34 protein-coding genes and 3 pseudogenes are annotated in these 40,731 nt (G+C 68.4%); 19 read left to right on the top strand and 18 right to left on the bottom strand.

The features are described from left to right. Window positions 1-580 precede the first annotated feature (580 nt). A complete protein-coding gene (locus ACTMTU_RS35275) occupies window positions 581-925 on the top strand; it encodes a hypothetical protein (protein WP_441267511.1) in 345 nt (114 codons plus the stop codon). Window positions 926-993: 68 nt separating this feature from the next. Here ACTMTU_RS35275 and ACTMTU_RS35270 read toward each other — a convergent pair whose 3' ends face one another. Next, window positions 994-1,509, bottom strand: a complete 516-nt coding sequence (locus ACTMTU_RS35270) for a hypothetical protein (protein WP_441267510.1) — start codon at window positions 1,507-1,509, stop codon at window positions 994-996. Then, entirely contained in the window at window positions 1,506-5,381 is a 3,876-nt protein-coding gene (locus tag ACTMTU_RS35265) for a polymorphic toxin-type HINT domain-containing protein (protein WP_441267509.1), read from the bottom strand. The genes ACTMTU_RS35270 and ACTMTU_RS35265 overlap by 4 nt, the downstream gene beginning before the upstream one ends. A 347-nt stretch (window positions 5,382-5,728) precedes the next feature. On the opposite strand from ACTMTU_RS35265, the gene ACTMTU_RS35260 reads away from it, so the two are divergent. The 3 genes and pseudogenes from ACTMTU_RS35260 to ACTMTU_RS35250 form a co-directional block, all read left to right on the top strand. Then, window positions 5,729-6,238: a hypothetical protein gene (locus tag ACTMTU_RS35260; RefSeq protein WP_441267508.1), complete on the top strand. Its 510-nt coding sequence runs from the start codon at window positions 5,729-5,731 to the stop codon at window positions 6,236-6,238. 27 nt (window positions 6,239-6,265) lie between these two features. Then, entirely contained in the window at window positions 6,266-8,476 is a 2,211-nt protein-coding gene (locus ACTMTU_RS35255) for a trypsin-like serine protease (protein ID WP_441267507.1), read from the top strand. Window positions 8,477-8,841: 365 nt separating this feature from the next. After that, a pseudogene (locus tag ACTMTU_RS35250) lies at window positions 8,842-9,139 on the top strand (IS5/IS1182 family transposase); the annotation flags it as partial. A gap of 116 nt (window positions 9,140-9,255) precedes the next feature. Here ACTMTU_RS35250 and ACTMTU_RS35245 read toward each other — a convergent pair. Then, a complete protein-coding gene (locus ACTMTU_RS35245; protein ID WP_441267506.1) occupies window positions 9,256-11,208 on the bottom strand; it encodes a protein kinase domain-containing protein in 1,953 nt (650 codons plus the stop codon). 843 nt (window positions 11,209-12,051) lie between these two features. Here ACTMTU_RS35245 and ACTMTU_RS35240 point away from each other — a divergent pair. The 3 genes from ACTMTU_RS35240 (at window position 12,052) to ACTMTU_RS35230 (ending at window position 14,193) form a co-directional block, all read left to right on the top strand. Further along, window positions 12,052-12,732: a hypothetical protein gene (locus tag ACTMTU_RS35240; protein ID WP_441267505.1), complete on the top strand. Its 681-nt coding sequence runs from the start codon at window positions 12,052-12,054 to the stop codon at window positions 12,730-12,732. A 135-nt stretch (window positions 12,733-12,867) separates the two neighbouring features. Beyond that, window positions 12,868-13,209: a hypothetical protein gene (locus ACTMTU_RS35235; RefSeq protein WP_441267504.1), complete on the top strand. Its 342-nt coding sequence runs from the start codon at window positions 12,868-12,870 to the stop codon at window positions 13,207-13,209. A gap of 504 nt (window positions 13,210-13,713) precedes the next feature. Continuing rightward, entirely contained in the window at window positions 13,714-14,193 is a 480-nt protein-coding gene (locus ACTMTU_RS35230) for an SAM-dependent methyltransferase (RefSeq protein WP_441267503.1), read from the top strand. A gap of 462 nt (window positions 14,194-14,655) precedes the next feature. Here ACTMTU_RS35230 and ACTMTU_RS35225 read toward each other — a convergent pair whose 3' ends face one another. The 5 genes from ACTMTU_RS35225 to ACTMTU_RS35205 all read right to left on the bottom strand — a co-directional run bounded on the left by ACTMTU_RS35225 (window position 14,656) and on the right by ACTMTU_RS35205 (window position 19,878). Then, a complete protein-coding gene (locus ACTMTU_RS35225) occupies window positions 14,656-15,069 on the bottom strand; it encodes a VOC family protein (RefSeq protein WP_441267502.1) in 414 nt (137 codons plus the stop codon). Beyond that, the gene (locus ACTMTU_RS35220) at window positions 15,066-15,650 is read right to left on the bottom strand and encodes a dihydrofolate reductase family protein (protein WP_441267501.1); all 585 of its coding nucleotides are present in this window, start codon (window positions 15,648-15,650) and stop codon (window positions 15,066-15,068) included. Before ACTMTU_RS35220 ends, ACTMTU_RS35225 begins: the two co-directional genes overlap by 4 nt. Before the next feature lie 837 nt (window positions 15,651-16,487). Then, window positions 16,488-16,967 carry an HIT family protein gene (locus ACTMTU_RS35215; protein ID WP_441267500.1) on the bottom strand — a complete coding sequence of 160 codons (480 nt, stop codon included), beginning with the start codon at window positions 16,965-16,967 and terminating at the stop codon, window positions 16,488-16,490. 848 nt (window positions 16,968-17,815) lie between these two features. Further along, entirely contained in the window at window positions 17,816-18,853 is a 1,038-nt protein-coding gene (locus tag ACTMTU_RS35210) for a PP2C family protein-serine/threonine phosphatase (RefSeq protein ID WP_441267499.1), read from the bottom strand. Window positions 18,854-19,260: 407 nt separating this feature from the next. Continuing rightward, window positions 19,261-19,878: a TetR/AcrR family transcriptional regulator gene (locus tag ACTMTU_RS35205; RefSeq protein WP_441267498.1), complete on the bottom strand. Its 618-nt coding sequence runs from the start codon at window positions 19,876-19,878 to the stop codon at window positions 19,261-19,263. 98 nt (window positions 19,879-19,976) lie between these two features. Here ACTMTU_RS35205 and ACTMTU_RS35200 point away from each other — a divergent pair, with 98 nt between their 5' ends. From ACTMTU_RS35200 to ACTMTU_RS35190, 3 genes are all read left to right on the top strand, one after another. Then, complete coding sequence (locus ACTMTU_RS35200) at window positions 19,977-20,678, top strand: SDR family oxidoreductase (protein ID WP_441267497.1); 702 nt, start codon at window positions 19,977-19,979, stop codon at window positions 20,676-20,678. Window positions 20,679-20,735: 57 nt separating this feature from the next. Next, window positions 20,736-20,927: a hypothetical protein gene (locus ACTMTU_RS35195; protein WP_441267496.1), complete on the top strand. Its 192-nt coding sequence runs from the start codon at window positions 20,736-20,738 to the stop codon at window positions 20,925-20,927. Window positions 20,928-21,322: 395 nt separating this feature from the next. Then, complete coding sequence (locus ACTMTU_RS35190) at window positions 21,323-21,895, top strand: dihydrofolate reductase family protein (RefSeq protein WP_441267495.1); 573 nt, start codon at window positions 21,323-21,325, stop codon at window positions 21,893-21,895. 225 nt (window positions 21,896-22,120) lie between these two features. On the opposite strand, the gene ACTMTU_RS35185 is transcribed toward ACTMTU_RS35190, so the two are convergent. The 4 genes from ACTMTU_RS35185 to ACTMTU_RS35170 all read right to left on the bottom strand — a co-directional run bounded on the left by ACTMTU_RS35185 (window position 22,121) and on the right by ACTMTU_RS35170 (window position 27,408). After that, window positions 22,121-22,771 (bottom strand): hypothetical protein, encoded by a 651-nt coding sequence (locus tag ACTMTU_RS35185; protein WP_441267512.1) that lies wholly within the window; start codon window positions 22,769-22,771, stop codon window positions 22,121-22,123. A gap of 184 nt (window positions 22,772-22,955) precedes the next feature. After that, window positions 22,956-25,937 (bottom strand): BTAD domain-containing putative transcriptional regulator, encoded by a 2,982-nt coding sequence (locus ACTMTU_RS35180; protein ID WP_441267494.1) that lies wholly within the window; start codon window positions 25,935-25,937, stop codon window positions 22,956-22,958. A gap of 584 nt (window positions 25,938-26,521) precedes the next feature. Then, a complete protein-coding gene (locus ACTMTU_RS35175) occupies window positions 26,522-26,725 on the bottom strand; it encodes a cold-shock protein (RefSeq protein ID WP_441267493.1) in 204 nt (67 codons plus the stop codon). A gap of 257 nt (window positions 26,726-26,982) precedes the next feature. Next, window positions 26,983-27,408 (bottom strand): hypothetical protein, encoded by a 426-nt coding sequence (locus ACTMTU_RS35170; RefSeq protein WP_441267492.1) that lies wholly within the window; start codon window positions 27,406-27,408, stop codon window positions 26,983-26,985. A 636-nt stretch (window positions 27,409-28,044) separates the two neighbouring features. Between ACTMTU_RS35170 and rpmF the strand changes: the two genes are divergently transcribed. From rpmF to ACTMTU_RS35150, 4 genes and pseudogenes are all read left to right on the top strand, one after another. Beyond that, window positions 28,045-28,215, top strand: a complete 171-nt coding sequence (rpmF, locus tag ACTMTU_RS35165; RefSeq protein ID WP_441267491.1) for a 50S ribosomal protein L32 — start codon at window positions 28,045-28,047, stop codon at window positions 28,213-28,215. A 6-nt stretch (window positions 28,216-28,221) separates the two neighbouring features. Next, on the top strand, window positions 28,222-29,406 hold the full coding sequence (locus ACTMTU_RS35160) for a GTP-binding protein (protein WP_441267490.1): 1,185 nt from the start codon (window positions 28,222-28,224) through the stop codon (window positions 29,404-29,406). A gap of 535 nt (window positions 29,407-29,941) precedes the next feature. Continuing rightward, a pseudogene (locus ACTMTU_RS35155) lies at window positions 29,942-30,460 on the top strand (permease); the annotation flags it as partial. Window positions 30,461-30,937: 477 nt separating this feature from the next. Then, complete coding sequence (locus tag ACTMTU_RS35150) at window positions 30,938-31,399, top strand: carboxypeptidase regulatory-like domain-containing protein (protein WP_441267489.1); 462 nt, start codon at window positions 30,938-30,940, stop codon at window positions 31,397-31,399. A 131-nt stretch (window positions 31,400-31,530) separates the two neighbouring features. Here the strand turns inward: ACTMTU_RS35150 and ACTMTU_RS35145 are convergent, their stop codons facing one another. The 4 genes from ACTMTU_RS35145 to ACTMTU_RS35130 form a co-directional block, all read right to left on the bottom strand. Next, window positions 31,531-32,886: a tetratricopeptide repeat protein gene (locus tag ACTMTU_RS35145; RefSeq protein WP_441267488.1), complete on the bottom strand. Its 1,356-nt coding sequence runs from the start codon at window positions 32,884-32,886 to the stop codon at window positions 31,531-31,533. Window positions 32,887-33,337: 451 nt separating this feature from the next. Continuing rightward, window positions 33,338-34,330, bottom strand: coding sequence for a thioredoxin-disulfide reductase (gene trxB / locus ACTMTU_RS35140; protein WP_441267487.1), 993 nt, complete (start codon window positions 34,328-34,330; stop codon window positions 33,338-33,340). After that, window positions 34,327-34,746, bottom strand: a complete 420-nt coding sequence (locus tag ACTMTU_RS35135) for an arsenate reductase ArsC (protein ID WP_441267486.1) — start codon at window positions 34,744-34,746, stop codon at window positions 34,327-34,329. Before ACTMTU_RS35135 ends, trxB begins: the two co-directional genes overlap by 4 nt. Window positions 34,747-34,769: 23 nt before the next feature. Next, the gene (locus ACTMTU_RS35130; protein ID WP_441267485.1) at window positions 34,770-35,408 is read right to left on the bottom strand and encodes an arsenate-mycothiol transferase ArsC; all 639 of its coding nucleotides are present in this window, start codon (window positions 35,406-35,408) and stop codon (window positions 34,770-34,772) included. A gap of 74 nt (window positions 35,409-35,482) precedes the next feature. Between ACTMTU_RS35130 and ACTMTU_RS35125 the strand changes: the two genes are divergently transcribed. The 4 genes from ACTMTU_RS35125 to ACTMTU_RS35110 all read left to right on the top strand — a co-directional run bounded on the left by ACTMTU_RS35125 (window position 35,483) and on the right by ACTMTU_RS35110 (window position 38,866). Then, entirely contained in the window at window positions 35,483-35,791 is a 309-nt protein-coding gene (locus ACTMTU_RS35125; RefSeq protein WP_441267484.1) for an ArsR/SmtB family transcription factor, read from the top strand. Next, window positions 35,788-36,879 carry an ACR3 family arsenite efflux transporter gene (gene arsB, locus ACTMTU_RS35120; RefSeq protein ID WP_441267483.1) on the top strand — a complete coding sequence of 364 codons (1,092 nt, stop codon included), beginning with the start codon at window positions 35,788-35,790 and terminating at the stop codon, window positions 36,877-36,879. The genes ACTMTU_RS35125 and arsB overlap by 4 nt, the downstream gene beginning before the upstream one ends. Continuing rightward, window positions 36,876-37,937 carry an ArsO family NAD(P)H-dependent flavin-containing monooxygenase gene (locus ACTMTU_RS35115; RefSeq protein ID WP_441267482.1) on the top strand — a complete coding sequence of 354 codons (1,062 nt, stop codon included), beginning with the start codon at window positions 36,876-36,878 and terminating at the stop codon, window positions 37,935-37,937. Before arsB ends, ACTMTU_RS35115 begins: the two co-directional genes overlap by 4 nt. 374 nt (window positions 37,938-38,311) lie before the next feature. After that, on the top strand, window positions 38,312-38,866 hold the full coding sequence (locus tag ACTMTU_RS35110) for a DinB family protein (RefSeq protein ID WP_441267481.1): 555 nt from the start codon (window positions 38,312-38,314) through the stop codon (window positions 38,864-38,866). Between the two features lie 78 nt (window positions 38,867-38,944). Here ACTMTU_RS35110 and ACTMTU_RS35105 read toward each other — a convergent pair. Together ACTMTU_RS35105 and ACTMTU_RS35100 are read right to left on the bottom strand one after the other, a co-directional pair. Beyond that, window positions 38,945-39,097: pseudogene (locus ACTMTU_RS35105) on the bottom strand (YnfA family protein); the annotation flags it as partial. A 123-nt stretch (window positions 39,098-39,220) separates the two neighbouring features. Further along, window positions 39,221-40,258, bottom strand: coding sequence for a flavin-containing monooxygenase (locus ACTMTU_RS35100; RefSeq protein ID WP_441267480.1), 1,038 nt, complete (start codon window positions 40,256-40,258; stop codon window positions 39,221-39,223). Between the two features lie 57 nt (window positions 40,259-40,315). On the opposite strand from ACTMTU_RS35100, the gene ACTMTU_RS35095 reads away from it, so the two are divergent. Continuing rightward, on the top strand, window positions 40,316-40,645 hold the full coding sequence (locus ACTMTU_RS35095) for an ArsR/SmtB family transcription factor (protein ID WP_441267479.1): 330 nt from the start codon (window positions 40,316-40,318) through the stop codon (window positions 40,643-40,645). The last annotated feature ends 86 nt before the right edge of the window (window positions 40,646-40,731 follow it).

Raw genomic sequence — 40,731 nt, 5'->3', positions numbered from 1 at the left:
CCACCTCAGCCTGCTCCAACTCGCCTGCAGCATCATCTGCTTGAGACGACTCCGAACCTCATTCTGAAACGATCAGTTAGCCCCGGTCGGATGAGTTGTCGTACCACTCGATGGTCGTGCCGATGAGACTGGCGGCGACGATGCGCTTCAGCGAGCTCGGCGCTGGTGGAGCGGTTTCTGGGGCGGCCATGTACACCACTTCCGGACAGTTGGCGGGGACGTTGCGTGTCGCCACACCGTAGAAACACGCAGGTCAGGCGCACATGTGGCGGGGCAACATAGTTCGAGGGTTGGCTATACGTGTGGCCACCATGCCGGCTGGCGGAAGGCGGTCCCGGGCCTCGACGTTGAACGAAACGAGTGCCGTCCGGAACGCGTAATTCAGGGCGGTTTGACGATGCGTTGCTGGTGAGCCGCCGTGGGCAGGGGCAAGGCCCTGCGCCTGGCGCGGTGCGCGTTCGTTCCAGCAGACTGATAGGACGGTCCCCCCTGCGCAGGTCATGCTGAGCTCTTTCCAACTCCGCCGGGGCTTGCCGACGCAGATCCCTCGGCTGGGGCGGACGGAGGTGCAGGAGGCAGGATGGCTCCCGTGCCCACCATGGTTGTTGAGATCCACGTCCCGCTGCTGCCGACGCCGAACCTGGCGGACGGCGCCTACCCGTTCCGGTGGATCGAGGAGGTCGACGACTTCCTGGCCGGTCTCGAAGACGAAGGCGATGCAGAAGTCTTCGACGACGGAGAGGAGGACGGGGACGCTTACGTCTTCTTCGTCACCGGAGCCGGCGAAGACCATCTCCTGACGGTAGCTTCCCGCGTGGCCACGCTGCCCGGAGTCCCTGCGGGTACCTTCGCGGTCGTCAGCGACGACCAGGCCGAGGAGATCGGCGTGGGTCGGCGGGTGACGATTCCGCTGCCTGCGGCCTGAGGCTCGGCGCGTACCAGGGGGTGAGTGCCCGGCATTCGGGCACTCACCCCCTGTGCGTCACCGACTACTCAGGTGCCGCTCGAAGTGGACGACTGCAGCACCGTGCAGTCGGAGTTCCACGACGGCAGCTCGTGCCGGACCCGATCGAGGTCGCTGCCGAGGTAGTTCGGCGGCCCTTCAGGGATCCCGTGGACATCCAGAAGGTAGAAGTCCGCACGGTCTCCACTGACTGAATTCTTGCCGTCAGGAAAGAATTCCAGATCCAGTTGCCATCCGCCGCCGGTGATCCCGCAAGGGCGACTGGACGTCACGGTGAATGCCATCAGCTTGTGCTCCTGCGGCGCCCCGTTCCAGTGGAACGAGCGCAGTCCGCGGACCACAAGCAGGGCAGCATTTCCCGTTGGATAGTGCAACGCCGAACGCATCTCGAAGAGCAGCGCTGCACGATTCGCCGTCGGACACACTCGGCAATCCAGGAGTTGGACGTCGTCCAGGGCGTCTTGTTCCTTCAGCGGGTCCCAGCCGATGGGCTCCGGAGCCTGCTGATAATCCTGGGACGTGAAGAGATTCTCGATGATGGTCATGGGATCCGAATATGCCAGTAGGGGTCGGACTTCGCCATGTTCGCCGCCCCCGTGAACGGATGGATGATCTGACCAGCCTCGTTGAGGTAACTGATATAGCCGTTGGGGTACGGATGCGGCCCGCTGGTCACCGGATCCATGACGCGCACGTACCTGACGGACTTGTGGAATCCGTTCGCCACGGCTTCGGCTTCCTTGATGTCGTAGAACCACCCCTTCAGGTTGTTGGCCGTCGCAACGGCCTTACGGCCCTTGGGGAGCCAGAGCTTTTCACCCTGGGGCCCGACGATGTCGGCGATGAGACACCGGCTGTTGTGGACCAGCACCGGGGTGTTGCCCGCCAGCACATAGTACGTGTGCAGGTCGGCGACGGTGAGGTTGTAGGTCCGTGCGATCTTTCCGAAGGACCGGTTGCCCTCGACGGTGACGGTGCTTCCGTCGACGGACCTGAGGGTCATTCCGACGCTCAGTTGTGAAGCTTCCACCCATGCCTTCTGGGAAGGTGACCAGAAGGGGTGCTCGTGTGTGGCGGTCAGCTTCGCAGTGCCCTGCGCGGTGGCGACGGTGAGTTCGTTGAAGATCCTGTCGTCGTCGGTGACGATGAGATCTGTGACGGTGCGTGCTTCCGTCTTCCCGCTCACGGGATCAGTGGCGATGACGGAGTCGCCGACCTCGACGGACTCGATGTTCTTCACCGAGTTGTCGGCCATCAGCACCTTGGTGCCCGCCAGGAAGCACTGCGTGCACTTCTGGGCCATCTTCACGGCCCGGCTGCTGTCTATCGCACCCTCTACCCCTTCAAGCCCCTTCTTGAGGAGCTTGAGCTTGCCGACGGGAAGGAACGACAGGGCCGCGACGGCGCACTTTCCGAGCGCGGGATTCTTGACGCATTCCTTGGCGTCATTGAGACCCATGACCTCCCAGACGACCTCCTTCATGACGGGGTCGATCCCGGGGAACACGAGTTCGGCCTTGCCGTTCATGGCGGCGTAGGCGCACGGCGGGAGGCTGTCCCGGTTCATGGGGATGTAGCACTTCGGCTTCTTGTTCTCCGCCTCCCGCTGCTTCTGCCGCTGCTCCGCCGCAAGGCGGCGTGCTTCGGCCAGCTCGGCCTCGCGCTTCTTGACGACCTCCTTCCAGGCCGACTTGGCGAGCCCTTCGGCCTCTGCCGCGCTCTTTCCGGCCGCCAGCGCGTCCGCCCGCGCGGCATCAGCCGATTCCTGCGCGTGATACGCCGAGGTGCGTGCGTACGCCGCGGAGAACTCCGCGTCCGCGGCTGCTTCTTCGGCGTTGTCGGCGTCCTGCTGGGCGCGGTTGGAGGCGCTGCGTGCGGTGACGGCGGACGCCTTGGCCTGTGCGGCGCTCGTCTCTGCGCTGTCGGCGGCCCTGTCGGCGTCGGCCGCGTAACCCTGGGCCTGCTCGGCGCTCTTCTGGGCTTCGGCGGAGGCCACGGCGGCGTCGTAGGCCGCGTCGCCGGCGTCGGCGGCGGCCTTGGCGGCGTTGGCGGCGTTGAACCGGGCGGTGGCCGCGATCTTCCGGCCCTCGGCGAGAAGACGTTCGACCTGGGCGATGTGGGTGTAGGCCAGCTGGTCCTTGCGGTCGGCCATGAACCGGCCCGCCTGGACGAAGCCACGCACCTCGTCGGCGGGGGCGTTCAGGGCGATCTTGGCGGCGGCCTTCACCTCGGGTCCGCCGTCGTTGAACAGCTGTGTCGCGATCACCCGGTCGTCGCTCTGCTGGGCCTCGTACTGACCGCTGTTGAGGAACGCGAGCAGGGCCGCGGCGCTGCCGTCCTGAAGGGCCTTCGAGGCCGCTTCCTTGACGCCCGGGCCGCCCTCGTTGGAGATCTTGGTGACCGCGACGCGGTAGTCGGCGTTGGCCGCCTGGTGCTGACCGGTGAGGTAGAAGTCACGGATCTGCTCGTCCGTACCCGCCAGGGCCTCGGTGGCGGCGGTGCGCACCGCCTCATAGGGGCTGGCCGTCGCGATGTCGGCCACCTGCTGGCGCATCTCGTCCTTCGCGGCCTGGTCCCAGCCGGTCTTCAGGTACTCGATGACGTCGGCGTCGGTGCCGGACAGGGCCGCGACGGCGGCGTCCTTGCGCCAGGAGCCGAAGTACTTCATCGCCCGCAGGACGACCGGGCGTGCCTTCGCCGCGATCGCGGCCTCGTCGGCACCGGCCTGGCCGGCCTCGGCGGCCAGGGCCAAGGTGTCGTCCACGATCGCCTGGCCGTCGATCACCGTTTCGGAGAGGTCGACGGTGAAACTGTCCGACGCCGTCTTCTGGGACTTGGCCGCCTCGACAGCCGCATTGGTGCGGGTCGCCAGCTCCTCGGCCTCGGTCTCGCGGGCCAGGTCGAAGGTCTTCTGGGCGGTGGCCGACGCCTTCGTGGCGGCGTCGGCGGCGCCCTTGGCTATGGCGGCCTGCTTGCTGGCGATGGCCGCCTGGCTGGCCGCTTCACCGGCCAGGTCGGCCGCTTCCTCCGCGGCCTTGGCGGCGTTCCTGGCATGCGTGGCAGCCGAATTGGCCGCGTCCCGTGCCTCGTTGGCGGCGGTCGCCGCCCTACGGGCCAGCGACTCGGCCGCGGTGGCGGCGCGGTCGGCCTCGTTCGCGTGGCGGCGGGTCTCCGCAGCGGCGGCTCGGGCCTCGGCCGCGGATCCGCCGGCGGCCTCCGCGTATGCGGCGGCCTGGTCGGCGGCATCGGCCGCCCTGTCGGCATTGCCCTTCGCACTGCGGGAGGCGAGGGCCGCGTCGGCGGCGGCCAGCGAGGCCTTCCCGGCCTGCTCGGCGGCCTTGGCGGACTTCTCGGCGAGCGCCGCCGCCGCGAGGGCGTCCGCCGCCCGGTCGCGGGCGCCCTGGGCCTTGTTCTTGTCCTTGCTCGCGGCGATCGCCGCGTCAGAGGCGCGGGTGGCGGCCTCGGCTGCCGCCGCGGCCGCGTTCGCGGTCTGCGCCGCGGCCAGCGATGCACGACGCGCCGAGCGGCTGGCAGCGTTGGCGGCACCGATCGCGGTCTGCGCCGCCTGGGCCGCCGCACGGGCCGCGGAAGCGGCCTGCTTCGACTTCACCGACGCGAGCTGGGCGTCGTCCTTGGCGGCCTCGGTCTCCCTGGCCGCCTTCTCCGCCGCCTCCTCGGCCAGAGCCGAGGCGGCGATCGCCTTGGCAGAGGCCTCCTCCGCGGCATCGGTGGCGACCTCGGCCTGCTTGCCGGCCCGCTCCGCCTGCGCGGTCAGCTGCGCGATGGTGGCGTGCTCCTGGTCACGGTTGCGCGCGACGAACTGGCCGACCTCGAGGAACTCGGTGACATCGGCCGGCGTGCCCTGGAGCGCGAGCTGGGCGGCCGCCTTCACGTTGGGGCCACCGCTGTTGTAGAGCTTGGTGGCCTCGACCCGCTCGTCGGTCTCCTGCTCCTTGTACTGGCCGACCTCGAGGAACTGCTTGACATCCGCCGGGGTGCCTTGAAGCGCGGCATTGCCCGCGTCCTGCACGCCGGGGCCGCCGAAGTTGACGACCCGGGTCGCGTCCACCCGCTGGTCCTGCTCGTGCGGGGCCTTCCAGCCACCGTCCAGGAAGGCCTCGACGTCTTCCGGGGTGCCCAGAAGAGCCTGCTTCGCTGCCTCCCGCACGCCCGGGCCGCCGAAGTTCAGTACACGGGAGACATCGACCCGGTCGTCGATCTGCTGGAGCGCGGGCCGTTCGGCGAGAAACCTCCGTACGTCCTCGTCGGTTCCCAAAAGCGCCTGCTCGGCTGCCTCCTGGACGCCTCTGCCACCACTCAGCCAGAAGCTGACGACCATCCCGCGGTCAGGTGGTACGACCTCTTCGGCAACGGCCGGCGAGACTCCCAGCAGCCCGGCCGTGAGTGCGGCGGACACCACAGTCGCACAAGCGGCGCGGAGGGCAAGCCTTCCCGCCGGGCCGCTTCGTCGAAGTCTGTGCGTTCGCCCCGATCGTACGGGGCGTGATGAATGTTTCACCTGACGGTCCTTGTTCGGTCATAGCTGAATTCCACAGACGGCAGCCCATAGGAATGGACATGCAGATGCATGTCCGTTTTATTGCGAATTGCAGGGGAGTGATCGCGAGCGCGTAGTCTCCGAACCCCCCGGCCCTGGGGGGTTGTTGCCCCATACGCGTGGATCTTACATGTGCTTTACTTTCGCCAATCGGAGTGACCAGCTCCTGAATTGTTCTTCACATGACTTCCCCTTGAGAGGAATCCGTGGTGATAACCCCTGCCCGGAAGACGTTGCTGGCGGGCCTGACGGCCGCGCTCGTGGTGGGCCTCGGAGCCACCGCGCTGGCCGTCCCGCAGGCCGCTCCCGCCGCTACGAGCGCCGCGGACGACATGCCGGTCGCGGTCGAGAACTTCAACTACCCGGGCGCCGCCGAGATCTTCGCCAGCCGCGGGGTCAAGCTCAAGCGCGGCGACGGGCACCTCGTCCTCACCGAGGGCACCACCCTCGCCGAGTGCGACGATCCGTCGAACATCGCGATCGACTCCCGCAAGGGCATCTTCTGCTTCAAGGCCAACGCCAAGTCCGGCTTCCTGACTCTTGAGCTGCCCGACACCTTCGGCATCTGGACGCAGGACCACCCGGTGCAGGCGACGCTGACCGCCAACGGCCAGGACACCGTCGTCACGGCGCCCGCCAACGACAACATCGCCGTCGGCGAGTCCGGCGACACCGGCGTGCGCTCGGTCCTCGTCGAGCTCCGCGTCACCGGCTGACGTACCTCAAGAACAAGGAACCCCAACGTGTTCAACCCACGCTCGCGCAGAGCGCTCACCACCACCGCCCTCGCGGCCGCCGTCGTCACCGGTGCGCTCACCGCTCCCTCCGCACAGGCCGTCGTCGGCACGCCCGGCAGCAGCGGGGACTTCGCTTACACGGCCCGCCTGGCCATCGGTGACTACGACCGAAGCTGCGCAGGCACGCTCGTCGACGCCGAGTGGCTGCTCACTGCCGCCAGTTGCTTCGCCGACGACCCGGCGGCGGGCACCGCCGTGCCGGCCGGTGCGCCGAAACTGAAGACCACCGCCGTGATCGGCCGTGCCGACCTGACCGGCACCACGGGCGCCGAGCGCCGCGTGGTGGAGCTGGTCCCGCGCGCCGACCGTGATCTGGTCCTGGCCCGCCTGAACCGCCCGGTCACGGGCGTCACCCCGATCGCCCTCGCGACCGGCGCTCCCGCCGCGGGCGAGGCGCTGACATTCGCCGGGTACGGGCGCACCAAGACCGAGTGGGCACCGATGAAGCTGCACTCCGGCGCCTACACGGTGGACTCCACGGACGCCACCACGGCCGCTGTCACCGGCACGGGCGGCACGGCCGCGTGCGCGGGTGACGCCGGTGGTCCGGTGGTCCGTGGCACGGGCACCACGGCTGCCCTCGCCGCCATCAACCTCCGGTCCTACGGCGCCGGTTGCTTCGGCACCGACGCTGCCGAGACCCGCACCGCCGGTGTCACCGTCCGCGTCGACGACCTGCGTGACTGGGTCGGCGCGAAGGTCGGCGCCACCCCCGTCACCGACTTCAACGGTGACGGAATCGAGGACGTCGCAGTCGCCGACCCGGGCGCGACCGTGGGCACTCACAGCGGTGCCGGTGTGGTCCGGGTCGTGTACGGCGGCGGCAAGGGCACCGCCGAGATCAACCAGGACCTCGACTGGGTACCCGGCGGCGCCGAGGCGGGCGACTGGTTCGGCGAGAGCCTCGCGACCGTCGACTACAACGAGGACGGCTACACCGACCTGGTCGTCGGCACCCCCGCAGAAGACCTGGGCTCCGCGACCGCCGCGGGCTTCGTCGACGTGTTCTACGGCGCGGCCGGCGGTCTCGGCACCGGCACCACGAAGAACACGCACCTCGAGCAGGGCCAGGGCACGGGTTCCATCGGCGCGTCGGCCCCCGAGGCAGGCGACCGCATGGGCCACTCCGTCGCCGCCGGCACCACCGCCCAGGGCAAGCCGTGGATCCTGATCGGCCTGCCCGGTGAGGCAGTCGGCTCCCTCGCCAAGGCGGGCATGGCCTTCTACGTGCACGGCAACACCAGCGCCACGCTCCACCAGGACAAGCCGAACGTCCTGGGCGACGCGGAGGCGAACGACGGCTTCGGCAGCAGCGTCACGGGCGACGCCAACTACGTGGCCATCGGCGCCCCCGGCGAAGCCATCGGCTCCCTCGCCAAGTCCGGCAACCTGGCCGTCTTCAGCCACAAGCTGGACGCCGAGGGCCGGCCCACCGTGATCACGGGCATCGACCAGGACAACGCCGCCATCTCCGGAGCCGCCGAGGCCGGCGACGAGTTCGGCGCCGCGTTGGCCATGGTCGCCTTCCGCACCGCGGGCGCCACGAGTGCCAACGAATCGTTCCTCGCGATCGGTTCCCCCGGCGAAGCCGTGAGCGTGAACGAGGTCAACAAGGCCAACTCGGGCCGCGTCGTCCTCATCCGCATCGACGCCGCGGGCGCCTGGACCTACGTCCGCGAGTACAAGTCCGGCACCGCCGATGACACCGTGAGCGGCACCTCCGAGGCTGACGACCGCTTCGGCGAGGCCGTGACCGTCGTGAACACCGCCCCGCGCGCGACGGGCTCCACGGCGACGCTGCGCCTCGCGGTCGGCGCACCCGGCGAGGCCGTCGGCACCGCCGCCCAGGCGGGCGCGATCTCGACGTTCTCGCTCTTCGGCGCGGCCGGAGACAACGACCGCTGGATCGAGACCGGCGACGGTGACGGCATCCCCGGCACCCCGGCGGCCAAGCAGTTCCTGGGCAAGAGCATCCACTTCACCGGCACCGCGCTGTACGTCGGCATGGCGTACGGCCCGTCCACCTACGGCGCCCTCCACGCGCTGCCGCTGTCCAACGTGACGGCGGGCGGCACCGTCGCGCCCACGACCACGTACCAGCCCGGCACGGGCGGCCTCCCGGCCGCCGGGGCCCGCTTCGGATACGCGGCGCGGTAGCCACACCGGAGGCGGCAGCAGCCGCCGCCGTACAGGAGTCCCCGACGGTCGGACGAGACCGTCGGGGACTCCCCTTTTCCGGGGCAGCGGCGAGGTTCCGGGCCGGCGGCGAGTGGTCGGGTTCCGGCTGGGAGACTGCCGAGATTATGGTGCTCTGGCCCCGGCTCGGTGGAGTCGGGGTCGGCGACGTTTCCTTCCAACTTTTCTGCGCACGGCGGTTCTCGTCCTGCCGGTCCTACGGGCGGCAGGCTTCGCCGCCCGTTCCTGCGGCTGGCCGTGGACGACGGTGACCGCTTCCTCGTTGAGCAGAGCGTCTGCTACCTCCTTCGCGGAGGTGGCGAGACCGTCGTGCAGACCCCAGTTGCCCCGCAGGAACAGGTGGGGCCCACGACCTGTCTGCCGTCCGCTACAGCCACATCATCGGATCTGCGCACGACAGGTCGCCCAACCGCGCCTGCCAGGCGCTGGTCTCGGTCGCCACCGGCCTCAAGCGCCCGCCCGCCGGCTAACCCGGGACGGTCAACCGTGTCCTCGCACCAGGCCCGTGCGCCCGTCGAGCGAGGCATGGCCGGGCTGCGAAGTCCAAGGATCTTCCGCAGGTCACGCATCAGCCCGAGCCGGACGACGTCCATCCTGAGAGCCGTCCCTCAAATGGAGCGGTAACGCTGGAAGCGCTCATTGGAACGGGAGCACGAAACCCTCAACCTGGACCGTCACCGAAAGAAATCCTCGTCAAGGCGGGCCTTTTCAGGCCATAGATTTAAAAGGGAACTGATACCTCAAGATAGCCTATTCAGGGTGTCCTGGATGTCGAGGCTGATAGGGGCATCAGCCCCCAGTACACGGACGCAGTCCGGCAAAACCTGCTGCAGCAAAGCCCGCGCTTGAGTGGTGTTTTCCGTTGCTTCAAGGAGCCCTGCAGCGGAATATCGGGCCACGAGGGCTGCAGGCGAATCGGTACCGAAGGTACTCGCAACGTCTATGAGAACGCTATTCAGCTGCTCGAAATTCTCGTCCGGTCCCTCAATGTGTCGGATTGTCGCGGCGAGAAGCAGGCGAACGGGATACGTCCAAGCGCCGTCCATTCCGAAGACTCGCTGGCAGTCCGTCAATAGCAACCCGAGTTGATCGCGATTGGAGGCCAAGCTGATGGTGTTGTCTGCCAGCGCATGTACAGCCTGCGCGATACGGCAGACGATTGTGTCGGGTGCATCCGGGCCGAGATAGGAAATGCAATCAGAGAGGACGGCGGCATAAAGGTCACGCGCTGAGTCGGTTTCTCCCATGTCGCTGGACGTCCAGGCGTGGAGAATTCGCGCACGCAGCGTAATGACATGCCGAGCCCCGAGCGCGAGGTCGCAGTCACCCGCAAGCTCGGCAGCGAGACGTTGCGCCTCAGCGTGATCGTCACAACTGTGCGTGGCGTCAGCGTGATGCAGGCGCGCTTCGAGCGTGTCGACCGATTGGGGACCTAGATGGCGCACGCAGTCATCGACTACAGCGCTGAGCAACGCCCGGGCCTTGTCGGGCCTGCCGAATTCCTTGACTGTTCTGCCATGGAGGCTTCGTGCGCGCAGCGTTAAGCTGTCTTCGGCCCCGAGCATGCGGTCGCAGTCGTTCGCGAGCTTGTCAGCCAGATCCCGCCCCTGGGACAGCCATCCAGCTTCTGTCGTGCAGTGTGCCAGGTGAAGACGAGCCGTGAGTGTGCTGCGAGACCCAGCGCCGAGAGCGTGGGCGCAGTCAGATACTGCACCGCGCAGGAGGTTTCGGGCGCGACTCGCCTGCCCTCGATTCCCAATCTCCACGGCGTGCTCTACGCGGCGGGCCAAGTCCCTTTCTTGAGCCGTTGTTTCCCTCTCGCGAGGGGGGTCCTCCGAGTGGTCGATTTCCCTAATAAGCTCACCGATTCGGGCCCGCACGACGGCTGCGCCCTCCGGTCGGTCTTCGGGGTCCTTCGCGAGGAGATCCAGAACGAGTCGGTCGATACCGTCGGGCAATCCTGGGCGCCGGCTACTGGGTGCTGACGGTGGAGTATGGATGTGGCAGTGAACCACGGCGACCGGTGGCGAGTCGGGAGCGTAGAAAGGAGGGTGTCCGGTCAGCAGCTCATACAGTACGCATCCCAGCGAGTAGAGATCCGAGCGTGCATCGACGGCGCGCATGGCAGCTCGCTCGGGAGCCATGTACATAACCGAGCCGATAACCTCACCCGTGACGGTCAGATTCAGGGGTAGCGCTGCGCTTTTTGCGATGCCGAAGTCGACGACCTTCAGGCGGTTTCCATCTTCGGCAACGATGATGTTCTGCGGCTTGATGTCCCGATGGATGACTCCAGCATCGTGCGCGGCCTGCAATGATGCGCAGATTTGTCCTGCCCAATCTAGAGCCTGACGAACTGGAGGCGGTCCGGCGGCGATCATCTGTGACAGCGGCCGCCCGGTGAGCAACTCCATGACCAAAAAGTCCCGGGAGCTGCCATTGTGGTCCGTCCGATCGAAATCGTGCACTGTGACGATGTGATCATTGGACAATCCGCCAGCCGTAATGGCCTCCTGCCAGAAGCGGGCTGCAGCCTTTTCTGAGTCGAGTCCGACTCCAGAATGCGTGAGAACTTTGATTGCAACGTGGCGCTGCATGCGTTCATCAAACGCTTTCCATACCGAGCCAAAGCCGCCGCTACCGATTACTTTGATCAATCGATATCGTCCAGCCAATGCCTCATGCGGCTTCATGCGCCCCCCTCTGTCGCCCCACATCACCTGCGGTGATCATGTGAAGGCGTCGTGCAATGTTGTGCCTGCCATACTGCACGCCGAAGCACGAGCGCATGGTTCCCTTCGCTTGATCCAGCTGAGGCCGCTGGGGTGCCGCACCGGACCCCGCGCGGACCGCGTCACGTTGGCCACGTTGGCGGGCAATGGATTCGACCTCACCCTGATGACGCCGAACCACTACGGACGACATCCTGCCCGCCCGACACCCACCGAGGCCCTCGCCGCCGCGATCTCGACCACCTCGACTTCTACGCCGCGAACCTGGACTCCCCGCGCGAGGACCACCGTCGCCGTCCAGTACAGGGCGACGTGCGCTGTTTCCTGGTCTTGACCTCGATCCGGACGCCGGCGCCGACGACTAACCCCTCGGCTGCAAGCTCTTCAAGTCTCAACGGTGATCCCCGCGCTGTTCATGAGTCACTTATGCGCCACTGTCCGGGACGCGTCCCCGGGCTTCGCGGTGACCAGGTCCTCGGTACTGCCTTGGCATGGCGACGTTCGAGGAGTTCCTCCCGGGGCCGCCCTCCTAAGGCGGCACCGTGACCTGCGGAAACCATGCGCTGTCTCATGCCGTGTCGTAGTCGGTCTGTCTCACGGTCGTGTCCGAATCCTCGAACTGTCTACGGGGCACAAGCAGTTGGTCTGCGGATGGCCACCGAAGGGCCTCCGGGTGCGGCCGCGTGACTGAACCTGTTACCCGAACTGGGAGCTGACCTCCCGCAGGGCGGGGCTATCAGTTGGGTGGCGGGTGAGACAGACTGGGCCGGCCTGGGCACGCGACTACCACTTGGAGCACGTCGGATGAGCAGCAACGTACTGACCATGTACGGCGGGCCGAGACGAGTCGACGGCCAGGGTCAGGCGAAGGTGGCGGACATGGTCAGCTTCTCCGACGGGTCCGGGCCGGCGCCGTCGGCCGTGTACGTGGAGCGCGAACTGCCGCCGGGAGGCACGTCCGCGTACCTGGCGGCCCGGGGCGGCGGCGTCCGTTCCTTCGCCCTGTGGGCCGACGATCAACGCCGGGAGCGGGTGGCCACCGTGGTGACCCTCTCGGCCGGCGGCGGCGTCGCGAGGTTTCAGGTGCTCGGCGCGCACGGCGAGGTCATCGGCACGCTCATGCGCGAGAAGGCGCTCCGCGGCAGGGGCCTGCGCACCCGCTGGACCGTGCACCAGCCCGGCGGCTCCGAAGCGGTGGGCTTCAAGGGGAGGATCGTATGGTGGTGGATGTGGTGGCTCTTGCTGCCCCTGATGACGGTGGTCCTCGTGATCAGTGTCTTCGACAGCGTCCCTGGCAACGAGGGCGGCTTCGCACGCGCACCCAGGCGCATCCGGTGGCGCGCGAACGGGCAGGTCCCGCTCGAGTTCAGGTCCAAGGGCGACAAACTCCACGTACACGCACCTGGTGTGGACTGGCGGCTCGGGGCCGCGCTGATCGCCCTCCTGCGCAGCTTCAACGCGGGCGCGTGGGATTCGGTGAAGTAGTGCCCCGGGGAACGACGCTCCGGTGCGGTGCGGTGCGTGCTGTGGCGGCGGAAGTGGGTGTTCCGGGGCCGCGCACCGTAGAACTGGGGCCTCATGTCTGATCAGTGGCCAGCCCAACACCCGGCGCCAAGGCCCTTGCCCGGTCCGCCCGGCGGGTACGGGCCGCCGCGATTCCAGGAGGTCAGCGTCGGCTACCGGCGTTGGGCCGGCGTCCTGCTCTGGCTCGCGATCGCCGTCGCGGTTCTCATGATGGTCGCTTTCGTGGCCGGCATCGTCTTCCTGGTGAAGGCGGACGCGGACGTGGACAACGCCGCCTACGGCTATATCGCGCTCCTCCTCTGGTTCGGGATCGCCGCCGCGATCCCCGTGCTGCTGGCGCTCGGGATCCCCGCATTCGTCATGAAGCGGCGTGTACGGCAGCAGGAGCGGCTGGGCCACGATGCTGTGTACCAAGGGCACAAGGTCGGCGAACAGTAGTTGAGCGGGCCACGGGGCACCGGCGGCCACGCCTTCTGGCGCCGCATCCGCCTCATCCCGTTCGAACGCGTCGTGCCCACCGAGCGGGTGGCAAGGGCGGGAACGGCTCCAACGGAGCCTGCAAAACGAATACGGACACTCAAAGCTCAGCCTCGCGTCGCGCGATTACGAGATGGCCGATCCTCAGCCACCGACCGGAAACGAGTTCCGGGATGGCATGACCCCGCCGAGGAGGGCACCGTCTATCTCCGCACATGTGGCAAGACCAACTTCGCGTGCGGCGGTCCCGGCCGGCCCGTAGCGGTCGCCCCGGCGTCTCGGGGCCCTTCTCGGTCCACATGTAGACCGGCATGCCGACAACGCCCTTACCGCCCGGCTTTGTGGAGGTCCCAATCTCCGGCCCACACAGCAGCATCTTGTGGAGAGCCTGCTGGGCCAGAACACACTCCCGTGGCCCACGTACGGTGGACCATGATCGTTCCCTTCCTGTGAAAGGCGCAGCACATGTCAGAGAGCAGCGTCCCGGTTGAGGTGATCTCAAATCCGGTCGGCCGGGTGGTCGGCGGGCGGGCCGAGGTCCGCGACGACGAATGGGGGGAGGTGTCCGCGGTGATCAGGCTGGACGAGCGATTCGGACCTGACGCACTCGCCGGCCTGGACTCCTTCTCCCATGTGGAGGTCGTCTACCACTTCGACCGAGTCCCGGTGGAGAAAGTGGAAACAGGAGCCCGGCACCCACGCGGCAACACCGACTGGCCCCTCGTGGGCATCTTCGCCCAGCGGGGCAAGAACCGCCCCAACCGTCTTGGGGTCTCGCGCTGTCGCCTGTTGCGCGTCGATGGACTCGACGTCCACGTGCAGGGCCTGGACGCGGTCGACGGTACGCCCGTACTCGACATCAAGCCCTACATGGTCGAATTCGACCCCGTCGGCACCACCACCCAGCCCGCCTGGGCCACCGAGATCATGCGCCAGTACTACTGACACAGCCCCGGCTGTCATCCTCCTGCCCTCTACCAGGCGCGCGCTCGACATCACTCGTACTCGCGGAGCAGCTCCTCGATGTGCCGATTCGCCCCTTCCCGAGGGACGTCGAGATCCTGGGCATACCGACGCAGCAGCCTCTTCACGCTGTTGCGAGCTCCCTCGGCGACTGCGGTAGGCGGCATTGCCTGCGTTCAGTCACGTTGACGGCGCCGAGTGGCGGAGCCCTCTTTTACGTGCTTGGTCCTGTGGTGGGAGGCGACGCGCACGTTCCATTGAGGACAGCGTGCTCCGGAAGATTCCCGCGTCGACGGCCGGGAGCGGGGGAGGGCCGAAAGCCGATGAGGGCTTCGAGAGGGGCGGCGATGCGCAGCCAGGCGTCGGTGGGGGCGATGCCGCCGAGGCCGAGAGTGCACGGTCCTGAAAAGAAGGCGAAGCGTCGTCGCTCCGCTCACGCGGCGTTCAGGAGAAGTCCGCGGCGGTGATGCCGTCGGGGTGTCCGGGCGGCCACTCCACCCATTCGATCCGGTAGCCATCCGGGTGGGTGAGCCACGAGGTCTTCGGTCCGCGAGGGCCGCCGGGGTACTGGACAGGTCCCGGCTCCAGGCCGGCGTCGGTCAGTCGCTCCAGGGTGGCGGCCAGTGTGTCCGTCTGGATCGCAAGGTGGTCGAAACCGCTGCCCACGTCGATCGGTCCGTCGCCGGGACGGTGGACCAGCTCGAGCGAGGCCGCCGGTTCGCCGGGGAACTTGAGGATCACGAGGTGACTTCCGTCGCCGCCGTCGACCCTGCCCAGTTCGGCGTAGCCCAAGGCGGTGTAGAAACTGAGCGAGCGGTCCAGGTCGGTGACGCGGTAGGCGACGAAGAGTGTCTTCATACGGTCTCCTCGGGTCGACGTACCCGGTAGCGGAGGTGCGTGACGTCTCGGTCCTCGAGCCGGCGGACGAGGTCGAGTTCGATGTGATCACCACCGAGGTGGTCGAACAGCCGTCTGCCGTCCCCGAGGAGGACCTGAACCAGGTGGATCTCCATCTCGTCCATCTGCCCGGCTCGGAGGAGCGCTTGGGCCGCGCCCGCCCCATGGACCATGACAGGCCGGTCCCCGGCGGCCGCACGAGCCTGACGGGCGCATTCCTCGACATCCGTGACGAAACGCGCGTGGCCGGGTGGCACGTCCCCGTCATCCACCTGGTGCGTGAGGACGAAGATCGGCACGCCGTCGTGGTGGTCGCCCTGCCAGCGCCCGGCGAGTTCGAAAGTCCGACGGCCGGAGATTACCGCGCCGGTCGCCAAGGCCTCGCGGAAGACCTGGCCGCTCGGACCGTCGGACTTCCGGTCGTCGAGCCAGTTGAAGAGCCGTCCACCGGCACGTCCGAGCTCCTGCCCTGGCCGATCGTCCGGGCCGGCGATATAGCCGTCGAGCGACATCGACATGTACAGCCGAATCGGATTGTTCATCCTGGCCTCCATCTCTCCTCCATGACACCGGGATCCGGCGTTTCGTGATCTGCCGCCGGGGGCGGGAACGTCATAAAGAAGACTTCAGGCAACCGGCAAACTCATCGGCCCGACCCGCCGGTCCTGCCGGCAACCGCCGAAGACTGGCGCAGCGATTTGAGGGTCGGGGACGGAGGGACCCTCGCCCTGGCCTCGAACCGGACCCATCGCCCCGTGGGGCGTCCGCACCCGCACCAGGATCGCCTTCAGTCCCGGCAACAGCCGTCTGGCGATGGCCTACGATCACCGTCTCGTGCCCTGGAAGCCGGCCTGACGCCTTGACACAGCCGCACAGGGAGAAGTTGAAGAGACCGAGCCGGTAGACACTGCGGAAGAGGAACAGGAGGTCCCGAGGCACGGTCGTGGGACCTCGCACGATCCGGCTCAACGGCCGGAAGACGGCCCTGTCACGCCCACTCCTGCCTGGCTTGCGCTGACCGTTCGATGAACTGCTCGGCGAAGCGCAGAGGAAGCCGGAGCCGGCCAGATGGAGCCCGGTCTGGTGCAGCGCCTCACGGGGGAGTTGCTCCGGCGTCCAGTGCCACGCCTGCCGTCTGCCGAAGAGTGACGGCCGTGGCGCCCTCGCCGAAGTCGTCCTGCGCGAAGGCCGCCGGGCGGAGTAGCCGTTCTCCGAGGCGAAGATTGCCACTTGGGAGGAGGAAGCACGCCGGCCGCGAGGCTGCCAGCTTCTTCAGCGCCCCCAGATGTTCCTGCATGCCGGACTGAACGATCGCGTCGTGCCACAGCCGGCCGGCCACGCCGGGAGGGGCTCAATGATCTCCGGGCCGGGCCGGGCCGTCAGTCCATCGAACGCAACCGGTCCACTTCGCTGCCGATCGCATTCCGCAGCACGTCATGCTGCGGACCGAGCCTGAACCGCTCGTCACTCCACCGCTCACGTGGATACAGCCACACCGGCTTGCCCACCAGCTCGGTCGGCTCCCATTCGAAGCGCGGCCAGACATGGGCATGTAAGAACGGATCAGTGTTCCCCAGGATCTCCAGGTTGACCCGGCGGAAATCAGGGTCCAGCTGTCGGCAGGCCCGCTCGACCGCTTCTCCGAGTCGTTCCATGTCGGACAGAAACGACAGCCGCTTGGCCCTCGGCAGGTCAGACAGCCGTTGCACACCCGGCTCGTCCACGAGGAGGACCGAGTAGCCCGGCAGGAATTGAACGTCGCCGATCACCGCGAAGCCAGCCTCAAGCCGCCGCAGCACGGTCGGGTTCTGCCCCCGCAGAGAAGCCCCGATCCGATCCGTCCGCCAGTCACCGGTCATGGCCAGAACCTACCCGCAGGGGATAAAAACGCTGCTCTTCTTCCCCACCCCCCACTCACTTCAAGGCCCAACGACGCGCCCCGAACGTCCCGCACGCTTGACCGAGATCACGGGCGAGAGCTCAGGCAGGCGGCGACCGTCCGCCGTGTGGGTACGCAACAGCCGTACGGGAGGGCCGAGTGGGGGGCACCCCACAACGGTATGGATCTTCGAGTCAGTGTGACCGTGATCGGCTGCTGTCCGCCTGCCGCTGCTGATCAGCCTCTTCGGTTTCGCCGCGCTCTCGGCCGTCATCTCGAACAAGGCGATGAGCCTGGTCGCTCTAGCCTGCCCGCCTGGCGGCGGTGGCCGAGGGGGCCGCGCGCTGCCTGTCGCGGTCAACCTGCTGGCCGGCAGCCTGCCGGCAGCCTGTGCCTGGCCGCAGGTTCCGTCGCCGGTGCGCTGCTGGGCGGGCCGCTCCGGAGCGTTCCCGGACCTGGTGCTCATCCCCGCGCTGGCCCTGGCCCTGCTCGTTTCCGCGATCAGGCTCGCTCGCCACGACTGACTGGGCCGAGGCAACCGTCGGCGGGTGTCTCCCACGACTCGTGAGTAAGGGCCATCACGCGTCTGGACTCTCCGGCGACGATGGCGCTGGTCGGGGGCAGATGAGGAGCAGGGCGATGTCGTCGCCTGGGGTGGGTGCGTGCCCGTACGTGCAACACGAAGAAGGGTTCGCCGCAAGCCCCGGGCCAGGGCGGTCGGGTACGAGAGCACCGGAAACACTGCCGCACCCTTCCGCGCACGACGGTCCACCAACGTCCTCTTCGGCACCGCACGGCGGCCGGCTGCTCTGATCTACGTGCCGGGATCTACGTGCCGGTTTCGCCGTCGAGTCGGTCGATGAGGATCATCGCCACATCGTCCGCGAGGTGGCCTTCGGTGTGGCGGAGCAGTTGTTGGTGCAGCTCTTCCATGAACTCGGGTGGGACGAGGGCGTGGGCTGCTTCCATGGCCTCACCCAGGGGGAAGAAGTCGTTGTCCCGGTTGCGGGCTTCGATCACGCCGTCGGTGTACAGCAGCAGACGGTCACCGGGTACGAACGGATAGGTCTCGGGCTTTTCGGGAGGGCCGGTGACGAGGTCCTCCAGGCCGAGAGGCGGCAGCGGCGAGGCGGGCATCAGGGCCTGGACCTTGCCCTGGTGCAGCAGCAGCGGAGGCGGATGCCCCCGGTTGACCAGGTGCACCACGGGTTCGTCGGAAACCTGGGCGATCAGCGCAGTGGTGAATCCCTCCATCCGTACTTCCTCATCGTAGGCACCCGGCACGGCGGCCTCCCGGCGCAGCGCCGCCGCGCAGAGGTCCATGACCTCCACCAGGTCGTCCTCGTAGTGCGCGAACTGCCGGAAGGCGCCCAGCGCCACTGCTACGGCGCGGAGGGCGTTCAGTCCCTTGCCGCGGACGTCGCCCACGATCATCCGGACGCCGTACGGGGTCTGCACGGCTTCATAGAGGTCTCCGCCGACCTGTGCGCCGGTACCGGCCGCGAGGCACATGCTGGCCGCCCGCAGCGGGCCCAGCCGGGCGGGGACAGGCCGCAGTATGACGTCCTGTGCTGCCACGGCGATGCGGCGAACCTGGTCCAGCTCGCTCTGCTTACGAGACTGTGCCGCGCTGCTCAGGATGAAACCGGCCGCGGTGACCAGGGCAAGAGCCAGGAAATTGGTATAGACCTGCAAGGTGCCCCAGGCCTGGTTATAAGTGGCCGTGGTCGTGCTGATCGCCAGTGCGAGAGCCGCCGCCGACAGCGTGCCCCTGGGGCCCACCGTCACCGCTGCCAGTGCCGGTATCGCAGTGAGCAGCGGACCGGTATAGATGAAATGCGCCGGCGTGAGCTCGATGACCAGCACCGCCAGCCCGAGCGCGAACGGTACGCACCGCGCCAGCGTGAACCGGACCGGGCCAGGGGCGCCCGCCCTTGGCCGAGTGGGCGAGTGGAAGAGCCACTGCATGGGTCCAGCCTGCCTCGCGGAGACTCTTGTGGCCTCTCGGGAGCTGGTGACCGCGATCGGGAACCCCGTGGCGCTGCTGTGCCCGCCGTGTCGAGGGCGCCCTCACCTGGGACGCCGACCGCGTGTCCGGTGGGCGGGCGACAGGGCTTGATCAGCGACTCATTCGCCTGTGATCCGCTTGCCCTTGTCCAGCGCTGCGTCCCTTTCATCCTGTGACGCTTCGCGACCAGGCCTTCCGGTCGGGGGCCGACTTCGACGCCCTGGTACGCGACTCCGCCCGCCCCGCCCGGACTCGGCGGCCGGTGTCAGCCGGACCCTGCCCCTGTCGTGCCTGTCATGCCTGCCGTGTCGAGGAGCGTGGTGGCCATCGAGATGGCGAGGCCGTCCGTACCGGTGCCCTGGACGACGCCCCATGAGTTGGCCCCGTCGAAGACGACCGTGAGGTGTTGTGCAAGTGTCGCGGGGTCGTGCGCCCCGCCGGCCTCGGCCTCGTTGCGGAAGTAGCCGACCAGCGCGTTCTTGTGGCGGCGCGCGGCTCTGCTCCCCGGATGGTCGGGGTGCTTGAGCTCAACGGCAGCGGCCACGAACGGGCAGCCGTGGAAGTCGGCGTCCGCGGACAGCTCCTCCAGGCGTCGGAAGACGTGGAGGATCCGTTCCCGGGGAGGCCGGCTGTCGTCGGCTGCGGGGAACAGGGCTGTGCGATAGGCGGCCGCCGTGCGTTCCAGGCTCGCGGCGATCACTTCGTCCTTGCTGTCGAACAGCTGGTACATCGAGCGCTTGGACACGCCCGCGGCGCGGCACAGCGCCTCGACGCCGATGTGCATGCCCTCCCGGTAGAAGAGGTCCGCCGCGGCGTCGAGGAGACGGTCGCGGGTCGAGGGCGCTGCGGGAGCTGTGACGGGGGCGGAGGTCGCTTCGGTCATGCGGCCAGCTTACGTCCCCGCTTGCCTTGTGGAAACCGATCGGTTTACCGTTGCGGAAACCGATCGGTTTCCATTGCTCTTTTCTGGAAGGCCTCTCAATGACTCACATCAAGAACTCCGTCGCGCTCGTCACCGGCGGCAGCCGCGGTATCGGCAAGGAGCTGGTGGAGCAGCTGTTCGAGCGCGGTGCGAGCAAGGTCTACGCAACGGCCCGCGACCCGCGCACCGTGACCCACCCCGACGCCGTGCCGCTGGCCCTGGAGGTCACGGATCCGGCGTCCGTAGCGGCCATGGCCGAGCGGGCACAGGACATAACGCTCCTGATCAACAACGCCGGCGCCTCCGTCGGCGGCTCCCTCCTTCACGCCCCCGTCGAAGGCATACGCCAGGACTTCGAGATCAACTTCTACGGTCCGCTGCTCGTCACCAGGGCCCTGGCCCCGGCCATCGAACGCAACGGCGGGGGGCACGTCCTCAACGTCCACTCCGTGCTCTCGTGGCTGGGCGTCGCAGGCTCCTACAGCGCCTCCAAGGCCGCCCTGTGGCAGCAGAGCAACGCCCTGCGGCTGGAACTGGCCCCGCTTGGCATCACGGTCACGGGCCTGCACGTCGCCTACGTCGACACGGACTTGACGGCCGACGTGGAAGCCCCCAAGTCCAGCCCCCGCGACGTCGCCGCGCAGGCGCTCGACGGCGTGGAGCAGGACGCCTACGAAGTCCTCGCCGACGACATCACACGGCAGGTCAAGGCCGCGCTGGCCGGCGACGTGGCCGCGCTGTACCGCCAGTTCGCGGCGTGAACAATCAACGCGCAATTCAAGCTCTACGCCGGGCAGCGGCAGGTCTTCGAGGAGTACATGGCCCAGACGGTCAAGGACGGCGACGATCCCACCATCGTCGCCAAGGCGATCATCGCCGCGGCGACCGACTCCAAGCCGAAGCTGCGCTACGCCGCCGGCGCGCTGACCGGACGCGTCCGCATGCGCCGCCTCGTCCCCGCCCGGATGTTCGACCAGCAGCTGCGAAAGCTCAACAAGCTGCCCGCCTGACGCCCCGCCTCCGCCCACCAAGGCCCAGCGGCAAGAGAGCGAAGGTCGTCATGAGCTCCCCTCCGGCGGACGCGTGCAAGGACCTGTCCGTGGAAGGTCCCTCCGTGACGTTCGCCTACCGGCGCACGGCCCGCCGGGCGACATCCCGCTGGTCCTGCTGAACCGTGTCCGCGCCACCGCCGACTGTTGGGATCCGGAGTTCCTGGACCACCTGGCCGGCGGGCAGTGGCTCGACCCTCACGGACGATCCGGATGGCCGAGGCTGCCGGATGGCGATGAGTTTCTTCGTGATCCGCGGTCAGAGATCACGGTGGGTGCGCCGCTGCCGCGCATGTGGTCGAAGCGCACCGACCGGACCTGCTGAGAACCAGATACGAGATGCAGAGGAACCTTAGATGCGTACCCTGATCAGCACCGCGTTCATGTCCCTCGACGGCGTCGTGGAGGCCCCTGGCGGCGAGCCCGGTTACCGCAACTCCGGGTGGACCTTCAAGGACATCGAGTTCCTCCCCGAGGCGTTCGACATCAAGGGCCGCGAGCAGCAGGAAGCCACCGCGATGCTGTTCGGCCGGACCAGCTACGAGGCGTTCAGCCCGGTCTGGCCGGACATGGAGGAGTTCGCCGACTACAAGCCGATGCCGAAGTACGTCGTCTCCACCACCCTCGCCAAGGACGACCTGGTCCCGAACTGGGGCGAGACCACGATCCTGCGATCGCTCGACGAGGTCGCCGCACTGAAGGAGACTGAGGGCGGTCCGATCATCATGCACGGCAGCGCAAGCCTGAACCGGAGCCTCTCCGACGCCGGCCTGATCGATCGCTACCACCTGCTCGTCTTCCCGCTGCTGCTCGGCGCGGGCAAGCGCCTGTTCAGTGCCACGGACAAGGACACCCAGCAACTGAAGCTCGTCGAGCACGAGGCGTACGCCAACGGCCTGCAGAAGAACGTCTTCGACGTCGTCCGCTGACCAGGCTCCCACGCCGGCCGGGCCGTTGTGCGGTGCGGTCCTCCGGGACCGGCCGGTGGAGCCCGGCGGGTGGCGACGGCCTCGGCCTGTTCCTCCAAGTGGGCGGCAGCCACGCCCCGTTCCCGTACAGCCGCTGCGGGAGTCGATTTACGGCCACCCGGTCAGCCGGACGAGGACGGCCTGGAACGGCTGCAGCGGTCGGCGAGGTGCGAACAGGCACGGACCTCAGTTGGCCCAGACGACCGGGCTGTCGCGGTACGCGTCTCCCTCGTCGAACGAGGCGGCGGTGACGGGCGAGCCCTTCGTGGCGCTGAGCGCGCAAGTCTCGTACGACGCACCCTTGGTATTGAACTCGGCGGGCGCGCTCTCGCTGTCGCACTTGCCCGGGAGGTCGCCGATCAGTACGACGCCCGTGCCGCTGCCGCCTTCCAGCACACCGTCCAGCTTCAGCGACGCGTACGCCAGGTCGGTGCCGCCGACGTTCTCCACCTTCATTTTGATGAAGTAGGGCGTCATTCCCTTTGCCTTGGCGCCGAAGGCGGCCATGTCGGACTCGGTGCCCTTCTCGATCGCCGTGACAGTCACGGCGATGGTGCCCTTCTTCTCGCTCGTGTACTCGAACGGCAGGACAGCCCTGTCACCGACCTTGAGTTTCGTGCCCGGCGCGGTGACGTCCCCCTCGGCGGGAGCGGCACTGTCGTCGCCGCTGCCCGCAGCCGTGCTCTCGCTGCTCGGCTCGGCCGATGCCGGGGCGGGGGTCGACGCCGCCGGTGAGTCCTGCGCCGCCGACCCCTCCTCGTCGCTGTTGCAGGCCGAGAGGCCGAGACCCATGGTGACCACAGCGGCCGCGAACACGAAGCGTCCCTTTTGCACAATTACCTCGCTGGTAACGAGAGCTGTCCGATACGGCAGCTCGAACGTTCAATTGCTTCAGAAATGACAGGCGACACAGCCGGACATGCCGGATCGGCTCGCCGACGGCTTTTCGTTGCCGAGGCGCACCGTGACACATCCCGGAATACGGCGGGCACACGCCGGGAATACGTGGTGTGCGGAGGGCTCAGCGGATCTTGGATCCCACGGCAGCCGCCTCGTCGGCCAGGTTTCTCGCGGCGGCTTCGTCTCCCGCCGCAGCACGCAACCGGGCGAGCCTGTCCAACAGACCCGCAAGCAGGTACGGGTAGTCGATACGGCGGGCCACCTCGACCGCGCGTTCCCCCTGGCCGATCGCGGCTCGCAGATCATGGCGGTCGTACAGGCGGAGATCGAGCAGGTCGATGAGAACACGGGTTTCGAACATGGGGTCATGGAGGGCACGCGCGACCTCGACGCCTTCGAGGAGACGGCGGCGCGCATCGGCGTACTCACCTCTGGCAAGGTGGAGACAGCCCCAGGCATGGGACAGGTAGAACGCGCCCGAGGGCCCGACGTCCGAGGCGTACGCGGTCAGCTCCGCGAACGACTCCTCCGCCTCCGCGTGATGGCCAAGTGCGAGCTGCGCCTGGCCGAGCCAGTAGGTGTCCCGCGCGATCAGGGTCCGGATCCCCTGCTCCCGTGCCCCGGCGAGGATCTCCGTGAAGACCTCTACCGCTGTCCCTGGCCTCCCCGCCTGTAGGTGAGCGAGGCCGACCTGTGAGTACGCGTGGAGTGCGGCCGCAGCCTGGCCGCCGGCGTCGAGCCGTTCGTAGGCCTCGCTGCCCGCCCTGATCGCCTCGGTCAAACGTCCGTTGGGCACGAGGAAGAACGGCGCGTTACTCAGCGCCTCCAGGTAGCCCCGCCGGTCCCCGATCTGCTCGAACAGGACCATGGCCTCGGTGTTCGACTCTTCGGCCGGACCGTACCGACGCCGGGTGTAGCGCAGTCCGGCCATCGAGATGAGCAATCTGGCCCGGCCCCGCACGTTGCCCGCGGCCTTGGCCAGGCCCATCGCCGTGTCGTAACACTCCTGCCAGTCGTCGAAGTACCGCTCCGTCTCGAACAGCGCGTGTCCGCCCACGGCCAGCTCCCAGCAGAGCTCGTCCTTGCCCAGCTCTGCGGCTTGCCGCACACCTGTCACCAACGGGATACGCTCCGAATCCAGCAGCGCCATCGGCGGTACGGAAGGCGGCAGGCTTGCCTCGACGCGATCCGGCCGCCACCGGGAGGCGTCCTGCTGGAACATGTTCTGGCCCATGTGGTCACGGTCGGCGATGTCCGTCAGGGCCAGGAGGGCGCTGAGGACGCGGCAGACGGCATCGTCCCGGGTCTCCACCGACTCCTCCACATCCGCGCGTTCTCTTGCGTAGGCACGAATCAGGTCGTGGAATCCGTAACGCGCCTGACCGTTCGGCGTTCCGGTGACATCGAGCAGGTGGACGTCGACCAGCTCGTCGAGGAGTTCCTGGGCCGCGCGCAGTTCGGTGTCGACCGCGGCGGCCGCCGCCCAGAGCGGGAAGTCGGGGGCTTCCAGGAGCCCGAGGAGCCGGAACAGCCGCCGTGCCTCGGGTCGGAGCCCTTCGTAGCTCAGCCCGAAACTGGCCCGTACCTCGAGATCGCGATAGCGGAGCGCGTCCAGCCGATGCTGTTCGTCCGCCAACCGCGCCACGAGATCCGCCAGGCGCCAATGCGGTCGTGACACCAGGAGCGACCCGACGATCCGCAGCGCGAGCGGCAGCCGTGCACAGAGCCGGACCAGGTCGGACAGCGCTGCGGGAGGGGCCGAGGCCAACCGGTCGTCCGTGCTGTTGCGCAGCATGGCCAGACTGTCGGCCTCGGACATCGCGCGGAGCTCTGTCCGGTGTGCGCCGCCAAGACCACCGAGCCGCACACGGCCGGTGGCGATCACCCCACACGTACCGCTGGCCGGCATCAGGGGAGCCAACTGCTCCTCGTCGTACGCGTCGTCGAGCACCACCAGGATCCGGCGTTCCGCGAGCATGCCCCGGTAGAGATCCGTGCGCTCCTCCGGATCGTCCGGCACGGCGGTGGCGGGTACTCCGAGCGCACGCAGGAACCGACCGAGCACAGTGACCGGGTCGACCGGCTGGGTGCGTGCACCGGCCAGTGCCGCGAACAACTGCCCATCGGGGTAGGCGGACCTGAGACGATGCGCGGCCTGCACCGCGAGCGCGGTCTTGCCGATCCCGCCAGGGCCCGAGATGGTCACCACCGCGGCCGGCTCGTCGGCTGCCCGGTCCTTGCGGAGCACTGCCTCGATCTCCGCGAGCTCCACCCGCTGGCCGCTGAAGTCGCCGAGTCTCGGAGGCAGCATCCGGGCGGTGCCGGCGGTCCGGTGTTCCGGCCCCTCTGTCGCGATCACCGGATCCAGCGCGGGGTCCCCGCCGAGGATGGTCCGGTGCAGGTCCCGCAGCTTCCGCCCGGGCTCCAGACCGGTCTCCTCGGCCAGGACGTCACGGACCTGGGCATAGGCCAGCAGCGCGTCCGCCCGCCGGCCACAGCGATACAGCGCGAGCATGAGCTGGGCCCACATCCGCTCGCGGAACGGGTGTTCCATCGTCAGCGCGGTCAGCTCGCCGAGAAGCTCGCTGTGCCGACCGAGCCGCAGGTCGACGTCGATCCGCTCTTCGAGTACACCGAGCCGCAGTTCGTCGAGGCGAGCGGCCTCCGAGGTCAGAGCCGGGACATCGGCGATGCCGGCGAACGCGGGCCCCCGCCAGAGGCCCAGGGCCTCGTCGAAGTGCCGACGCGACTGATCCGGATCACCGGCCGCAAGCGCCGCTCGGGCCAGGCCCGCCAGATCTTCGAAACGCGCGGCGTCCAGCTCGTCGCGGTCGGCACGCAGCACGTAGCCCTGGCCCTGCCTGGCGATGCGTCCCACATCCCCCAGGTGCTGCCGGAGCCGGTGGACGTAGGTCTGGACGTTCTTGGCGGCACTCTTCGGCTGCGCCTCGCCCCAGATGGCGTCCGCCAGCGCGTCATCGGCGACCGGTCGGCCGACCCGGCACAGCAGGACCGCCAGGAGCACCCGCCCTTTCGGTGTGCCCAGTCCCAGCGGTACGCCGTCCCGCCACACCGTCAGCGGGCCCAATACCCCGAAGTCCACAGCCGTCCCCCGCCTTTCGACGGTAACTCTAACGGCCGCCGGCTCCTCACCGGCCTGGCCGCGCGTGCTGCCTATCGTCGCTTCCGCGGGTTTCCGTCACGACGGACGGAGAGATCACTCCTGGACCGATGGTTCGGGCGGGCGGGGTGGGGAAGAGAGGCTCTCCGGTACGGCGTGACGGTCTCGTGTACTGGCGAACTCGACTTCATGGAGCGATGAAAGACCACAGCCGAGAACGGAGGTACCGCGTCAAGCCTTATGCGCCACTCGGGCCAGGCGGGCCCGCCCGGCGCCCCTGGACCTCTCATGACGGCTCACGCTGCGCTCATCTTCCTGGCGGCGGCGATCGTCGGAGCGGTGGCGGGCGTCCTCACCTACTTCAGCACCGGAACGTGGCGGGAGCTGCACTCGCGGGACTGACGGCTTCGTCCATCAGCGCACCGGTGCTCCACAAGCTCATAGGGCACTGACGGCACAACCGAGGAAGCCCCTGACCGATGCTCACCGACACCCGTCGTCTTGCCGGAACCGCTGCGGGCACCGCCTCCCTGTGGCCCGACCGGTCGGGCCACAGGGAGGGAGAATCAGGCGGGTGTGACGTTCTCCGCCTGAGGTCCCTTGGGGCCTTGTGTGATGTCGAACTGGACCTTCTGGCCCTCGGAGAGCTCGCGGTATCCGGTGCTCGCGATGGCCGAGTAGTGGACGAACACGTCGGGGCCGCCGCCGTCCTGCTCGATGAAGCCGAAGCCCTTTTCCGGGTTGAACCACTTCACGGTACCGGTGGCCATGATGATCTCCTTCATTCGTGCGGGTGCGTGTCCCGCGTACTGCGGGTGCCATGAGATCGTCTTCACTTCCCGTGCTCACGGGACGCAGACACGCCCATGGGACGACATACACCACCTCGCCGCAGCGACTGACGAGCGGTGCCGACTCGGGCGCTCATCGCCGGTGGTATGGAAGAACGCGGCGCGGGGGAGGGGGGCGATGGCGAGGGTGAACGGCAGCGGGCCGTGGCCATTTGAAAGTCAGTCCAGGCCCATTATCAATAGGTGCTGCCGCACTCCGCTATTCGCTTCACGGAGGGCAGGCCGTCGGTCAAGTGGATGGTCGGGGTCCCGCTCAACCGAGGAATAGCCGGCCTTGTCTTCCAGCCGATCGGCTTCAGCCCTCCCACGTTGCGCATCCAGCGGACACCGTCACGATCGACGAAGACGATGGCGATGTTGCTGATCTCCATGCGCCGGAAATCGAACCGTTCATCGCGATCGTCTGAACGTTCTCCTGAGATTCTCATCCTGTCCGTGCTGTATATGACCTCCGTGCACGGAGCAATGCTCAGCATCTCGGCGTCGAACTCCGCTGCATCGGTGACCTGGTGTCCGTCCGGTGCGAGGTTGACTGCGCGGAAAGCCACATGTGTGCAGGTCAGCGGGTCGGGTGACCTGTTCATCACGTGCAGACGCGTCATGCCGTCCGTTGTCTTGTCTTGCCAGTACGACACCCGCGCGGCCTGGCTTCGGGACTCTCGCTCTGCGTCTTTCCGGGACTGCAGGAGTTGGTCTCTTGCCGTCTGCTGGCTCCAGTACGAGGTGACCGCTTGGGCCCATAATCCTCCGATCGCTGCGATGGCAGCGAGAGCCGTTCCGGTGACGGTGATGATGTGGGCCCAGTTGGCTGCCCGTGCGCGCCTCACAACACGTCGCAATCCGACCGACGGGCCTGGCTGCTGGGAGGAAGCGGGTTCGGGAACGTCCTCACGTATGCGCGCTCGAACGCGGCGTGGAGCCGCTCGCTGCCGTGCGAGGCGTAACCGTACGCGCCTTTGTGGCTCGTTTATCGCCGTGCCCCCCTCTGGCTCACCGCTGTCGGACCGCACCCCTGACACCCGTGATCTGGCTCAAAGGACCCCCGTTGAAGGGAAGTTGACAAGCCATCGTCATGCTCGCACACGAATATCCAGCTCGGGACATGAGCCTCCGGACCCCCGGTCCGGGCAGCAACGCGGCTCCACGCCGGACCCGCCCGGCTCGCGGATCGTTGGGCGCGTTGGAAATGGAACCCATTTTCATATAGCGTAAGGGTGTCAAGAACCGAGGAGACTCCCATGGCTGTTCCCAAGCGGAAGATGTCCCGCAGTAACACTCGTCACCGCCGCGCCCAGTGGAAGGCGAGCACGACTCAGCTCGTGCCGATCACGGTGGACGGCTCCAGCTATCTGGTGCCTCAGCGGCTGGTCAAGGCATACGAGCGCGGCCTGCTGCACCCCGAAGGCTGAGCGCACGTGAGTCACCACCCCCTGCCCGTCACTGTGCTGTCCGGGTTCCTCGGCGCGGGCAAGACGACCGTGCTGAACCATGTCCTGGGCAACCGCGACGGGCTTCGTGTCGCCGTGATCGTCAACGACATGAGCGAGATCAATATCGACGCGGCCCTCGTCCGCGGCGGCGAGGCGGCACTCTCGCGCACCGAGGAACGACTCGTCGAGATGACCAACGGCTGCATCTGCTGCACTCTGCGCGACGATCTGCTGGAAGAGGTCGACCGCCTGGCGCGCGAGGGCCGCTTCGACTACCTGCTCATCGAGTCAAGCGGCATCTCAGAACCGATGCCGGTGGCAGCCACCTTCTCCTTCCCGCGAGACGATGGCGTCACCCTCGGCGAACTCGCCCGGCTCGACACCATGGTCACCGTCGTCGACGCGGCCAACTTCCTGCCGGAGCTGACCGGCGGGGACGGACTGGCCGAGCGCGGGCTGGACCAGTACGAGGACGACGAGCGGACGGTCAGCGATCTGCTGATGGACCAGATCGAGTTCGCCGACGTCATCGTGCTCAACAAGCTCGACCTCGTCCCCGCGGAGGACGCGGACCGGCTCAAGGCCGCACTCGCTCGGCTCAACCCCGTCGCTCGCATCATCCTCGCGACCCATGGCGCTGTGGAGCCGCGTGACGTGCTCGGTACCGGACTCTTCGATGTCGAACGCGCTCAGCAAGCGCCGGGCTGGGTCACGGAACTCAACGGTGACCACGTCCCGGAGACCGAGGAGTACGGCATCTCCTCCACCGTGTTCCGCGCCGAAAGGCCCTTTCACCCGGGCCGGTTGTGGAACCTGGTCACCGAGCGACTCGACAGCGGTCGCTTCGGTCAGGTTCTCCGTTCCAAGGGGTTCTTCTGGCTGGCCAGCCGGCCGCGGGTGACGGGGCTGTGGTCGCAGGCAGGTGCTGTGGCGCGCTTCGAGCCTTCGGGGGCTCGCGATGCCGACACCCCGCAAGGGCAGGAGCTGGTCTTCATCGGCACCGGGCTGCGGGTCCAAGAGCTGCAAGCTGCCCTGGTCGACTGCCTGCTGGCCGACGGCGAACCGGTACCCGACGACGACGCCTTCCCGGCCTGGGAGACATACGGCATCGACGACGCGTGTGAGCACGAACAACCCGGACCGGTGTCCGTGGGGGTCGCGCGCACCTGAAACTCCGGGCCGAGCGGTGGTCGCAGCCACGGCACCGCCCGGCCCGGCCCGGCACAGCACCGGCCGCCCCGGCATCCGCATCCGCGGCGGCCGGGGCTTCGGCCGTTGAGTGCCGCGCCCCCGGCGCCCCCGAGCAATGCTCCGGACGTCGCTCACAGGAAGGTTCCTCGGCATGACTGGTACGGCATCAAGCGGGAGCTCAAGAAGTGCTACTCGCCCAGGAACACTGAGTGGGAGCTGCGACATTGCCGAGCTCCACTTCCTCGCCATCGACGGGCACGGTGACCCGAACACCACCGCCGCGCACCGCCACGCGGTCGAGGCGCCCAATGCGGTCGCCTATACCGCCAAGTTCGCTTGCAGATGCGACCTCGGCAAGGACTTCGTCGTGGGCCCATTCGAGGGGCCGTGGTGCGCGGACGGCATGGGCGACTTTCGGGCCAGGTCAGGGACAACTGGCGCTGGAGACTGCTCATCAACGTCCCGGACTGGATCACTGGCGGCATGACAGAAGACGCCAAGCGCACCGCCGGCCGCGCGGCTCCTCGACTCGCTCGCCGTCTCCATGGCGATGGGGTGGATCTGACTGCGGTTCGGCCGTTCACGGTGGCTGCAAATGCCGGTTCGGCACACTGGCCATCGGCAGAGGCACAGCCGCTGGGAGGAGCTCCGGCTCGGGTTCCGGCGCGACTTCCTGCACGCGGGAGGGTTTCTTGTCGTCGGGGCGATGACGGCGGCCACCTTCAAAGTCGCCGTGCCGCGCTCGGTACTCGAGACGTTCTCCGACTCACCGGGGTTGTCCGTCCTCTTCCTTGCCGCGCTGGCGGTGGTACTGGCTGTCTGCTCCGAAGCGGACGCCTTCGTCGCCGCCTCCCTCACGGGCTTCTCGCCCACTGCTCGGCTGGCGTTCATGGTGGTGGGGCTGATGGCGGACATGAAGCTGATCGCTCTGCAGGCGGGTACGTTCGGCCGTGGTTTCGCCCTGCGGTTCTCCGCGGCCACGGCTGTCGTCGCCATCGCGTGCAGCGCTTTCGTCGGGTGGTGTTTGCTGTGAGGCATACGGTGCAGAATGGGCTGCTGATGGTCCACGGGGTCGGAGTTCTGCGGGTGTCCTAGTTCAGCGACATCAGCCTGCGGTACGTGAAGGAAGGGCGATGCCCGGCGTGGCGTATCCGTGGGTGGCGAGGTCCTCTTGCAAGCGAATGAACGAAGGGGCCGCTGTCGCCTTTTCTGAGCAGTGGATTGGGCATTATCCGCCTCCTGGTCATGTCGCGTGACACTGAAGGAGAGACACCCGTCAATGACGCTCGCCATCGAGTGCTCTGAGCCCCAAAACCATGGTCTCTCAGCCTTGAACCCGGTGCCACCGAGTCCGGACGTCCCCGTAGAACTGCGAAGGTCATCTGTTGAAATGCCAAGTGGCGGTGGAGGTTGGCCGCGGACAGACTGGAGGGAGGGGGTGGGTACATGATGCTTTCGCACGCTCCGAGGACCCGACCAACCCCGAGGTTCTGGCCGAGAGGAGACCCTCATGTTCGGGCATGTAAGAGCGATTGACGACAAGAAGCCGATATTCATGATCAAGGTCAGCGTCTATCGCGGTGATCTGTCTCTGATCGACCGCGCCTATACCGACGAGGAAGGCCGATACGAGGTGGAGATTCCCGAAGGTGAAACGGTCACCGTGGGTTTCGACACGCATTCCTCGCTGACCAACGCGAATGACTGGCAGCCGTCCGTCGTCGCGAACGTGATCGCCAGCGACGAAGCGGCCCTGGACCGCTGTCTGATGCGAAGGGGGCAGGCTGTCGACGAGGCATCGGCCATGGATGCCCTCAACGGCTACCTCCTCACCGCGGCAACGACCAATGTGAGGGCAGACGCTGCCTACGCCGCCACTGCGGAGAACCGCCTGTCGATGCTCAAACAGGACAGTCCTATACTTCAGGCGCTCCAGCAGAAGCTTATGGAGCACTTCGAAAATCAGACGTGACGCGCAGGGTCCGACTGAGGTGGTGATCCCGATGCCACGGAAAAGCCATCGGTTGGGCCCAGGACCATCCGCCCGCAGTCCTCGCCCCCGTGCTCGGCCGCCATCCCAACAGGCCCGGACCGGGCAGGGCTTCAGAAGGGGGCATCTTCCGACCATGGAGGTGTCGTCGGCATAGCGGGCGTCTGGGGGCGGGGCTGCTGAAGGACGGCCAAGGCTTCGTCGATACGGCCGAGGTCGATGAGGTAGCCGGCCAGGTCGTGGCTGTTCCTGCGGTCATGTTGCTGAAGGACGGTGACGGCTTCATCGGTGCGCCCGGCGTCGGCGAGAAGCCGAGCGATGTGTTCCGCCGCGTACCAAGTGGTGCCCTCGGGGTGGGCTCGGGCCAGTTCAACCGCCTCGTCGACCCCGCTGCAGGCCGCGATCAGCGGCAGCCGCATCCAGAACAGCTCCCACTCATCCTCGCCCCCGAACTGGGCGGCGAGGGCGTCGAGGTGGGCCAGGCCGTCGGAGGGTCGGCCCTGGTCGAGACACAACTCGGACAGGGTGTGGAGAATCCAGTCGTCGCCGTGGTGGGCGTCGGCCTGGGCGCGCATCACGGCGATCGCCTCGTCGCCCCGGCCATGCCGGGCCAGGAGCTGCGCGAGCTCGTAAGCCGACTTCGGGTTCCAGGCGGCGGGTCCGTCGGTCTGCCCGTATGCAGCGATCGCGCCTTCAACGTCGCCACACTCCTCCAGCAGCTCCGCCAGCCGCTGTACGGCCTCCCCATGTCCTTCGGTCGCCGCGTAGGCACGCAATTCCTCGATCCGGCCGTGCCGGGCCAACAGGTCGGCGAGCTGGTCGCGGCTGTTGACCGAGGTGATCTGCCGGTGCCTGAGCAGGGCAATGGCCTCGTCGATGTGGCCCTGGCGCTCGCGGATCGTCGCGAGTAGGCCGATCGCCGTGTCGGGGTCGAGGCCGCGGCAGCACCACGGGCCGTCGCAGCGGTGGTCGGCCCGGATCCGCGCGGCGAGCAGCGCGGCGGCCTCCTCGTCACGGCCGGCGACGGCGGCCACGTCGACCAGGGCGGTGGCGAGTGCCCAGTCGTCGGCGTGCGGCAGCAGCATGGTGAACGCCTCCTCGGCGCGGCCGTGCCGGGCAAGCAGCCGCGTGTAGGCCTCCAACGCCATCGGGTGCCCGACGGCCATCCGGGCCCGGACGGTCTCGATCGCTTGCTCGGTCCGGCCCCAGCCCTCCAGCAGCTCGGCGGTCGCTACGACGGCCGTCCACCAGCCCGTAGCGGTGTATGGGGCGAGCACCTCCAGTGCGTCGGCCTGTCGGCCCCGCTCGCCCAGCAGCCGCGCCCACACAAGCGCGCAGAACCACTCCCCACGTCCGGCCCACTCCTCCACCACGGTTGCATGGCCCTGGTGGAGCAGCCGGGAGACCAGTTCCGGCGGGATGCAGCCGGACCGCGTCCGGGCCCGATGGTCAAGATCAGCAGGGTCCACGGCCACGCACCATAGCGCCGACCCCTGAGCGCCGGTACCACTGGCCGTTTCGAATACAGCACGGTTGGAATGACGCTCCCCGCCAGTCCGGGGCCTCCGCCAGGACCGCGGCCAAGCGCGACGCGTATGCCAACGACCAGGGCGCCGCAACCTTGTTGTTCGCGGTCCCGGCCCGCACCGACCGGTCCAAGGCGGACCAGGACCCGGCCGAGTGGCTCCCGCCGGCCACCGACCAGTACTGCCGCTACATCGGCGAGTGGATCGGCACCAAGCTCCACTGGGGGTCTGGCCGTCGACAAGGGCGAGCTCGATGCGCTCGAGACGTTCGCCGACGGCCCCGGCGAGGAAGCGATCGTGGTCGTCACGCCCGCCGGCTGACAGCCGTGTCGTCGCCGTACGGACCGAGGGCGGGCCCGGCACAAGGTGCCGGGCCCGCCTGTCGGTGGATTCGTCAGGCCAGGAGTGCTGCTGTCCGGGGCTCGGGAGTGGTGTCGGCGAGGGCGGCGAGGTAGCGCTCGGCGTCGAGGGCTGCTGCGGCGCCGGTACCGGCTGCGGTGATGGCCTGGCGGTAGGTGTGGTCGACGACGTCGCCGGCGGCGAAGACGCCGGGGATGTTCGTCCGGGTGGAGGGCGAGGTGACTTGGATGTAGCCCTCGTCGTCCAGGTCGAGTTGTCCGGTGAACAGCTCGGTGCGCGGGTCGTGGCCGATGGCGATGAACAGTCCGGTGACGTCGAGGTCGCGGGTGGCGCCGGTCAGGACGTCGCGCACGACGACGCCGGAGAGCATCCCGTTGGATTCCTTGATCTCGGCGATCTCGCTGTCGAAGGCGAAGGAGATCTTGTCGTCGGCGAAGGCCCTGTTCTGCATGACCTTGGAGGCCCGCAGGGTGGAGCGGCGGTGGACGACGGTGACCGAGCGGGCGAAGCGGGTGAGGAAGGTGGCTTCTTCCATGGCGGTGTCGCCGCCGCCGACCACGACGATGTCGCGGTCACGGAAGAAGAAGCCGTCGCACGTCGCGCACCAGGAGACACCGCGGCCGGACAGTTCTTCCTCGCGGGGCAGGCCGAGCTTGCGGTAGCCGGAGCCGGTTGCGACGATCACCGTCCTGGCGCGGTGCACGGTGCCGGCCGAGTCGGTCAGCAGCTTGACGGGCCCGGTGAGGTCGACGGCGGTGATGTCGTCGTCGATCATTTCGGCGCCGAACTTCTCCGCCTGGGCCCGCATGTTGTCCATGAGGTCGGGGCCGTCGATGCCCGTGGGGAAGCCGGGGAAGTTCTCGACCTCTGTCGTGGTGGTGAGCGAGCCGCCGACGAAGATGGAGCTGCCGAACAGCAGCGGCCTGAGCTGGGCGCGGGCGGCGTAGAGGGCTGCGGTGTATCCGGCGGGGCCGGAGCCTATGACGATGACGTCGCGCACGCCGTCGGTGTGCGTCACGGTGGTCATGCCTCCTGCTGCGCTTCGATCTCGGCGATGAGGGCCTCGATGCGGGTCTTGATCTCGTCGCGGATCGGGCGGACGGAGTCCACACCCTTGCCTGCCGGGTCTTCGAGGGCCCAGTCGAGGTACTTCTTGCCGGGGAAGACGGGGCAGGCGTCGCCGCAGCCCATGGTGATGACGTAGTCGGATGCCTGGACGGCCTCGGTGGTGAGCACCTTGGGCTTCTGGTCGGCGATGTCGATGCCGAGCTCCTGCATCGCTTCGACGGCCGCCGGGTTGACCTGGTCGGCGGGGATGGATCCGGCCGAGCGGACCTCGATGCGGTCGCCGGCGAGGTGGTGGAGGAATCCGGCGGCCATCTGGGAGCGGCCCGCGTTGTGGACGCAGACGAACAGCACGGAGGCGAGCGGGGCGGAGGACATGGGTTCTTCCTTCACGAAGTGGTTCAACCGCTGGTGCGGGTCGGGTCAGTGGGGAGGGAGGCCAGCAGCTCGGTGATGCGCGTGTCGATGTCGTCGCGGATGTTGCGGACGACGGCCACCGGGGCGCCGTCGGGATCCGGGACGGGCCAGTCGAGGTAGCGGCGGCCGGGCACCACGGGGCAGGCATCCCCACAGCCCATGGTGATGACGATGTCGGCGGCCTGGACGACCTCGTCGGTCAACGGTTTCGGGTACGGGTCCACCGGATCGGCGCCCGCCTCGGTGAGGACCTGGGCGATGCAGGGCTCCACTGCACCGGCCGGATGCGTGCCCGCGTTGGACACCGTGACCCGGCCGGCTCCCCGCAGTTCGAGGAGCGCGGCCGCGAGTTGGGAGCGCCCGGCGTTGTGGCTGCACACGAACAGCACCCGCGGCAGACCCGAGCCCGGCGCCCCCTGGACGTGCGCGAGGGCGTCGAGGCGCTCGGCCGGCACCACCAGGTGGGTGGTGACGCGCGCGGTCTCGGCGAGGCGCCGGTAGGAGTCGGCGAGCAGACCTTGCACTGTCTCGACCGCGAACCGGCCGGCGTGCCGGGTGGCCAGGCGGGCCGTGCCGGCGGCCAGGCGGTCATCGGGCAGGACAGGGGGCGGGGAGGCGGACATGAGCAGACCCTTTCGACGGGCCGTAGGTCAGCCCCGGCTGGTATCAGCATCGGGTGATGTGAGAGTATCAGCCCATGATGACGTCAGTCGACACTGACCTGATCCGGGTGCTGGCCGACCCGCTCAGGCTGCGGATCGTGACCCTGCTCGCCCGAGAGACCCTGTGCACCACGCACCTGGTCGAGGAGACCGGCGCCCGCCAGACGAACCTGTCCAACCACCTCAAGGTGCTGCGGGAAGCGGGGGTGGTGGAGACCGAGCCGTGCGGCCGCTTCACCTACTACAAGCTCCGTCCCGACGTCATCGCCCAGCTCGCCGGTCAGTTCGCCGAGCTCGCAGAGACCGCCCGTACCGCCGCAGAGAACAAGAGGGCCTGTCCGTGACCCGCACCGAAGCACCCGCGACGACCGAGGAAGCCTCGGTCGTCGCGAAGCTTTCGACGCTCGACCGCTTCCTCGCCGTCTGGATCCTTCTCGCCATGGGCCTCGGCCTCGGGCTGGGCCGGCTGATCCCCGGGTTGAACGACGCCTTGGCGAAGGTCGAGATCGGCGGCATCTCCCTGCCGATCGCGGTCGGGCTGCTGATCATGATGTATCCGGTCCTGGCGAAGGTCCGCTACGACAAGCTCGACGCCGTCACCGGCGACCGCAAACTGATGATCTCCAGCCTGGTCATCAACTGGATCCTCGGCCCCGCGGTCATGTTCGCGCTCGCGTGGATCTTCCTGCCGGACCTGCCCGAGTACCGCACCGGCCTGATCATCGTCGGTCTCGCCCGCTGCATCGCCATGGTCATCATCTGGAACGACCTGGCCTGCGGTGACCGGGAAGCGGCCGCGGTCCTGGTTGCGCTGAACTCCGTCTTCCAGGTCATCGCCTTCGGTGTGCTCGGCTGGTTCTACCTGGACCTGCTGCCCGGCCGGCTCGGCCTCGGCAACGGCGAGTCCCTGGACATCTCCATGTGGGAGATCGCGTTCAACGTCGTCATCTTCCTGGGCGTGCCGCTGCTCGCCGGTTTCCTGACCCGCCGGATCGGCGAGAAGAAGCTGGGCCGCGAGTCCTACGAGCAGAAGTTCCTGCCGAAGATCGGCCCGTGGGCGCTGTACGGACTGCTGTTCACGATCGTCATCCTCTTCGCCCTGCAGGGCAAGACCATCACCTCGCAACCGCTGGACGTCGCCCGCATCGCCCTGCCGCTGCTGGTGTACTTCGCCGTCATGTGGTTCGGCGCCTTCCTGCTCGGCAAGGTGATCGGCCTCAACTACGAACGCACGACCACGCTGGCCTTCACCGCGGCCGGCAACAACTTCGAGCTCGCCATCGCGGTCGCCATCGCCACCTTCGGCGTCACGAGCGGCCAGGCGCTCTCGGGTGTGGTGGGCCCGCTCATCGAGGTCCCGGTCCTTGTGGCACTGGTCTACGTGTCGCTGGCGTGGCGCAAGAAGTTCACGGCCGCGCAGCTGGGTTCATGACGCAGATCAGTGATGTGCTGGTGGTCGGCGGCGGCCAAGCAGGGCTCGCCGCCGGCTACCACCTGCGCCGCCTCGGCGTGGAGTTCACCGTCCTGGACGCCGACACGGCGCCGGGCGGGGCCTGGCAGCACACGTGGGACTCGCTGCGCCTGTTCTCCCCGGCGGCCTACTCGTCCCTGCCCGGACGGATCATGCCCGGCCGGCCCGGCGAGACGTACCCGGACGCCGGACACGTGGTCGACTACCTCGCCGACTACGAGAAGCGCTACGAACTGCCCGTCCAGCACGGCGTCCGAGCCCAGGCCGTGCACCGCGACGGCGGCCGGCTCCGCGTGGAGACCGATGCGGGGGACTGGTCGGCGCGGGCGGTCGTCAGCGCCACCGGCACCTGGTCGCGGCCCTTCCTGCCCGCTGTCCCCGGCCGGGACATTTTCACCGGACGCCAGCTGCACACGGTGGCCTACCGCCGCCCGGCAGACTTCGCCGGTCGGCGGGTGGTCGTGGTCGGCGGCGGCAACTCCGGCGCCCAGATCGCGGCCGACCTCGCTCTGGCCGGCATCGACCTGACGTGGGCCACCCAGCGACCGCCCCGCTACCTCGCCGACGACATCGACGGCCGGATTCTGTTCGACGTCGCCACCGCCCGCCGACGCGCGCTCGATGAAGGCCGCGCCGACAGCGGCGGTGTCGCCTCGCTCGGCGACATCGTCGCCGTTCCTCCCGTCCGCGCCGCCCGCGCCGCCGGACTCCTCGCGGCCCGGCCGATGTTCACCCGGCTCACCGCCACCGGCGCCACATGGGCCGACGGCAGCCACGTCGAAGCGGACACGGTCATCTGGTGCACCGGCTTCCGCCCCGCCCTCGCCCACCTCGCCCCGCTGGGGCTGCGCGGCACACGCGGCCACATTCCTACCGAGGGAACTCAGGCCGCCGGTGAACCGCGGCTCCACCTCCTGGGGTACGGCGACTGGACCGGCCCGGCGTCCGCCACCCTGATCGGCGTCGGACGAGCTGCCCGCGACGCCGCACGGCAGATCGCGCGGCTGCTGAGCACCTGATTACCCGACCGGCCGTCAGGGACGGGCGAGAATGGTGCAGATGTCCGGTCGACGGCCGGCCGATCACGGTCACTGTCACCGACGGCACCGCTCGGTGGGAGCCGCCGGCGCGGTCGTCTTCGTCGGTCAGCGATACCGGCCGGGCCCCGCGGCCAACGTGTGCTGCGGCGTGCTGGACTTCTTCGCCGACGCCTCCACTGCCGAGCGTGGGCCCGGCGACACCCGGAGGTCCACGGCCGGATCACCAGCCAGGCCGAAGCCCAGCGCATCGCCGGGCAGACCTTCGGCCCGCTCCTCGCCCAAGACGGACGGCAGTGCCGGTTCCGTACCCGCCCAAGCAGGGAACCACCCACCCCAAACACAACGTCGCGTGAGTGGAGCAGCGCACCATGGGCCAGCACCCTGCGATGGACCGGCAGGCCGTACACGACGACTACGCGCGGGCACGGCAGACCTTCCACATGCTCCTGGACACCGCCTCGCCGGCCGACCTCGCCCGCCCCAGCGACGGCACCCGGTGGACCAACCGCCAGCTGCTGTGGCACATGCTCTTCGGCTACATCGTCGTCCGCGTCCTGCTGGTCCTCGCGAGCGCGTTCAGTCGGCTTCCCCGCCCGTTGAGCAAAGCCTCCGCCCGGCTGCTGGACGCCGCGACCAGGCCGTTCGACCTGATGAACTACCTCGGCCCGTGCGGCGCGGCCAAGGTGATGAGCCCGCGGCGGATGGGCGCCGTGTTCGACTGGGTCACCGCCTCCTTGGAGCGACGCCTCGCCGACGAGGCAGAAGCCGACCTTGGCCGCGGAATGCACTACCCGGTCAGGTGGGACCCCTTCTTCAAAGACTTCATGACCCTCGCGGACATCTACCGCTATCCCACCCAGCACTTCGACTTCCACCATGGCCAGCTGACCGTCGACAGGCCCAGCTGAACGGGATCGGACCAGGATCACCGCGTACCGCAGCGCGGAGCCGAAGTGACCGCTGAGCACAGGAGTTGGGTCAGTGGTTGCGTACATGATCACGGCCATCCCGGCGAGGCACACCAGGGCTCCGACCACGTTGTAGCGGTCGGGCCGGTAGCCGTCGGCGACCATGCCCCAAGCGATCGACCGGGCCACGAAGATCCCGCCGTACGCGGCGAGGCTGCGTCCGAAGTCGTCGGCGGTCCGGCCCCGCGCCCCGGGCCATCCTAGGGTGCCGCGCCGACACTGTTCCCCGGCACTGGTATCGCTTCGCCGTGCGGTGGTCTCCCGGAAGGCCGAGCGGTAGCGCCGACGATCTCGTCACCGCAGGCGGGCCAGGACATGGGCGGCGTCGCGGCCGACGCCTCGCAGGGTCTTGGAGGAGAAGCTGCGTTGGAACTCCATGCCGACGAAACCGAGTGCGGGCACGTTGGTGGCGATGCCGCCGTGGTGCCGGGGTCGGCCGTCGGCCTCCAGGGCACCGCTGCCTTCCAGGTAGGGGAAGGTGTGACGGTAGCCGGTGGCCCAGACGATGGTGTCGGCGCTCTCCTTGGTGCCGTCCTGCCACATGGCACCGTCCGGGGTGAGACGGGTGAACATCTCCCGCCGGTCGACGCCGTGTTCCTCGAGCGCCCTTCGGTAGTGGCCGTCGTCCAGGACGGAGACCGGCACCTTGACCAGCAGCCTGCGCAGGGGCGCGGTGTCGAAGCGCGTGTGCTTGAACCACCAGTGCACGTCCCGGCCCAGCGGGCGCTGGTTCATCCAGCCGATGAGGCGCCGGGTGACCAGGCTGGTGTCGGCGACCTCGCCGAGCTCGGCGGCGATCTGGATGGCCGAGTTCCCGCCGCCGACGACCAGGACCCGCTGACCGGCGAAGAGTTCGGGGCTGCGGTAATCGGCGGCATGCAACGCCCGTCCGGCGAACTCTGCACGTCCGGAGACGTCCGGCACGTGGGGGCCGGTGTAGTCGCCGGTCGCGGCGACGACAGCCCGGGCCGAGTACTGCCGGCCGTCGACCGTGCTCACCAGCCAGCCGCCGTCATGGCGCGTCACTGAGGTGACTTCGGCGGAGATGTGTATCTCGGCATCGACATGTCGGGCGTAGGCGCGCAGGTAGGCGACGACTTCGTCCCGGGCCGGGTAGCGGTCGGGGTCGCCCGGGAAGCGCATGCCGGGCAGGGAGGAGTACCGGGCGGGGGAGAAGAGGGTGAGGCTGTCGTAGTAGCGCGGCCATGCCCCGCCCGGCGCCTCAGCGGACTCGAGCACCAGGGTGCGGGGGAAGCCGTGACGTGGGGCGAGGGCGGCGGTGGCCAGACCGGACTGGCCTGCGCCGATGACGATGAGATCAGCGTGCTCCATGCGATCCTGGCACCCTTCATATAGATCGTTGATTCGGGAACTGACGAAATGAGAGGCATGGAAACGGCAACTGAAAGCGATGCGGCGGCGGTCGACCAGGCGACGGCCGACTTCCTCAAGGCGCTCGCGAGCGAGACCCGCCAGCGGGTCATGCAGCAGTTCGCCGGCGGACGCGAGCTGACGGTGGGGGAGATCGCCGAGCGGTGCGGACTGAAGCCGTCGACCACGTCCGAACATCTGACTCTGCTGCGCCGCGGCGGCCTGGTGCTCTCCCGCAAAGAGGGCAAACAGGTCTTCTACCGAGCCGACGGCCCCACCATGGCCCACCGCCTGGACGCACTCGAGGAGTACCTGCTGCACTGCTGCCCGCCGGACTGCACCGGCTGACCGCAGCGTGTGCGGGACGGGTCAGGCGCGCAGGTCGAGCAGGGCGGACATGGCTGCCACCACGGAGGGGGCGACCTGGTAGTAGA

This window comes from Streptomyces sp. OZ13, assembly GCF_052068155.1.
Lineage (GTDB): Bacteria > Actinomycetota > Actinomycetes > Streptomycetales > Streptomycetaceae > Streptomyces.
Note: the sequence above shows the minus strand (reverse complement) of the source record. Positions and strands in the feature narration are given on the sequence as shown.

What these genes read in the sequence shown, in the direction of transcription:
- ACTMTU_RS35275 (WP_441267511.1), top strand. Translation starts at nt 581, where the DNA reads ATGGCTCCCGTGCCCACCATGGTTGTTGAGATCCACGTCCCGCTGCTG.
- ACTMTU_RS35270 (WP_441267510.1), bottom strand. Translation starts at nt 1,509, where the DNA reads ATGACCATCATCGAGAATCTCTTCACGTCCCAGGATTATCAGCAGGCT.
- ACTMTU_RS35245 (WP_441267506.1), bottom strand. Translation starts at nt 11,208, where the DNA reads ATGAAGCCGCATGAGGCATTGGCTGGACGATATCGATTGATCAAAGTA.
- ACTMTU_RS35240 (WP_441267505.1), top strand. Translation starts at nt 12,052, where the DNA reads ATGAGCAGCAACGTACTGACCATGTACGGCGGGCCGAGACGAGTCGAC.
- ACTMTU_RS35230 (WP_441267503.1), top strand. Translation starts at nt 13,714, where the DNA reads ATGTCAGAGAGCAGCGTCCCGGTTGAGGTGATCTCAAATCCGGTCGGC.
- ACTMTU_RS35225 (WP_441267502.1), bottom strand. Translation starts at nt 15,069, where the DNA reads ATGAAGACACTCTTCGTCGCCTACCGCGTCACCGACCTGGACCGCTCG.
- ACTMTU_RS35220 (WP_441267501.1), bottom strand. Translation starts at nt 15,650, where the DNA reads ATGAACAATCCGATTCGGCTGTACATGTCGATGTCGCTCGACGGCTAT.
- ACTMTU_RS35215 (WP_441267500.1), bottom strand. Translation starts at nt 16,967, where the DNA reads ATGACCGGTGACTGGCGGACGGATCGGATCGGGGCTTCTCTGCGGGGG.
- ACTMTU_RS35205 (WP_441267498.1), bottom strand. Translation starts at nt 19,878, where the DNA reads ATGACCGAAGCGACCTCCGCCCCCGTCACAGCTCCCGCAGCGCCCTCG.
- ACTMTU_RS35200 (WP_441267497.1), top strand. Translation starts at nt 19,977, where the DNA reads ATGACTCACATCAAGAACTCCGTCGCGCTCGTCACCGGCGGCAGCCGC.
- ACTMTU_RS35195 (WP_441267496.1), top strand. Translation starts at nt 20,736, where the DNA reads ATGGCCCAGACGGTCAAGGACGGCGACGATCCCACCATCGTCGCCAAG.
- ACTMTU_RS35190 (WP_441267495.1), top strand. Translation starts at nt 21,323, where the DNA reads ATGCGTACCCTGATCAGCACCGCGTTCATGTCCCTCGACGGCGTCGTG.
- ACTMTU_RS35175 (WP_441267493.1), bottom strand. Translation starts at nt 26,725, where the DNA reads ATGGCCACCGGTACCGTGAAGTGGTTCAACCCGGAAAAGGGCTTCGGC.
- ACTMTU_RS35170 (WP_441267492.1), bottom strand. Translation starts at nt 27,408, where the DNA reads ATGACGCGTCTGCACGTGATGAACAGGTCACCCGACCCGCTGACCTGC.
- rpmF (WP_441267491.1), top strand. Translation starts at nt 28,045, where the DNA reads ATGGCTGTTCCCAAGCGGAAGATGTCCCGCAGTAACACTCGTCACCGC.
- ACTMTU_RS35150 (WP_441267489.1), top strand. Translation starts at nt 30,938, where the DNA reads ATGTTCGGGCATGTAAGAGCGATTGACGACAAGAAGCCGATATTCATG.
- trxB (WP_441267487.1), bottom strand. Translation starts at nt 34,330, where the DNA reads ATGACCACCGTGACGCACACCGACGGCGTGCGCGACGTCATCGTCATA.
- ACTMTU_RS35135 (WP_441267486.1), bottom strand. Translation starts at nt 34,746, where the DNA reads ATGTCCTCCGCCCCGCTCGCCTCCGTGCTGTTCGTCTGCGTCCACAAC.
- ACTMTU_RS35130 (WP_441267485.1), bottom strand. Translation starts at nt 35,408, where the DNA reads ATGTCCGCCTCCCCGCCCCCTGTCCTGCCCGATGACCGCCTGGCCGCC.
- ACTMTU_RS35125 (WP_441267484.1), top strand. Translation starts at nt 35,483, where the DNA reads ATGATGACGTCAGTCGACACTGACCTGATCCGGGTGCTGGCCGACCCG.
- ACTMTU_RS35115 (WP_441267482.1), top strand. Translation starts at nt 36,876, where the DNA reads ATGACGCAGATCAGTGATGTGCTGGTGGTCGGCGGCGGCCAAGCAGGG.
- ACTMTU_RS35100 (WP_441267480.1), bottom strand. Translation starts at nt 40,258, where the DNA reads ATGGAGCACGCTGATCTCATCGTCATCGGCGCAGGCCAGTCCGGTCTG.
- ACTMTU_RS35095 (WP_441267479.1), top strand. Translation starts at nt 40,316, where the DNA reads ATGGAAACGGCAACTGAAAGCGATGCGGCGGCGGTCGACCAGGCGACG.